Here is a 57,671-nt window from a genome sequence, read left to right on the forward strand (position 1 = left end):
TTAGTGGAAATGATTTGCACATCACTCAGTTTTTGCGAATTGACTTCAGCCTGAAGTGAATCGTTCAATGCTGGTCCAGTTGCTTTAACCCCAACAAAAATCAACACACCAAGCATGATGATCATTGCAATGGCAATGAACCGGCCAAATGAATCCTTAATATTTCTCAACAGTAACTTATTCATCGTCTTTCACCTACCAGACAATGTCGGCAACTGCCGTTGGATTTTCGTTATCTTCAATCGATCGTACTTGGGCATCGTTAATATGGATAACTCGATCTGCCATTTTAGCAATTTCAGAGTTATGCGTGATGATAATCACGGTTCTACCAAACTCACGACTGGCGTCATTTAATAACTGCAAGACTTGCTTCCCGGTTGTGTAATCCAATGCACCTGTTGGCTCATCACACAATAATAGTTTAGGATTTTTAGCTAAGGCTCTAGCAATGGCAACCCGTTGTTGTTCACCACCTGAAAGCTGTGAAGGAAAGTTATTCAGACGATTTTCCAATCCGACTTCCTTTAATACTTCAGCAGCATTCTGACCATCATCCACAAGGGAAGTTGCTAACTCCACATTTTCCAGAGTTGAAAGGTTAGGAATCAAATTATAGAACTGAAAGATGAAACCAACGTCATTCCGGCGGTATTTGGTTAGCTGCTTATCGTTATAGCTAGCGATATTAGTCCCATCAACAACGATTTCCCCGCTAGTTGGACTATCCATGCCCCCCAACATGTTCAGAACGGTAGACTTACCCGCCCCACTTGGTCCTAAGATTACCGTAAGTTTTCCTTTTTCAACTGAAAAATTAATGTCTCGGTTGGCAACAATTTCTGTATCGCCCATTTGGTACTTTTTAACTTCATGTTTAACTTCGATGTACGCCATGCAAAAATATCCTCCGTTTTAAAATGAACACGTTGTTCTTTTAATGACAGTATGATAGGTTAATAGATAAATATCAATAATCAATTAATTTTTAGATGTCATTGTTTCAACAATAAAGCTAAATTGTGTCTATTTGGAGGCCATCATGACTGGTATAAAGGACAATCGCAGAACCCTCGTCACAAAAAATTTATTAAAAGAATCATTGCTTGAGCTACTAAAAGATAAACCACTGGAAAAAATCACGGTAACCGAGATTGCTAAGGGAGCTGACATAAATCGGGGAACTTTTTACCTGCATTATGATAGTCCCAAAAGTTTATTTGCTGATACTGAGAATGAATTGATGGACGAAATCAAGCCCATGATCAATGAATTTTTGCAGCAGCCTTCCGACGATTTCTTACCAAACGTACTGAATCTAATTAAAAAGAATCCGGTTGCGACTCAATTGATTTTGGAAGATTCCGAAAACAATCATGTGTTAAGCACCTTAATTGAGCCATTCCGTGAACAAACCCAATTAAGAATTAGAGATCATTTCGATGATGTGGATACAACGATTGCGGACTATTACTTCGAATTTTGTATTTCCGGAGCAATTAACGTAATTTTAAAGTGGCTGCGGTCGGGTAGTGATATAGCACCAGAACAGGTAGCTGAAGTCATATATAAAAGTGTACCGTATAGCTAAAGGGAGCGGGACAGAAAGCATACGAAGATGCTTTCGTCGTCCCACCCCCACACAACCAACAGTAACTGAGAGTCACGGGTAGTGGCTCTCAGTCCTGATGGTTACTGCGTGTAGCAACCATCCGAATAGAAGAAAAAATGCCGTTATAATTTCAAAAAGGTGAAATTATAACAGCATTTTTTGGGTGAACTTAATTTTATGTCTAGGCCTTTAACTATTCTAATATTTAGTTCCTAACGCCTGGATAAACGTTGTCAGTAATATCAATATTCCCCCAGTTAATTCAGCCGGAGTAAGTGGTGTCCCTAAGACGGTTACCGCTAAGACGGTCGCTGTCAGAGGTTCAAACGCCCCCAACATCCCCGTCGTAGTCGCCGAAATGTATTTCAAACTACTTAAATAAAATAGATAAGTAAAAACTGTTCCCACCACGACGATTATCGAAATCCAAAATACCAGGTTAAAATCTAAAGGCACTTGGTTAGCGGTGAATGTATGATACAAAAATGGTAGCCCACCAATTAGCATTGCCCAGCCAACCACAAATCTGGCATCGTACTTTCTGAGCAACTGCCGGGGCATCAAAGTGTAAATCGCCGTTGCAACTCCAGCAGCTAGTCCCCAAAACATTCCCTTGGGAGTCAAAGCTAGCTGGTTAAAGTGCCCATTAGTTGCCAACATAAACGTCCCAAACAAGGCCACAATGATCGAAACCGTATCAATTCGTCGGGGTAACTTTTTACTGGCAATTGCAACGTATAGGATGATAAACAACGGCCCCAAGTTTTGCAAGACCGTTGCCGTTGGTGCGTTGCTGTAATTAACAGCACTAAAGTAACACAGCTGAGATGGCATCATTCCAAGTAAACCAAACAGGATCAGAGAAATCGCATCGTGTTTATTTTTAAATATTTGTAGGACTTCAGTGCCATTAGTGGCAATTGACCACAAAATAAGGATTGAGCCGGCGAAAAATAGCCGCACACCCACGAGCCAAACAGGCGAAACATGATAAGTTGAGAATACATACTGAGCAACGGTTCCGGACACTCCCCAAAGGGTCGCCCCTAAAATAACGTAGAAAAGTCCCTTTCCGGGATTATTTTTTGCAGCAACTTGCATTATGACAGCCCCAATCGAACAAGAATATAGAATTAACACTAGCCGAAAAAACGCTTGATGGCAAGGTTATTTTCACAAAAAAAGAACCGGCACAGCCGGTTCTTTCATTTTATTAGTTAAGTGGTTTGCTTGAAACCATCAACTCAGGTGGCCATAGAGCAAGTAGGTATCCATAACCTTCTTGGTCAAATGCCAATCCTTCAAATTCACGTTTTGAATTAAATGCTTGGTAGTGAATGTCGTCAGCGCTAAAATCACCTGAACGGACCTTGCTTGCAGGAACTGATGTCAAGATATCATCAGAAACGAAGTACAAACGACCGTTAGCTGGGTTAACAGAAACGAATTGGTTAGCGTCACCACCACGGTTACCTACATATGATGAACCAGCAGAGAACTTAACTGAGTCTTCATCAAGGCGACCATAGAAGAACATGTAACCATCACCGAACTTACGTCCCCAATATGCATTACCATCGTTATCAAATGCTAATGTATGAAGTTGTAAGTTTGATGTCTTAGAACCCTTATTATGCAACATCTTAAACTTGTATTGACGGATTGGCTTCAAAGTATTTGGATCCATTTCCATAACAACGTTGTCTTGATCAGTCTTAAGATCTGACAATGTGTTGTCTTCAGCAAGATACAAGTGTTGGTTTTGTGGGTTAAATGTCAAAGTTTGACCATGACCAATGTCAACTTGTGGTGAAAGTTGAGCAGTTTGGGCGATATCCACATACTTGAACATATCTGGATTTTCGTTCTTAACTGAGTCAACCTTGTTTTGGTGGTCATCGATTTGGCTTTGAATGGTAGCAAGCTTCTTATCGTATGCCTTGATCTTAGCCTTGTGGCCTTGATATGACTTCATCCATTTTGCCATCTTAGCCTTTGATTGTTTAACAATCTTCTTGGCATTTTGACGGGTCTTGTATGAGTACTTAGCAGTAGTCTTCTTTTGGTACTTGTTGCGCTTGTCTTTCCACTTGTAGTACCACTTTTGAGCGTTACTCATCCAGTTTTCCTGGTTGTTTTGGTAAGACTTGTTCTTGTTCAAAGTTGTGGTTAATGACTTAATTGCATCAAAATCATCTTGCATCTTTGAATAAGCAGCGTCATATTCTTGGTTATGTCTCAATCCATCCTCAGTGTATGGGTTGAAGTAGTCAAACGCACGCCAGAGGGCGTTAATATCTGTGTTGACCCCAAGTTTTTCTAGCTTAGCTAAATCAAACTTAACGATGGCACCGTAGTTGGTGTTAGTTCCGTTTGATTCAACGAAGTAAATGTGGTTATCGTTGTCCAAAGCAACTGATTGGAAGTTACCGTGTTGATAGTTAGAAACGTTGAAACCATCTGGTAAGAACCACTTAGTTGAGAACATGTTTGATTGCGAGCTACCAGAAATCGTCTGGTATGTATTGCTTTCGTTGATTCCCGTTGGGTCAAGCTTATACTTAGTGTACTTACGATCCTTGTTACCTTGGGGAGTGTCATTGTTGACAGTGTTTAGTGACTCTTCGCTGTAATCTTTTAACACGTTACCGGCATTAACTGTCTTAATACTACCGGCATCACCTGGAGCATCGATAACATCCGCATGTACTGCAGACGCCCCCGCGAGCCCAAGTGAGGTAAACAAGATTGCAACTAAAGCAGTCTTCTTTAATTGTATCTTCATTCAAATCCCACCTCAAAATTTTTTTGAACTTACAAACTTAGTGTAACTGTTTGCTGTTTGAAAGTAAAAGTATATACCACGTTTTTAAAGTAAAAGAAAAAATGTAACCCGGGTGTAATGTGGGTTACATTTTTTGAGATAGAGTTATGGGTTGGGTGTTGGTGGAGTTATAATTTCTCCCCAATCATCTGGTGCCCAAACATAAAGAGTGATTTCAGACTTGCCTAAAAAGTGATTGTCCTTTGCCAATTTGGCTAATGCTTTTACATTATCATAATTTTTCTGCATATCTTGTACTTGCTGAGAATTATTATCTGTTGCACCAATCACGATCTTCATATCTTCGTTACTAATAGTCTTATTATATTCTTCTACGCTTTCTGCCATCGATTTAAATATTGAAGCTGTAAAAGCTTCTTCATCATTCGTTTCGCTGCCAGTTGCTTTAAAAGTCACTACCGGCTTACCAACAGGTGTCTTATCAAAGTCTGTCTGATTTGACCTTCTAACAATGTGCACTGTGGTTTTAAAATCCACATAACTAGGGTCTGGAGTCGGTGTTGGCTTCGGTGGATCTGGAGTTGGTGTTGGCGTTGGATCCGGCGTTGGTGTTGGCGTCGGCGTTGGATCCGGTGTTGGCGTCACCGGAGGAGTCGTTTCTGTTGGCTTTTCCACCCGGGTCACACCACTCGTCTTAACCCAGCCACTCAATTGTGGGTGCGTTAAATTGCGAACGTAGAAATATCCGGTCTGTTCACGGGTCATCATTACTGCATTGGTAACCCGCAATTCATCATCTTGATAATTTGTAGTGTTATTCAATATCCGTTTTGCCTTATACTGAGCATTCTTTGGATAGTTCCAAACTGATTGGCCAACATTGTAGTGATAAGTTGCCCCGCCAATTCCAGCTCCCTCAGGAGTGGCAATTGACATTGTTGTACTGGCACGCTTAACTCCGCCAGCAAATACCTTTTTGGTTTTGCCACCGTAGATCCAGCCACGATACTTTTGGTCAAAGGAAAAAACTTTATAGTACACACTCTTTCGTGAAGTTGTCGCCATCTTATAAATCCTAAAGTACTTAGCTGAACTCTTGGCACTTCTCAACTTCTTCATTGTGGTGACGGTCGCTTTCTTCTTAGCACCCCGGAGAGTTCCGGCAATATTATATAAAGCATTCTTCCCTGTTGGAACAACATTTCTTTTAGTTCCATGGATCTCGGTCAGGTAGCGATTAGAAGTTACCTTGACTCGGGATTTTGCTTGGGCATCTGTTAAATTACACGCTGCAGTCACTCCCAATGCAACTAACGGGAGTAATAATAGGTGAGTTTTGAGCTTCATCATTAAAACCTCCTTAACAAAAAAAGAATCAACTATCCACATTTATAGTAACAAATATGCATAGTTGATTCATTTTTGAAGATTAGTATTTAACTGTCTTAAGCTCACTGACTGTTCGGTTGATGTTATCACTTTGGGCAATCACTGAAATTACAGAAACGCCGGCCACACCTGTCCCTGCCAATTCTGTAACGTTATCTTCGGTAATCCCACCAATAGCAACGACTGGATAGTCACTCAGCTTAACCAATTTGGCAATTTCTTCTGGGCCAATCACCGGATCAGCATCTGCTTTAGATTGTGTTGTAAACGCCGGACCACTACCAATGTATGCTAACCCAGAAAGCTGATTTGCTTCCTCAACTTGTTCCTTAGTATCACAAGAAAGGCCGACAAATATCTGGTCGCCAACTTCAGTGATCACCTGACCTACCTTTTGATCCTTTTGACCGACGTGAATTCCGTCAGCCCCCACTCGCTTAGCCAACGCCACGTCATCATCCACAATAAACGGTACGTTGAAATCCTTACATAATTTCTTTAGAGTAACTGCCAGTTTGTACTTGGCTTCCCCTGTCAGTGAAGTCGGCCCCTTTTCCCGAAACTGAAACGCTGTAATTCCAGCGTTGAGAGCCTCAGTCAAAACAGAAACAATCGTCTGGTTTTCGTTTTTAATATCTTGAGTTCCACAAATAAAGTAAGCGCCTAGGTGCTTTGATTCAAATTTAATCGTCATCGTTTTCTCCCTCAATCTTTGCCCAATGATTCAGTGGACCATGTCCGTGACCCACTTGAATTCCGTCAGCAATGGTGGCTGAAACGTAGCGTTTACCGATTCGAATCGCATCTTCAACACTCTTACCCTTCGCCAATTCAGCAGTAATGCATGAAGACAGCGTATCTCCAGTTCCGTGAGTCCGGTTGGTGTCCACTCGGGGGCTTGTGACCCAGAAACTATTTCCGTCCTCAAGCAGGACAAAATCAGAAGACTTGCCTTCAGAAATATTGTGGCCACCCTTAACCAGTACGTTTTTAACCCCCATATCTTGAAGCTTTTGAGCAGCAGTTTTCATATCATCTTCTGACTTAATCTGCATCCCCGTTAATTCTTCTGCTTCAGGTAAATTAGGGGTCAAAATTGTTGCTAATGGTAGCAATTCTGTTTTTACCGTTTGGATTGCGTCCTCAGACAATAGTCGAGCGCCACCCTTGGCAATCATCACTGGATCCACTGTAAGTGGCCCTAAGTCATACTTCTTCAGGTTTTCAACAACCGCTTCGACCGTTGGCACATCTGCCAACATTCCGGTTTTAGCTGCCCGAATTTTCAAATCTTCTGCCACGGACTTGAACTGCTCATCAATCATCTTCTTGGGCATTGCCATAAAGTCAGCAACCCCCAGAGTATTCTGAGCAGTCACCGCAACCACGACCGCTGCTGAAAACACGTGTCGTTCCTGCATTGTTTTAATGTCTGCCATTACTCCAGCACCACCGCCACTATCTGTACCAGCAATTGTCAGAGTTTGAACTGTCCCGTTTACCATTTATCCGCTCTCCTTAATCAAACTGGGCGTGTTTTTCAACATCAGCCACTGAAATCAAGTGCAACTCATCAATCAACTGGGGACCAAATGAGCCCGCCAAAGGTTGATCCATCCGATTAGCCACTATTTCTCCGGCAACTGCAAAAACCGTTGCTGCAACTTGGGCCGCCTCAAAGTAGTCGTCTTCAATTGCCACAAACGTTCCGATTGTGCTTGAAAGCATATCGCCTGAACCAACATGTAGTTTGAACAAATCAGTGTTGTTATAAACGCGAACAACTGCGTCACCATTTGTAATAATGTCAGTTTTACCGCTCAGAACAACAACACAATCACGTTTTTTTGCAAGCGCCTTAGCAATTGCCTCTAAGTCAGCATCCCCTTCACCAGCATCGATTCCCTTAGCTTGCCATTCAACATCTGCTAATGCGGCAATTTCACCGGCGTTACCACGAATAACGGCCACATTAATGTTATCGAGCAATTCATTACATCTATCTAACCGATACTGAACCGCCCCAACGGCAACTGGGTCAATCACGATTGGCTTATTGTATTGGTTGGCATACTTAGTTACAGCCGCAATTTGATCTAACTGGCCTTCAGTAAACGCCCCTAGGTTGACCGTCAACGAATTAGAAATCTTGATCATTGCCTCAGCTTCATTTTTTTCTTCGGACATGATTGGAGATGCCCCAATGGCATTAATTCCATTTGCGACATCTTGAACAGTGACGAAATTAGAAATATTAAAAGCAATTGGATTTTGTTTCCGTAATTTACTTAGTAGATCAATTTTCATGACAACTCTCCTAAAAATAAAAATACCGTCACCCAGACACTTTTGCATGGATGACGGCTTTATCAGTCGAGTTGACACATTCCCTACGCAAGTGTTGGCTTACAGGTTCAAAGGGATCAAGTTGATAAAACTCGTCTCAGCTGCTACGGCAGCACCCCTAGTGTTTATAGGTTGATTTTACTTGGTTTCGGTCTCTGGGTCAATTTGATTTCGTTGTGCCTTTTCCTTATTGACCATTTTTTGAGCCATAGTTCTAACTTGATCCATCAAGGCATCAAACGCCTTGTCTGGAAGAATCTTTTGTAGTGCAATTGATGCCTTAGCACCAGTGCCACCTGCGTAACGAGCTTTAGGTTTTGCAGAAAATGCAGCTTGGTCAACCATTCTAGCAACTACCATTGGTTTAGATGCGTAACGATATGCTAATTCAAAGAAGTCGGCAACCTTGCGACTAGCTGCTGCGTATGCGCCATCACCAGAAACTTCATTCAGGCTCTTCATGGCAATCTTGCTCCAGTTGGACTCAATTGCACCTGGTTCAACGACAACAACATCAATCCCAAATTCTTTAAGTTCTTGACGAAGTGAATCGCTCATTCCCTCAATCGCATACTTAGAACCAACGTACCAGCTAGCCAAAGGCATTCCGGTCTTGCCAGCCATTGATGACATGTTGATGATGCGACCAGAACCTTGTTCTCTCATGATTGGCAACACTGCCTGAATCATTTTCATTGCCCCAAACACGTTGACTTTAAACTGGTATTCACCATCTTTAAGGTCGACATCTTCCAAGGAGCCAAACGAACCAAAGCCAGCATTGTTTACCAAAACATCGATATGCCCCGCATCATCATAAATAGTTTGCACTGCCTTGTCGATACTATCGTAATCAGCAACGTCCACAAATCCAGTCTTGATTCCTAAATCATCAAGTTCATTCATCTTTTCTACTCGGCGAGATAGAGTGTACACTTCCATACCGTTACGGTATAAATGTTTAGCGATTTCTTTACCAATCCCAGAAGAACCGCCCGTAACAACTGCCACTTTTTTAGTCATAAGTAAGGCCCCCTATTTATTGTTTAACACCTTAATCATACCATTAATTGAGTTTGAGACTGAAACATAGGTCTGGAAAATTATTGGCTTTCTTCCTAATTTGAATCAATTTTATTTGAAAAACTATGCTTGAGAGAATAGACTTTTAGTAAGTTAAATTAAGGAGGAACAAACATGTCATTAACTGATACTTACACTTTATATAACGGAGTGAAAATTCATCAAGTTGGTTTTGGTACTTGGCAATCAGCTGACGGTGATGAAGCCTACAAAGCTGTTAAGTGGGCTCTTGAAGCCGGCTACCGCCATATCGATACCGCTGCCGCATACGGTAACGAAGAAAGTGTTGGTAAAGCGATCAAAGACAGTGGAATTCCACGTGAAGAGCTCTTTATCACCACAAAACTATGGAATGAAGATCATGGGTACGAATCAACCAAAGAGGCCTTTGGCAAGTCCCTAGAAAAGCTTGGCCTCGACTACGTTGACCTTTACTTGATTCACTGGGCCAACCCAGTTAAGTTCCGTGACAACTGGAAAGAAGCAAATGCCGGTAGTTGGAAAGCATTTGAAGAATTCTACGAAAATGGCACCGCAAAGGCCATCGGAGTATCTAACTTCCGACCAAAACATTTAGATGCCCTATTGGAAACTGCTAAAGTTAAGCCAATGGTTAACCAAATGTTTATCAACCCTTCAGACATGCAACCAGGGGTTGTTGAATACAACAATGATCACGACATTTTGACAGAAGCGTACAGCCCACTTGGAACCGGTGCTATCTTCAAAATCCCAGAACTTAAGGAAATTGCTGACAAATATGGTAAGTCACCTGCCCAAGTTGTTTTACGCTGGTCACTGCAACATGGCTTCTTGCCACTACCAAAGTCAGTTCACGAGGAGTACATCAAAGCCAACACTGAGATTTTTGACTTTGAATTAAGCGAAGAAGACGTGAAGACAATTGATAGTTTCCACGGTAAGGCTGGGTTGGCAACGGATCCGGATACGACGGACTTCTAATCTAATATAGAAGCAACTAAATAATAAAGCTACACTAATTAAAAATAGCCAAATGTGCACTGGATAGAACACGTAGAAGAAATTCCGCATGCTCTTTCCCTTTTGGCCGTTGTACATCGACAAAATCACGATTGAGAATACCAACATCCATTCCGTGTTGGTGGTAAATGCATGACTTGGATCCATCAAAAAGATGGCTACAGCTACAGCCGAAATCCCAATCATTTGCCACGAACGCTTCTTCCTCAACAAGTACAGCAATGGGGCAACATATAGGAGTACGCCACCTTCTGCCATAGTTACACTTGGGAAGATAAACAGAACGCTAACTAATTTAGGAAGAGCTGCGAACAAACTCATCTGAACAACTGACCAAACGATTGGGATAAGGATAATCCCAATCCCCTTAGCTATTTGTACACCCGAGTGTTGCTTAATTCCATCCTCTATAAAGCTAATTCCATACATCGTGAAAACACCTAAAAACAGGGTTCCAAAGATATTATTTAATAATGCAAAATCACCGATACTAAAGAAATGCTGAACAATTGCTGTACCAATATTCATAATCCAGAATCCAATCAGCAAGCGCATCATGTATCGAAGTCGATCATGTGTATGGATAAATCCTTCCACACTAATAAACATAAAAATTACAGCAACCGGCCGACCAATCCAATCAACCCAACCAGGAACAACTGGTTCAAACATTTCGTGGACGTGATCAATAAACATCATAATAATTCCAATTACTTTGATGTCAAAGTTAGTTAAACCACGCCACTTTCTTTGTGCGGTTTCAATAATAAACTCCCCCTTTTTGCTTTTTGACCATTGTAATTATTGCGGATGTGACAACGGTTGTCCACAAGTTGCACACTAGCTTTAACAAAAGGTAATAAATTTAAAAAAGAGGTAACCAACAGATTCAAAAAAGAATAATACTCAGTTAAGAGATAGTTAAGAATTCAAAAATAGATAGTTAAATTTCAGGTGTTAATCTCTTAGCGTAGTCAAAAAGGTAATGCAATTTGAGGAGGAATTTATTATGAAGAACATGAAGAAATTATTAACAATCAGCGCAGTTTCACTTTCAGGATTAGTTGGTTTAGCAATCGCAGGTAACAACAATGTTGCTAAAGCTGCTCCATCATTTCCAACTTACAAGGGAATTGCCCACGACGCTTTGGATCCCATGGGTTCAGTAAACTATACATCTAATAAAGACTTCAACATCGCTGATGGCATGTCAGGTGCTGGTTACTATTCAGGAGGAACTAAGTACCTCGGTCCTAGGAACGGTAAGAGTGCTGCGGCAGCTATTTCAACAATTCAAGTAAAGGTTTCTGATAGTAAAAAAGGTAAGGTCTTTAAAATTAAGACCATTAAACCAAGCATGAGCACCATGAAACAGCCAGCAGTTGGCCCTCGTTTAGACACAGTTCCTAACCTGAGCTTCAATGGTTTAAGTAAGATGAAATTATCTAAGATGGCACAATCGGTTGGTTTAATGGGTTACTCAGTCAACAAAGGAATGAGCGCAGGCAAGATGGCCTTTGACGGTAACTCAATGGGAGCAATCAAAGTCAACGCCAAGCGGATGGACACTAACAAGGGATACCGCCTCTTCGCATCCCTTTCAGCACTGAAGAATGCCCAAGGCAAGACCCTTTCAAAGGCTAGACTAACAATCAATACTAAGAGTGCTAAAGGTGCCATGGGTTCAGTAGCTAAGCTATACTCAAGCACAGGCAAGGCTAATACATTATTAACTGCTAAAGCCGGTGCTAAGGGTGAAGCAATGGTCAAGCTTGGCAAAGGTGACGTTAAGTTATTAGTTGCTAAAGCTAAGAACGTCAAAGCTGGCACTTACCAAGCAAACTTGGTATTTACCCTTGCTAACAGTGCAAGCGCCTCAGCAAGCAAAGCTAACGCTAACGCAATGAGAACTCCAAGCGACTTGAGCTAAATTTTATGTAATTTAGATAAAGCGAAGCTATACTTAAATCACAAGTATGGGTTCGCTTTTTTTAGGAGGTGAGATGAATGAGCGCAACTATTTTACTAGTCGATGACGAACCATCAATTACCGATATCAATAGCAAGTATCTTGAACGAGCTGGATACAACGTTCATATTGCCGCCAACGGAATTGAAGCCTTGGAATGGCTAGATGATCATACCGCTGATTTAATCGCCACGGTGATTAACATCCTTCACCTTGTAACGAAGAGCGCCATTTGCTGACTTTGCGTAATCAATAACCTTAAACATTGGTCTGTTTACACGCTTATATTGCTTGTAGTAAGAAACTCTACTTGCGGTACTGAAAGTAGGTGTCTTGTACATATAAATTGGTCCAACTGAGTAAACAACTTGGCCAATAACTGGAGCATTTTCACCCGCGGTTGGAACTACCGTAGTCCCTGGTGTTGTACTTGGTTGGCTTGGTGCAGGCTTCTGTGGTTGAGTAACTGTGCCAGTTGCTTGAGTTGGTTTGGCTGGAGCTTGGGAAACGACGAGACGAACGGTTTTATCTTTGTATCCTTTGGCTTTCAAAGTTACATAATGGATACCTTGCTCGCTATAAGACTTACCCGTCATATCTTGCTTACCGTCCCAAATACTGATATTTTGATCACCAGCACCCGCCTTAAATACATCAGGAGTGACAGCAGTTCCAGTGTAGATTGAGGCGTCAGAAGCTGTCATGTCTTGGTCTACATATCTAAAGTAGAAGTCGTGTAAATTTGTATAATCATTGCCTTCACTATAACGAATAATGGCATCTGTGCCGTCTGGAACACTAGTTACCCCACTCTTAGGAGATAATTTTGCTATTTCATTATTAACAGAAAAATCAAAGTAATCGTTCGGTTCTTGTTGATAGGTAATGAATGCTCCACCTTGATCTACATTCTTAACCATCCTTACTTTAATTCCTTTAGTGAAACTATTCGTCGGAATCTTTACCGGATTATCTATAGAGTTTCCGTTGAAAGCAGTAAATGACTTGCCACCATCAATTGAATACTCAAAGTTTAAATCAGGATCAAAGAATTGAAAGTTTAGATTACCAACATGCTTATTGTTTACAAAGTAGTTCACAGTAAAAATATAATTAGCCTTTTTGAATGCTGGAGAATCAACAAGGGGATAAATAGGATTATTAGGAAGCAGCAGTGGTAAGGAAGTAAATGACTTACTACCCTCATCGATTGCAAGTGAACCTCCCTGATATCCTTTTCCAGATTCAGGAATTTGATTGATTGAAATCCGATTTCCATTGATGCCCTTAGTTGACATTCCTGGTAGTGGTACTTTAATTGCAGTATTTTTATCGTCTTTGCCAACAAGATGGATGATATCATTTTGCTGAGTTCCATTAATTAAATAATGAAATGAGACATCTGGCAATTTGTTATCATCTGTTTTATTTTCAGTGCCATCAGCCGCACTCGCCTTCATTCTCCCAAGCAAAATCGCTAAAACTGCGACAGAAATAAATAATAAAATCTTCTTATTAATTGCTCTTCATAAAATTCCTCCCTCAGTGGTTACATCACACTATTATAGTATCACGACTGTAACCAAAATGTAATGGGCATGTAAACGTTTACGGTAAGATAACGTCACATTTTCTTCACAAATATGTGTTATCGTACCCTCATACTGTTTTCGATTTTATATTAAGGAAGATTTAATGAATAACTACAATCAAAATTTTTACGAAGAGGATGACGTTCGCGTTGATCCTGGTCAGCAATTCAACATCAAAATCAAGCATCTCGGTATTAACGGAGAAGGAATCGGCTATTACCAACACAAACTAGTTTTTGTGCCTGGTGCCCTCCCAACCGAAACCGTGACCGTCGAGGTTCAAAATGACCTCAAGAATTTCATTCGGGCTAGTTTAGTTAAAGTACTAGAAACTAGTGCAGAACGGATCGACCCTGTTGATGAATACGCCAATAATGTTGGTGGTTTTGAACTAGAAAATCTATCATATGACGCTCAACTTAAATTTAAGCACGACATCATTGGTGAGACACTAGAGAAGTTCCAACCTGAAGGTTACAAGAAGTACAAACTTCTTCCTACAATTGGGATGGAAAATCCCGTTGGCTACCGTAATAAAGCCACATTCCAAATTCGTGAGCAAGACGGCAAAGTCGTTGCAGGTTTGTACAAATCACGAAGTCATGAAGTGGTTGACTTACAAACTTCAGCACTCCAACATCCATTGACTATGAAAATCATGCGGGCAATTGTCACGATGATTCAAGACTTAGGCATCCCCGTTTACAATGAGGAGCAAAACTCTGGAATCATCAAAACTGTCGTGGTTCGGGTAGCCGTTGCTACAAACGAGGCCCAAGTTACCTTCATTACCCAAAGTAAGAAGTTGCTGAAGAAACACCAGTTAATCGAACGGATTCACGAAGAACTTCCCGAAGTTGTCAGCATTGCTCAAAACGTAAACCCTGGCGAGACTTCCCTAGTATGGGGCGACGAGACCATGCTAATCGATGGCAAAAACACCATCACTGAGAAAATTGGTGACGTTCGTTTTGATTTATCCGTTAGAGCCTTCATGCAAGCTAACCCTTATATGATTCCAATTCTATACGACGAAGCCTTTAAGGCGCTTAATCTCCGTTCTAAAGACCGAGTAGTCGATGCTTACTCAGGAGTTGGTACTATTGGGTTAACAATTGCCAAAGACGTCCGTGAAGTTCGCGGAATGGATACCATTCCAGAAGCTGTCGAAGACGCCAACGTCAATGCCATCAAAAATGGAATCATGAACGCCACTTATGAAGTCGGCAAAGCCGAAGAGCTACTACCAGCTTGGTTAGATGAAGGCTTTAAGCTAGACGCAATCATCGTTGATCCACCCCGAACTGGGTTGGATGATGCTTTGATCGACACAATTTTGGACACCGAACCTAAAAAGTTTGTCTACATTTCATGTAACCCTTCAACGCTAGCTCGTGATTTAGTTAAATTAACTGAGAAGTACCGCGTTGAATACATTCAGTCAGTTGATTTGCTTCCACAGACCGCCAGAATTGAATGTGTTGTTAAATTTATTAAGAAGTAAAAGGAAGAGTGTAAATGCAAAATCCGTTTGGAAATGGAAATAACGATGATGATGATAAGAATCTGATTCCAATTCCCCCTAACTATGCAACAATCGTTAAGCCAGAGACTGGGGAGATTCGGATTGCTAAGGTGGGCTTTTCGTTTACGAGTTTCTTCTTTGACGTTTTGCCATCAATCTTTAGAGCAGATTGGTACAACTTACTATGTATGGTACTAGTCCAGATAATCGTATCCCTCGGGGTAGTAATGTGGTCACCAGTACCAGCAGTCCAACTTGAAACTGTTTTGAACTGGGCTTTTGGAATCCTCTGGGGATTTCTCTACAACATGATGTACTTTAAACACAAGTTTAATCAAGGTTATGTCCCTGCAGATGAACGTTCAAAAGAACTACTCATCGAAGCTAAATATCTCAATCCAAATAAATAATGCGATAAATTGCGTAACAGAAACAAAAAAGGTTTGTACCCCTACCGGAGTTACAAGCCTTTTCTTTTTTATGTGTTATGCCTGATTGTGTTATGCCTGATTGTGTTTTCCACGGTATCTTGAAGCTAATGTCAAATCATTCATTCAAGTACTACCCCACGCATACCGTTTGATTTAACTTATTTAATCGTCACACATGCCGAAATCCCCCGACCGGCTCATTTAGCTTTCATCCCCGATAACTAACTAATTAATCAGACACTTAAATCTACCATACCTATGAAATATCGCAACTTTTAGACTTACTATTAGTAATAAAATTGACTATCATTATTCCTAAATCGGAATGTTCGTCTTTAAGAACCCTTGATGTAACACAAAGGTTACATTTCTGCGTATTTACATATTCACTGAAAAAAGTAATAAAAAAATCATCGTTTTCATACCGAAAAACCCGCATATCGGGGATTTTGGTCCTGACACTTTCTTATTGCTTTCATAAAATATGCATAATTAAAGCATGAAAATTGTTAAACGCTTGACATTTCCAAATTAAGTAAAACGGTTAATCTACACTCAACAAACAAAAAAACGTCACAATCATTTTCATGAAAGCAACGTTTTATACTTATTCTTCATCAAACTTACTATATAAATCAGCAAAGTTTACAGTTCCCAAACCGGTAGCTTGGTTGTACAACTTACCTGGTTGACCCGTGTAGTAAAGATTGTTGTTGTCCTTGGCACTGTCTAACACATTAAACGGTGAATTGGATTGACCAGCAAACCGATAGATTTGTGGGTTCCAGAATCCAATTGGTTGCGTTAACTTACTGTTAAGATCAGCACTTGCGGCAGCCATCTGTGGTGATGCAAAGCTAGTACCACCAGCAACTATCCAAATCGTATGATTTCGATTTTGCTTTGTCTTGGTCGAAGAAACGACTGCATACCCAGTTTTGCCGTCAGAATTAGCAGACACATCTGGGAAGTTTCTACCAGAATGATTGCCAGTTTTAACCTTCGGATTCTTGTTGATCACATAACGGCCGTGTTTAAAGTCGAGTAGCTTAATTGCCCGATAGGTACCGACACCAGAAATAGCTGATTGATACCCTGGAGTTGCGTTTAACAATGAGAATCCACCTCCACTTCCAGGGAAGTGGCCGACTTTAGTTTGTGACTCGCTGAGAGAATAGGTATCTCCCCAAGCTCGTTCTTGTTCAACATTGATTAACTTACCGTTGGAGACCTTAGTGTATGGTAATGTAGTTCCACCAACATCCGTTACGTAAGGAGACCCAGTTGGCAAATCATGATTTTCAGGTCCAATTGGGGCATTATATGGACCATAATCACCAGAGGCATTGAATACTGATATTCCTTGTAATGCCGCCTGCTTCAACAACTGATTGAATGCCTGGTTGTATTGCTTAATTGTTCCACTTTCACCAGGAGTGTATTTGATTCGTTCGTTACCAACCCCAAAACTCGTAGATAACTGGTTTACTTGATTATCTGAAATTGCGTGAGCAAACGTGGTGTAAAGCATTGCATTTCCCGTTGCCTGTTCATTTACAGTATCACCGATGTAGACGTCCACGTTAGCATTAGGTGCCACTGAACTTGATTGTTCTACATCTAGCGAAACCTCTAGCTGATTCATGAAGCGGTTTTCAGACACATGCTTACTATAAAGCTTATCCATTTCCTTTTTCGATGAGTAAACATAGTGATTGTGAAGCCTGCTAATATCTCCCGGCAAACCGTTAGTCTTTAGATACTTCTTAACGTCAGCCTTGTTGTAATGGCCCAAAGCAATAAGTCCAACCGATTCTCCTGAACCGTCCCCTCCATTATTGATCAAGTGAGATAGTTTATAACGGTTGGTAAACTTCTGTGCCCCGTACTTTTTATAAAAGGTAGTTGAACCTCCATTTAAGCTTGGAGTCTCGCCAGTTTCAACAACTTTAGGTTGGACCTTACTCTTGGGCTTTGATTTAGCGGCCAAAACGCCAATTACAGTCAGTGTCTTAGAACTGAGTGACTTAGGTAACTTTGTCTTTACATAATGATATTCATGACTAGCTGAAGCACGTTTGGCATTGAATGCCTTGATCAGATTTTGGCGAGAGCCCTCAACTGTTAGTACAAGGTTTCCATCCAATGCTTTAGTTTTAAGGTGGTGCTTTTTAAAGTAGGATTTGAATTTACTGATGGTTTCCGAACTCTGACCATAGTCTTTAGAAAATTGGCTGGTCGAAAGGTATTGCCGATACGTTGGTGAGTTTGGGTCAACTGTATCGTTGACTGCACTAGTCATTTGACTTGCATTTTTAGCTTTTAAAACCACAGTGGCCGTGATTGGCTTAGCCGTTTTCTTGGCCGCAGAAGCTGGCGTACTTGATAGCCCAATGGCTAAAGGTGCGACCATTAGGGCTGTAATGAATAATTTTTTCCCCATATTAGTGTATCCCCCAAACAATTATTTTAACTTGATTGTAGCATAGCACGTTGCTGGTAAAGAAAATTTCTAGCTTTATTTATTTGAAACCACAAAAAAAGCGCGGTCTCCCGCACTTAATCTCAATATTCAACATTTATAGATTCTAATTCATTAAGTAAATGTGATTCCTCACCATCACAACGAAATCCGGCAATCATCAGCGCCTTATCGTCCTCAATTAGCTGCTTGATGTGCGGTTGAGTCGAGCTAAATGGTGTGCTTGAACTGGTTGAAAATGCAATTAACTTTTTACCACCAAAGGTAAACTTGTCAAAAACAGAATCGATTATCCGTGGTGGTTCTCCCCACCAGGTTGGGTAGCCAATAAAAACTACGTCATAATCGTCCAAGTTAGTAATCGATGTCGCTACTGGCGGCAATAGTTGGAGTTCACTTTCATGCTTGGCTATGCGCATGTAGTCGTTAAACGCCTCAGGATATGGCTGAACTGGGACAATCCGTTGAATGTCACTACCAGTTATTTCCTGAATCTGCTCGGCTGCATGCTTTGTATTTCAAGTCAATGAGAAGTACAACACCAACGAATGAACGTTGTCCCATTCACTTTCTACCATTCATATTCCTTCCCTCTATGGCGCAAATCCACGTCAGACTTTGGTTCCATAATTAAATACTAAAGTAACTAGCAAAAATTATCAATACAGTGTATCTATAATTTTTGGGTAAACTTAATTGTTTCGGTTAATTTCATCTCATCGGGAGCCACTGAACACCTGCAGGCAACCACTTTAACCCCAGCCTTCATTGCCCTAGAGATTGCATCGTAGAGTAAAGGGGCCATCTGCAAATTAATCTTCATCTCATCAACGTAGTCCATTTGAACAACAAAATAAAGACTAGCGTCTGCCTCGCTCTGAACCGCTTTTGTCATGGTGTGGACGTGTTTAACAGCTCGGGTAGTTGGCGCATCTGGAAACATTGCCAACTGTTCATGTTCAAGGGTAACCCCCTTAGTTTCAACCCAGCAATCGCGACCATCTAGAGTTTGCGTCCAGAAATCAATTCGGGAATCGTCCAGTTTGGTTTCGGGCCGAAAATCGGCAAACTTTCCTAACCCTGGTAACGACAATGTTTCTGTTAAGGCTTCCTTGACCACCGCATTCGGCGCTTGGCTGTCAATGTTGATCCAATGACCTAACTTATTTACCGCTACTAAATCATAATCCGTTTTCCGCTTATCGCCAGGATTATATACCAAGCTAACTTCATATCCAGGAACTAATAGTTCCTTATTTCGACCAGTATTTTTCAGATGAACTTGAATCTCTTGACCATCTAACTCACAAACAACTGTGAACCGATTAATTTTCTTAACAAACTTAGCTAAGTGATAATTGCTATATTTCATATCCTTGCTCCATTCATTTACTATCTGTAGAAATTATACTCCCATTAAGTGCCGTACCAAGTTTCCACCTGTTTTCATTTATGTTTCAAAGCCACCAGCTATGCAGTATCACGGCATTTTATGTAACAAAAACAATACAATGTGTTCAAAGGGATTGCATATTTTCTGAAAGTTAGTAAACTAGCAAAAGTGACTTTTTTAAGGAGGAAATTAATTTGTCAGTTACTAAAATTCTTCGGGTGAGTAAAGATAGCTTTCTAAAGTTCATCAATGTGCTCGCTGACATCTTTGTCCCAATCATTCCAGCAATCGTTGCGGCAGGTCTACTCATGGCGCTCCACAACGTCTTGACTGCCCCGCACCTGTTTTCTGCTCAGTCATTAGTGCAAATGTATCCCAACCTAAAGGGAACTGCAGCGTTTATTGATACACTATCAAATGCGCCATTTACCTTTCTACCAGTTCTAATTGGATTTGCCGCTACCAAACGGTTTGGTGGAAATCCATTCTTAGGTGCCGCTATGGGAATGATGATGGTTTCGCCCGCTTTGGTTAGTGGGTATGACGTAAGCTCAGCAATTGCTCATCATACACTAGGCTATTGGAACATGTTCGGTTTGCCCGTTGCTCAAGCTGGCTACCAAGGATCTGTGATTCCAATGCTAGCCGTTGCATGGATCCTGGCAAAAGTTGAAATCTGGTGTCATAAGAAGATGCCCGAATCACTTGATTATACATTTACTCCGTTAGTTGCAATTTTAGTAACTGGTATTCTAACCTTCGTTATCGTTGGCCCCGTAATGCGTGGAGTTAGCGATGGAATTACCGATGGTCTCCTTTGGTTGTACAACACCACCGGTCCAATCGGGACAGGTATTCTTGGGTTAATGTACGCACCGCTAGTAATCACTGGTTTACATCAAAGCTTCCCGGCAATTGAAACCCAGCTGATTGCTAATATGAAGCAAACTGGTGGCACATTTATTTTCCCAATCGCATCAGTATCAAACATCGCTCAAGGAGCTGCTGCTCTTGCAGTATTCTTCTTGGCAAAGGATAAGAAACAAAAAGGACTGGCTTCATCTGCCAGCTTCTCAGCATTGCTAGGAATTACAGAACCAGCAATGTTTGGGGTTAATATCAAACTAAAATTTCCATTCATATCATCAATTATTGGTTCAGGAATCGCTTCAATTTATTTGGGACTGACCCACGTTCTAGCAGTATCCCTTGGATCTAACAGTGTACTGGGCTTTATCAGTATCGCTCCTCACGCTATCCCATCGTTTCTAATCGCCTGCGTGATTAGCTTTGTTGTTAGCTTTACCCTAACTTATGTCCAAGGAATCCGTCAGACTGAAGACGCCTTTGCAAGTATTGGTGAGAAAGAAACTGAAGCTGCAGAAGCGGCCTAAATAAATAGAGAATGGGATAAACATATTCTCATAGAAAAAATGCCGTTATAATTTCAAAAATGAAATTATAACGGCATTTTTCTTTTATCCAAACAGTTGCTACACGCAATAACCATTAGGAATGAGAGTCATTGCTCATGTCTCTCAGTTACTATTGGTCTTGTGGGGGCACTGCGACGTAATCATAGATTACTGCAGTGCTCCCTATTCCCGCTTCAGCTGCTTTCTCGCAAACATCGCTCTTGAAAACCATGCCATCAATGCAGCCCACACTACGGAACCAACTGTCAATGGCCATGGTGTCAAAGGTTGAACTCCCTTTGCATCTCGCCAGCCAATCATAAATTTAGTAAAATCAGCCACCCATGAAACCGTTCGTGAACTCGGTGCCAACGTCCGTCCCATAAAGATCAAAACGACGAACAGTGCAATTGGAGCCGCAATCAAAATGATTCGTTGGTTTCTCTTCGAGAACAGTGATAACAGGCTTCCAATTGCCAACCCTGTCATCGATAACGCAACTAGTAACAACCAGCTAAACAAAAAGTTTACGATCCCAGCTAAAATTGGGTTGTTAAAGTAATCATTGTAACCAGTTAAAAAGATATTGAAGTTCTTATCTCCCGTTAATGGCAATGTTAAATAACCGTATACCAAATTAATGGTATTTCCAATTAAGGTCAAAACTAGGAGCACAATTACTTGGCTCTTGAAAAATGTCATTCTCGAGATTCCGTTTTGAATCAGCACCTTAAAATCGCTGTAAGTAAGCATTGAAATTGCAAAAATGAACACTCCAAACAGTGACCCCAATGGTGTGTCACTTACCTGCTTGGCAAACGAAAATTCGCCAATCGTGCCGGTAACCAAAGCCAATACCAATGGCAGTACCAACGTAATTGCAATTGCCCACGCATACAACCAACCAACGGCAGAAATTTGGTGATCAAATAAAAACTTATTAACTTGTCTAGTTTTCATTAGTAATTACCTCCATTTTCCTTGGGGTTGGTCAAAAATACGAACAGCTTTTGCAAATCAAAGTTAGAGATCTGCACAGTATCTGGGATTGGCCGATCATCATCTAAATCACCAAAGATATAGTCTGTTTTTAAGTTACCCATTTTATCTGTACCAATAATGTTCAAACCACTGGTATACGTATCCACATCCGATGCTGGACCGACAACAGAATGAGTCCTAGTCAAAACTTCTTCAACAGGTTGATCCAATAGTACGTGACCCCGGTCCACAACCACAACATCACTAACAATATTGGCAACTTCTTCAATTAAATGAGTTGAAATAATAAACGTCCGCGGATTATCAGAGAACGTCTGAATTAGTTCTTTGTAAAACAATTCCCGATGGTTGGCATCAAGTCCCAAAACCGGCTCATCCAATAAGACGAACTTAGCAGGAACCGAAAGTGCCAAAATTAATTTAAAGATTGAATTGTATCCCGTCGATAACTTTCCAAATTTTTGGTCAAGGTCGATTTCAAATTCTGAAGCCAGTCGGTTAGCCAATACGTAGTCAAAACCGCCATAAAGCAGCTCTGTCTCTTGCATCAATTTATTCAGCTTTGTGCCGTCATTGTACAAGTCAACTTCGCTCATCAAGTACATTTGGCCAAGTTTGCTGTCATTATCATCAACGCTCTCAGAGTCGATGGCAACTTCCCCGTTGTCAGCAAAGATTCGGTTTGTAATTATATTTAGTAAGGTTGACTTACCAGCCCCGTTACGCCCCAATAATCCATAAATTTTCCCCTCTTCAAACGTTAAGCTAATGTCGCTTAACACGTTGTGTGATCCAAACGCCTTGGAGACGTGATCAATTGATAATAAACTCATTCAGCAAAACCTCTCCTTACTTGCGCGATTAATTCCTCTTCCGAAATATTTAGACTTTTCGCTTCGTTAACTAGGCTTTTTACGTAATCAGTGTAAAAGGCGCCCCGTTTTTCTTCAAGGATTTTTTCCCGGGCGCCCACCGTTACGAACATGCCAAGTCCGCGACGTTTTTCCAACAATCCCTTACTAACCACCATATTCATGCCTTTAAGGACGGTTGCTGGATTAATATGAAATTCTTTAGATATTTCGGTTGTTGAAGGAATTTGCTCTTCTTCCTCAAATCCACCAGTCACAATTGTTTCTTCAATTTGATCCGCAATCTGACGATAGATTGGCTCAGAACTATCAAACGAAAACTGCATGTTCTCACCTCAACCAACTATTTTTCAATCTTTGTCTTTGGAACAACGAATCTTTGGTAAATTGCTACAGTGACGATGTAGTAAATGCAATATAGAACTAAGAATGCCAGTAATGACCAACCAAACGCTGGGTATGGATGTTGCAGAAAACCACTCTTAACGAATAGTTGTAGTCCAAACGCAACGTCAACTATTCCCAAGATAGCAGGTAATACGAACAATCCTAAGATTTGGACCCTAATTGAGTTCTTGGCAACCGAGCGACGAGTACCTATTTTGTTAAGCATTTCGTATCGTTTTGAATCAGCAGTAGTACCACTGAGAATCTTGAACATTAGGCAACTGGCTAGCATTGCAAGGAAGGCAATTCCTAAGAATACTCCGATGAATTCTAGACTACCAAACAGTGATTTAAGCGATGTGTAGTAGAAGAATGAGCCACCCCATGACATTTGTTGCTTGTTAGGGGTTTGTGCCGTCTGAACTTCTGAAATCTTGTTCAGCTTCTTGTAGTTAGCATCCATATTAGCAACTTTTACTAACTTCAATTTACCGGATTGTGATTGAATAGCGCTAAATTGAGCACCATCGACAAATCTAACTGTCTTGGTCAACTGATCATTAGGTGGTAACAGTCTTGCAAAACCGCTCTTAGCTTCACCGTTGCTATTGAGTTCCTTAGCATCTAACTTAACTACTTTAGCCTTTGACGTTTCCATTGAGCCATTATCTTCACGTGGAACATCAACAAATTGGTATGGTGTGCTGTTAAACTCATCTTCATTAAAGTAGATGACTTTACCCGCTTCTTTGAATGAGTAGTTAGTAACTTGCTTGCCTGATAGTTTGCCAATCAGACCGTTCAATTTTTGATCTGGGTTTTTGGCAGCAACTGAGTACACGCCTTGAATCTTGGTCATTTCTGGGATGTTTTGGGCAAACCCAACCCCCACGGTTATTGCCCCTAAAGCTAAAGCGAATAACAATGAAACTACTGATAAAATTTTGGTAAAATCATTAATTCTAAATTTAAGTTGTGAAATCGTGAAGGTATTTAGACCCTTACTTGCCAAACTTGACTTTTGTACCGCATTTAAAATTGCAACGAAGAATGAGTTAAAAATGAAGTAAGTTCCCAATACGATGGTGAACAACGCAAGTGGAATTGAAAGAATCTTCAAATCTTGAATCTGGTACATTGCCCAATAACCAATTGCTAGCAACACGATTCCCAAAACAGCTTCAATAAGAAGCAAGAACTTGTTTGGTCGTTTCCATTTTGTGCTTGATTCTGACTTCAACAAGCTAAGTGCTGATGATTTAGTGAAAGTTCTGTGGTTAAACAATCCAGAAATTACGAACAAAATCATGAAGAATACAAATGTATAAACAATTGCTTTTGGATAAATTGCCTGGAATCCGCTAGTAGGTAACGCCAGCGAATTAAATAAGAAGCCACTCAGTAATTGAGTGATTCCGGCACCTAAAATTACCCCAATGAATGTACTGATCAAACCAATCATCACAGTTTCTAAGGTAATCAAAACCCCGATTTTACGAGGACGAGCACCAAGCATCATGAACACACCATAATCATGCTTTCTCATCGTCAGTAAGAAGGTATTAGCATACGAAACGTACACCAACGTTATTAGTCCAAGTAAAATGGCACCAAACACAAACACGATTTGGGCACTTTTAACTGAAGTACTCTCAACAAACTTATCGTTAGTTGAGATTGCTTCAAACATATAAAAAATAGCTGAGGCCATTACTAGTCCTGAAAACAGAACTAAGTAATCTTTAAACCGAGAACGAATTCCCGCTATTGAAAGTTTAAATAACATGTCATTATCTCCTTACTTTTATTGTTCAAACGTTCCTAGTTTGTCGAGAACTTCTCGATAAAAGTCTTGGCGATCACGACCGTTGGCTTTCAATTCCTCACCAATTTTTCCATCTTTGATAAATAAGATGCGTTGGCAGAAACTAGCTGAGAATGGGTCATGAGTAACCATCAAAATTGAAACCCCTTGTGAGTTAATGTTTTGCAAAGTTTCCATTAATTCACGAGCGTTATTTGAATCAAGGGCTCCAGTTGGTTCGTCACCAAAGATAATGCTTGGATCTGAAACTAATGCTCTGGCAGCAGCTACCCTTTGTTTTTGACCACCTGATAATTGGTTAGGGAACTTCTCAAGTAAATCACCAATGTTAAGCTTCTTAGCTGACATTTCAACCGCCAAACTAATTTGCTTTGGCTTTGCTCCTTGCAGTGAAAGTGGCAATCCAATATTTTCTTTAACTGTAAGAGTTTCAATCAAGTTAAAGTCTTGGAAGATAAATCCAAGTTGCTTAGATCTAAAATCAGCCATTTTGTTTGCTGATAATTTGGTAACGTCCTTGCCCCCAATTTCAACTTGGCCACTAGTTGGTTGGTCAAGTGTAGCTAAGATGTTTAATAATGTAGTCTTTCCTGATCCAGAAGCACCCATGATTCCAACGAATTCTCCTTCATTGACATCAAATGTGATTCCTTTCAAAGCTTCGTATGGTTTTTCGGTTTTTTCACCATATATCTTGTGAACGTTGTTAGTGGTTAAAATCTTGTTTGTCATTTCGACACCCTCCATGTTGGTTCATTACTTATGTAATTAACCATACATGTACATGAGTAATCTGTCAACAAAACGTCAAAATATTTTTCAATCTAAAATAAAAAGAGGCGCTAGCCCCGCTCCCCAGAAGGAGTTAGGCAAGCACCGCTATTTATTAAGGATTTCTTTACTTAGTTAGTCATCAACTTTAAATGCTCTGGCGGCGTTAACTGCTCGCTGCCAGCCACTGTAAAGTTTGTTTCTACGTTCAGGGTCCATTTTTGGTTCAAATAGTCGCCCAGCTTCCATTTGTTCCTTAATTTCATCGACACTATCCCAATACCCAACTGCTAGTCCTGCAAGAACGGCAGCCCCGAAGGCAGTTGTATCCTCATCCTGAGCTCGTTTAATCGGAATATCGAGAATATCTGCTTGGAATTGCATCAAGTAGCTATTTCTTGAAGAACCACCATCAGCCATTAGGCTAGGAATCTTCATTCCCGTGTCCTTTTCCATCGTATCAATGATATCTTTAGTCCCGTACGCAATCGACTGTAAGGTAGCTTTAACAAAATCTTCCTTCGTCGTGCCGCGGGTTAATCCAAATACTGAACCGCGAACCCCTTGCTCCCAGTATGGGGCTCCCAAACCGTTAAATGCTGGGACAACGTAAACTTCATCATCGTTATGTGAATTCATTGCTGCTTGTCTTGAAGCAGGAACATTATCTATTAATCCCATGCTATCAGCTAACCAGCTCATTGCTGTACCGGCCGCAAAGATTGAACCTTCAAGCGCATAGTTCAGATGACCGTTGATATCATAAGCAATTGTCGTCAGTAGATTGTCATCTGACAACTCAGGCTTTTCACCAGTATTCATCATGATAAATGCACCGTCACCATAAGTGTTTTTAACGGTCCCTGGTTCAAAAGCCAACTGGCCAATTAAAGCAGCTTGCTGGTCACCAGCAATTCCGGCGATTGGAACTTCAATTCCGTAAAATTGGAAGTTTTCTGTTACGCCGTAGACTTCACTTGAAGTCTTAACATCTGGTAATAGAGCCTTGGGGATGTTTAACAATTTCAAAATATCATCATCCCAGCGAAGTGCATGAATGTTGAACATCATTGTTCTGCTGGCATTCGAAATATCGGTAACGTGCAACCGACCACCAGTTAGTTTCCAAACCAACCACGTGTCAACCGTTCCAAATAACAGTTCACCTTTTTCAGCCCGCTCTTGAGCGCCAGGAACTTTATCAAGAATCCAGCGAACTTTAGTTGCTGAGAAGTATGAGTCAATAATCAAGCCAGTTTTTTTATGAAACAGGTTTGAATAACCATCATCTTTTAGTTTCTGGGCCAATTTAGCTGTTTGCTTTGATTGCCAACCAATCGCATTATAGATTGGTTCGCCAGTTTCCTTATCCCAAATAATGGTGGTTTCACGTTGGTTAACGATTCCAATTCCGTCAAGATCCTCTGGATGGATCCCCGCATCAATAAACGCTGACGAAATTACGTTTAGCACTGAAGTCCATATTTCATTCGGGTCAGTTTCAACCCACCCGCTTTGGGGAATTATTTGGTTCACAGGCTTATAAGCCTCAATAACCTTTCGACCACTTTTATCAAAAATCATTGCCCGGGTGCTCGTAGTCCCTTGATCAATTGATAAAACATATTTCTTCTTATCAGTTAAAGCTGACATAGCTTTTCCCTCCAAACATATGTATCCCATGTCTAAATGAATAATACCATAAATCATTTTCAAATCAGAAAATAAGCGTTTACAATAAAAGCACACTACGAACTATACCATAGTGTGCTCTTAGGTTCAAATTTGCTATATTAAGGCATTTTAGTTGCCTATACCAATTACCGTTTAACGTTAATGGCAATGTCTATGTCGTCACTTGGATTCAAAGTCTCGTCGTAGCTAAAATCAGATTCTTGGAAATACTTTTTAATTTCCGAATTGATTTGTTCCAGTGGCCGTTTGTCTCCAGTCTGACGGTGAATCGAAATGTCATATTCCTTTTTATCGTCATCAGTATTTTCAAAATCGTACATAACATCGACGGTATTTAATATTTCCTGAATCATTTGGCGTTCAGTCATAGTAATTTCCTCCAATACAGATAGGTACACTTTTTACTTTAGTCTTATTGAACCAAAATGTTAATAGAGTATTTCATTTGTTTATCAAACTCCTAGGAACATTTACTTTACGCTCAAAACGACTATACTTAATAGTTATCAACTATCGAGGTGACAAGAATGACCACAACTTCTTCACAATTTATTAGCGTATTAATGAAAGCTTTCTTACATAAACAAATGGTGAGTGTCGAACTAACCGACAGCCACCTCTCTGGTTCTGTAATCGGAATCCGTGATTCACAACTATTCTTGCAGACACTGGACAAACAAATCACTAAAATTCCGCTGGATCAAATTAAATCAGCCAAAGTCCTGTGATATTATGTTTATTAGAACAGTAAGACAGAACTGGAGATTACAATAATGGCAAAAACGAAGGATTTCAAGCAGCGGTTTTATTACCTATGCCTATCCTTACTCATTAATTCGGCCGGTAACGCCCTGGCAATTTCAACTAACCTAGGTAGTGCCGTTTGGACTGCGTCTGGAGTTAACCTATCAAAACTAACTGGAATTTCATTAGGGACCACCTTATTTCTTTATGGAGTGGTAATCACGTTAATGAATCAACTTTTATTAGGATCATTCGACCGTAGAAGATTCTTTTCCAACCTACTATTTACAATTCCGTTTTCGTATCTAATTGCTTTATTCGAGTATTTATACGGACTAATTGGAGTTCCAAACTACGACTTTGGTGTCAGAATCGTTCTAGACATCATCGGTTTGTTCATGGTAGCTGTAGCCGTATCAATGTATGCGCGTTCCAACTTGATCATGCATCCAAACGACGATCTAGCATATATCATTAGGTTTAAATTCATCCATGGAAATCCAGTTCTTTCACAGTGGGCTAGTTACACCCCACCAATCATTATCACGATAATCAGTTTTACTTTATCAGGTAAGTTATATGCGATTGGATTCGGGACACTGTTCGCCCTGCTATTCCAAGGAGCGATGATGGGTTGGGCAGACACCCATGCCTTTCCAAAGTTAAAGCATCATGTGGATATATAATTTCATTTCAAATACGACAAATTAAAAAAGTTAGCTATGATATTTATCTTCCATATCATGGCTAACTTTTTTAATTTTGTCCTAACGTCCTAAAAACTCCGCAATCAATTTTTCAGTCTTCTTAGTTTCACTTAATTTAGTCCACAAAATATAATCATGAAAAATATCGTTAAACTCAACCACTTCTATCTCTGACTCAACTGCGTTATTCATTGCATCAACAAAAATTTGGTTATCAGGTACCAGCATTTCGTTATCACCATAAAATAGTTGAATTTTTAGTCCAGATAAATTTTCTTCCATAAATAGATCGACAACATCACCTTCAACTAGCCCATCATCAAATTGCTTACCAATCGTCTGCAGAACATCTAGTTCTAGAAAAACGTCATCCGCTTCTCGATGGTGGACACTGGAATTGGCCAACTCTAAATCCAGCCAAGGCGAAATTGCGACAATTCTGTTAACCTCTGCTGCCCTTCTGGTAGCAACTTGAAGCATTAAGTAGGCTCCAGCAGAATCGCCAACTAAGTTAATTGGCAAACTGTCTGCCACACATTCATCAAACGCCTTAACACAAAAATCAATGATTTCTGTGGACTTATGTGACAGTAACAAAGGAAAGTCGATAATCTTCAACTGAGAATTTGTTCTCTGGGCAAGGTTGGTAATGAACTCCAACTGATCTGCATTCATTGGAGCAGTAAATGCCCCACCATGGAAGTACAATAATTGATTATCAGGTTTAGACACGATGTCCAGAGTTACAATTTGTCCGTTATCAATTTTCTTGATATTATCATTGTACACAGGATCCTCGGAGAATAAATTCTGTTTTTGATTAGGTTTTAAAAAAGTGTGTGAAATGTTGTCCTTATAACTTTCGGATTTCATTTTATGTAAAAGTCGCTTTGATCGAAAGCTCATAGCCTACACCTCCCGTGATGTACCGCTTACATTAATATAACATTCCTACAAAAATTTGTCCGTACATAACTCGTTTTTGATAAATTCACAAAATCTTCACAATTTGTTCATTATTTGGCAACATTTTTTCTATATAGTTCTAAAAGTAGCATAGGTAATAAAGTTTGTTATCTGTGTTAGCAATAAATTAAATCCCCCTTTAATTTATTACTTTTATATTCATATTCTTCCCCTAGAATATAGGTATCTTGAAGATAAGACATCCCCGTGTCTTATCTTTTTTTGTATCTTCACAAATTCTTCACATTTAGAACACAATTTCGTTAAATTTAATTAGTACTATATAGTCAAAGGAAAAATCATAGCGATATTCCTGGTACACATAATTCAACAATAAATTATTTAATAATTCATTGTCGTTTTGTTCGCATCTCCCCCTCATAAAAGATATTAGTCGCAGAAGAGAAGGTTCCCCCAACCTTTTCTTTTTTTTATACCAAAAATTGATCCATAAATCTCCATGTTCACAAAAAAATCACACTTTCGTCGTTTTTTTTTAACAGTTTGTGTGTATATTAAGAACCATAGAGAAGAGGGTTACTTAAAAGCCTCTCTTCCTACCCCCCAATATCGTAATAAATTAATCCCCCATTAATTTGTTACTTTTCATATTCATATTCCCCTCAGAATATAGACATATTTAGAGATAAGACATCCCCCTGTCTTATCTTTTTTTGTGCCTTCGTTTAAAGCAATATTCGAATAAGCTAAATGATTTTCGAATATTCTGATATAATAATTTTGAAAACAAAAACTTTATTATTGGAATGATAGACAGATGAACACTGAACTATTTATAAAAACTAGAAAAAAGCTTGGTTACTCTCAAGAAGAACTATCCAAGGGTATCTGTACCCAAGCTACCCTAAGTAAGTTCGAAAAGTCAGGGAAAGCTCCCTCCATCAAAATTTTGATTAGACTATGTGAACGCCTCGGTTTGACTTTAGACGATATCTTCCCAATCACATCAAAATCAGAAACTGACGCAATCAAAAAGCTAGATCATGCGGAGTTCCAATTGATTACCAGCGAGTTTGACACAGCAAAAAAGGAACTCGCATCAATTAAGAAGGACGATTTACAAGATAAAGCTTTAATGCAGTACTACTTCATTAAGGGATTTGTATCTGCACTTGAAGACGCCCCATTATCTGATACCTTGTTTTACTTTGACCAAATTTTAAACGGTCTTGATGATGATCACCAAACAGTATTCTCTTTACTGGCGTTTACCGGTGTAGGGACTGCTTACTTTAGGAACGGTGAAATCGACAAAAGTGAATTCTACTTTCAAAAGGTATTCGACTCACTTTACTCACTACCACTTGACGATGAACGGGCAGTTTGGCGGGCTCTTAGCATGATTTTCTACACAGCTGATTACTATGCTCACGCTAAGGAATACGACACCAGCAATTCATTGTTAGAGTATGCTTATGGTATCTGTGCAAAGAGTCACGTCACCTACTACGTTGCTAGAATTCAGTTTAGGCGGGCGCAAAATATTCGTGAGGCTGGTCAAGATGATAAACGAATCGGTGAATATCTAAATGATGCCGCTGCGTTTGCGAGAATTAATAATAACCAAAAGTTGTTAAAGAGAATTGAAGATTTTGTTTAACTTATAGTTTATAGATGACAGTTATCTTTTCACTCACATAATAATTAAGTCCTCACAATTAAAATCCCCCCGCTAGAAATCTAGCGAGGGGATTTTTTATACATAGACTTTATTGGTAACTTAGTTCTTAAACTTATTGTGAGTGGCACCTGGGAAATACCAGTTTATCTTACCTAACAAATTGATCATTGCTGGGACAAAGATAAGTCGAACGAAGAATGCATCGAACAGAACTCCTCCAGCCAATGAAATTCCAATTGACTTAACAGTTGGATCAGATGAAAGTGCGAAACTTCCAAACACCGCAATCATGATCAATGCAGCCGTCACGATAACTGGGCCACTTTCAGCAAGACCTGTCTTAACTGCGTACTTGGTATCACCAGTTAACAGGTATGTTTCCCTGATTCGCGAAACCATGAACACTTCATAGTCCATCGCTAATCCAAACAGCACCCCAATCATAACAACTGGTAAGAAGGCAAGGATTGGCGCACCAACGCTAATTCCAAAGAAGCTCTTCATCACACCATCTTGCATAACCAAAGTTGTAAATCCGAATGAGGCAAACACGGACAATCCAAATCCGACCATAGCAAACAGCGGAATGACAAATGAGCGGAACATAATCATCAAGAGAACGAACGCAATGACCATTACGATTGCTGTAAACATCGGAATGGCGTTATTTAATTTCTTAGAAATATCAATATTAACCGCATTTGATCCAGTTAATATGATTTTAGTGTTATCGCTCTTTTGGAGCTTTTTGGAATATGAGTTAATTTTTTGAGCTAATTTTTCAGTTTTAGCAGATTCAGGTCCGTTTTCCGGCATTAAGATAAACCGGGCGTACTTATGATCTTTACTAATTTTAACTGGGATACTAGAAATCGCTGCTTTCTTTGTTCTCTCAGTGACTAACTTTTTAAACTGAAGTGTGTACTTTTGTGCAAGTATCTTCTGTTGTTTAGGAGTCATGGCTGGATTCTTCATCATTTCAGCCATAACTTTCTTTTGAACAAACTTTTTGCCTTCAACTTTTAGTTTTTGTTGAAATTGTGGTGATTTTGCTGCCTTGACGGCTTTCTCATTAACAACGGGCATGAGCTGGTCAACGTTATCATAGTTTTCAACTTTACTAGTAACCTTTTTAAGAATTTGCTTGTTTTCCTTTAAAGAATTACTACTATCAAGCTTAACAACGCCAATCATTGTTGAATTTGCACCGGCGCCAAACTTGTCCGAAATTGTGTCGTATGCTTGTCGCCGCGTGTTATCCGTTGGTAAGGAACCGTCAAAAGGCATTCCCAATCGCATGTGACTAGATGGAACCATAAATCCAATCAACACTGCCAAACTTAGAATTACCATAACAAATGGATGGTTTGCGACTGTTTTGGTAACTACCCCAGTTTTTTTAACTGCCTGTTCAGTGTTCACTGAAGCTGGTTTGATAAACTTACTAAACAATGAAATTAACGCTGGAAGCAATGTCATTGCAGAGAGAACTGCAAACAAAACTCCAACGGCAGATGCAATCCCCATTTGGGTCAAGAAATCGATTCGAATAAAGACTAGTCCAACGAGGGCAACCATAACGGTAATTCCAGCAAATAGAACTGAACTACCCGCGCTGCCTAACGTCGCACCCATGGCATTATCCGGTTCCGTCGTGTCTGAGTTAGCTAGCTCTGACTTGTACCTGTGAATTATAAACAGGGCATAATCAATTCCAACGGCTAGGGTAATCATAACCGCAAGGGTTTGGGCAACAGAAACGATTGAAAAGAAATTGGTTCCAATCATGATTGTCATTAAACCGGTAACTAGTCCAATGATGGCACTAATAATTGGTAGACCAGCTGTGATAAATGATTTAAATAATACGAGCATTAAGATAAAGGCAATGGCAATTCCGATGATTTCGGAAAGACCACCAATATCAGGCATACTCAGGACGTTTCCTGAGAAGGAGACTTTTGTGTTACTGTCTTTAACTTTATTACGGAATTTCTTTTGAATTCCGCTAATCGCCTTATCGGAAACCAAGTTAGAATCTTTTTTGAAAGTAATATTAACCATCCCAGTGGTTTTATCGGAACTAATTGATTGTGATTCGTAGGGACTGGTGATTGACTTGATTTGGCTACCATATTTGCTCTTTAAAGCCTTAACAGTAGCGTTAATTTCTTTCTTTTGATTTCTGTTATTTATACTCTTATCGTTCGTGTTTTCAACGACAACAGTCATTGAACCCGCATCAACCGACTGATCAAACTGTTTTTCTAATACTTTTTGAATATCAGTTGATGGGATTCCAGAAATCTTCAAATTTTCATTAAAATGAGATCCAAGCATCCCAACGGCGGAAACAAAGGCTACCAACATGACAAGCCAAGCAGTTAATGCTTTAAACTTATTGTTATAGACCCACTTTCCAAAACTTGTTAATCCACTTTGCATATAATTACTCCCTTACTTAATAAACTATTGACACATACTATTACTTTTGCCATTATGTGTATATGTTCAATTGAGTGCATCTGCACACAAAATGTGCAAATTGGGGGAAATGTTTATGACTGATATGAGAAGAGAGCGAACTGATATTGTTATTTTTGATACATTTGCTGATCTATTGAAGAAAAAACGGTTCTCAGAGATTACTATGATTGAAATTTCCCGGGAGTCCTTTGTCCATCGCAACACAATCTACAAGCATTTTCTTGATAAGTACGACTTGCTAGGGAAGTTTATGGACAGAGAAATAAGTAATCATGAAGATTTTTTATCAGAATTCGAAAACCGCCCCTTTAAAGCTGTTGCAGGTTTATTTGATTCAAACTTACAACCGATTATTGAAAAGCAACAGTTTGACACCGAGTTCACTCGATTGGTTGAAGAAAGTGGTGCCAGAGTTCTTTACAATAAAATTAAGGATCCTAATCTACTTTGGAATCTAGGGAATATATATAGCGTTATTATGTGGAATCAGTTACATGGAAACAAGCTAGATATTATTGATGACTTTGAAGAATTAGATAGGATTTACCAGACGAAGAAGTTCCCAAAAACTGATGATTAATCAAAATTGACTTATAATTAAAAAAACTGAGATGCATCTTCCAGAGAAAGTGGAAGATGCATCTCAGCTTTTTTGTTCTATGTGTTCTAGTAGTTATCACTTGCTTCTATGTTAATGACCAATTCAGTAAACAACAGGAGTGAAGTTTGCTGGTCGAAAAGTTGAGAGTGAATCAAAAAAGTTTCTAATGTGACTGAATCAAAGATTCCTTCATTTCTGCCGCCCGCTTTGCCTTCTCGTTTTGGCGATGGTACTCAGCCAAATGAACTGCCTGCGTAACGAACAAATGAGTTGCTGCTTCATAATGGTACTTTCGACCAAGTTCAGCAATGTACCCATTGATATAATCAACTTCTGTTGGTCGATCATTAATCATGTCTTGGTACATTGAAGGGTAATGAAGTGGCATGTCAACTCTAGTATTAACTTCCAGTGCCTTCATCTCTTCATCACGGCTGGAAACAAGGTGAATATCTGCGCGGGCACAAATATCATAAGCTTCATCAATTAGCTGACGAGCCATTGAATCAAACCCGCTGAAGTTACCGAACTCACCCATTTGAATTTCAAACATTGTACAAATGGTATTGATAACTGAGTTAAAGATAACTTTTGTCATCAAAGTTCCCATAAAGTCATCAGTTAAAGTTGGGTTCATCTGTGCTTTGTCCAGTTCATTGAACAGGTCGTAGCACATCTGATCTGGCTTTTCGTTTAGAGGGCACATGTTTAATTTTCCAGCTCCACGTTTACCCATAAAATCGACTTCACCGGGGCCAGGAAGAACAGTTGCAATCAATGCTGTTCCACCGATAATCTTGTCGTCATCAAAATACTTCTGAATCTTTTCGATGTGTCCCATCCCATTCATACAAGTAAAGGCATAATGTTTTGGCTTAATAAAGTGAGCACAACGTTCCAAGTAATCTGCTAATTGCATTTGCTTAGCAAAAATAATAAACATGTCAGGATCATCATCGTAACTTTCTGGAGTTTCCAGTTTGATGTCAACTAGGTGCCGGTCCTCGTGGTCACGCATTACATATACTCCACCCTGTTCACGGATCTTATCGATATGTGGCTGCCAAGTATCAATAAATGTAACGTCGTTTCCTGCTTCTTGTAACAAAATTCCGTAACGTAAACCCATTGCTCCTGCACCAATCATTGCAAACTTCATAACTATCACACTCCATATTTTATTTATTCGACTAAAAAAAGCGCCCTTGATTAAAATCAAGGACGCTTCTGCGCGGTACCACCTATGTTGTAGCTGGCTGTTGTCCCAACTACCTCTTCAAGCACAGCCCTTAGGCGATGCTCTAACACTGTAAGGTGTGTCCACCGTAAACACTCATAAATCGCATTTACTGCTTGGAGGTTACTTTCGACTTCATTGCCAATATCCCTTCTCACTTTTCGGGACTCCCTGAGATTGGTTGGTGAAGACTACTCTCCTCGTCGCTGCATTTGATAATCGAATATTAAGATTGTTCTCATAATACCTACGCAAATTCTAATTGTCAACTCATTTTTTAAATTTATTTTGAAGTTTGAATAAAAAAAGCTGCTTGCCTTAGCCAGCAAGCAGTCTTCTTATCTATTTTTCTGCGCCAAACACTCTATTCAAAATCTCATCAACATTTCTAATGTGATAATGATAATCAAACGCATCATCAATCTCTGACTTCGAAAGTTGCCCAGTGATCTTTTCATTGCCATCAACCAAGTCACGGAACTGAATTTGTTCATTCCAGGATTTCGCAGTTAATGGTTGAACAAGGTCATAAGCTTGTTCTCTGGTCATTCCACTGTCAATCAATTTAAGCATAACTCGTTGACTATAAATCAGACCGTAAGTCCGATTCATATTGTTTAACATTGTTTCAGGAAAGACATCTAATTTATCTAAAATGTTCGTGAATCGATGAAGCATGTAATCAACCAACATCAAAGTATCAGGAATGATTACTCGCTCAGCAGATGAGTGTGAAATATCACGTTCATGCCATAGAGCAACGTCTTCATATGCTGTTACCATGTGGCCGCGAACAACTCTGGCCAATCCACAAATATTCTCTGAACCGATTGGGTTTCTCTTATGCGGCATGGCAGAAGATCCCTTTTGTCCAGCATTAAAATGTTCTTCAACTTCATGAATTTCCGAACGTTGGAGACCACGGATTTCAGTCGCAAATTCTTCCAAACCAGTCGCAATTAATGCCAACGTTGAAATGTAATCAGCGTGCAAATCACGAGGTAGAACTTGTGAGGTGATTTCCTGGTTTCTAATTCCTAATGATTCACATACGTATTCTTCGACAAATGGAGGAACATTCGCAAAAGTTCCAACTGCCCCAGAAATTTGGCCGACCTCTAATTCCTTAGCTGCAGCTTCGAAACGTTGTTGATTCCGTTTCATCTCTGAGTACCACCGTGCTAATTTCAAACCAAACGTTGTTGGTTCAGCCTGAACTCCGTGAGTCCGGCCAATCATTACAGTGTCCTTGTATTGATAGACTTTCTTCTTAATTACTTCCATAAATTTCTCAATGTCTTGGCGAATAATTTCGTCCGCCTGCTTGATTCTGACACCATAGGCAGTATCAACGACATCGGTACTGGTAACACCATAGTGAACCCACTTACGTTCTTCACCTAATGATTCAGAAACATCACGGGTAAATGCGACGATGTCATGGTGAGTAACAGCTTCAATTTCAGCAATTCGATCAACGTCAAATTTAGCGTTTTTCTTAATCTTTTCAACATCCTCTGCAGGAATGTGTCCAAGCTTTGACCAGGCTTCGTCAATCGCAATTTCAACCTTTAGCCAAGCATCATACTGGTTTTCAAGTGACCAAATGTGTTTCATTTCTGGGCGGGAATATCTATCAATCATAGTTAAATCCTTTCTCTTAACGAATTAACACATCAATATTAACATATTGTTCATGTTTTATCCATATTATATGGAAACGAAGTGCTAATATTCGCTTTTTTAACCGAAACTCGAACGATTATCCGTACACTAATAAAAATCATCAACATTTACGGTTGATATTTAAGAATCCTCCTGCTAATATAATAAATGCTGGGTAAATTACTCAGCAATAAAATTTAGAGGTGTTTACATGTCATCTATTGTGATCGTTGGAAGTCAGTGGGGAGACGAAGGAAAAGGTAAGATTACCGATTTCTTCAGCCAAAACGCAAATATCACCGCCCGTTATCAAGGCGGAGACAACGCTGGCCACACCATTGTCTTTAACGACGAAAAGTTCCATCTTCAACTCATTCCTTCAGGAATCTTTGATAAGGACAAAACTTCCATTATCGGTAACGGGGTCGTAGTTAATCCTAAGTCCCTCATCACCGAGATGGATTACCTCATTGATCACGGTGTATCAGTTGACAATCTACTGATTTCAAATCGTGCTCATGTCATTATGCCATACCACACTTTACTTGATGAACTTCAAGAACAACATCGTGGAAATAAGATTGGGACTACCAAAAAAGGTATCGGCCCAGCTTACATGGATAAATACGAACGAATTGGAATCAGAATTGCCGACTTGATCGACAAAGATGAATTTTACAAACGCTTAAAAGCAACTCTAGAAATCAAAAATGAACTATTAACTAAGCTTTACGGGGTTGAACCACTTAGCTTCGAAGCTATCTATAAAGAATATAACGAATACGCTGACCGCATTAGAGAACACGTTGTCGACTCATCATACCTGATCAATAAGGCTCTCGACGACAAACAAAACGTTCTGTTCGAAGGTGCTCAAGGTTCAATGCTAGACATTGATGAAGGAACGTATCCATTCGTTACCTCATCAAACGCTAGTGCCGCTGGTGTTGCCGCTGGTGCCGGAATTGGCCCTAGCCGAGTAGACCACGTAATTGGTGTTTGCAAGGCTTACACATCTCGAGTTGGTGAAGGTCCATTCCCAACTGAATTGCATGACGAAATCGGTAATCACATCCGTGAAGTCGGTCATGAGTACGGAGTTGTTACCCACCGTCCAAGAAGAATTGGTTGGTTTGACAGCGTTGTTCTACGCCACGCAGCCCGTGTAAGTGGCTTTACTCACCTCGCCTTAAACTCGCTTGATTTACTTACTGGAATCGAAACTCTAAAGATTTGTACCGCCTACAAGTTAAATGGTGAAACAATCGAACATTATCCAGCAAGTTTGAGTGAATTAGACAAGTGCGAACCAGTATACGAAGAGTTACCTGGCTGGGAAGAAGACATCACCAGCTGCAAGACAATTGATGAATTACCAAAGAATGCCCAAAATTATTTAAACCGCGTATCTGAATTGGTTAACGTTCCGTTCGCCACTTTCTCAGTTGGCCCAGATCGTAACCAGACAAACATCGTAAGCAACGTTTGGGATTAACCCACGGAGGATAACTAACTATGGAAGTATTTGACTACGAAGACATTCAACTTGTTCCCGCAAAATGTATCATTAAGAGCCGTAAAGACGCCGACACTTCTGTAAAGTTTGGCCCTAAGACCTTTAAAGTTCCAGTTGTTCCTGCAAACATGGAAACTGTAATGAATAAAGAATTAGCAATCTGGATGGCACAAAATGATTACTTCTACATCATGCACCGTTTCCAACCAGAAACTAGAACTGATTTTGTTAAGGAATTACACTCACTTGGCCTATACGCTTCAATTAGTGTTGGTATCAAGGACAGTGAATATGACTTCATCGACGAATTAGTTAAGGAAGATGCTAAGCCAGAATACATCACCATTGACGTTGCCCATGGTCACTCAGACTTTGTTATTAACATGATCCACTACATCAAGGAAAAATTACCAGAAACATTCTTGATTGCTGGTAACCTTGGAACTCCAGAAGCAGTTCGTGAAATCGAAAATGCTGGTGCCGACGCAACTAAAATTGGGATTGGACCAGGTAAGGCCTGCATCACTAAGCTAAAAACTGGTTTTGGTACTGGTGGTTGGCAATTAGCTGCCCTTCGTCTTTGCTCAAAGGCTGCTAAAAAGCCAATGATTGCTGACGGTGGAATTCGGTTTAATGGTGATATCGCTAAGTCAGTCCGTTTTGGTGCTTCAATGGTTATGATTGGTTCTCTCTTGGCCGGTCATGAAGAAACTCCTGGTAACCTAATCAGTATTGACGGCAAGAAATATAAGCAATACTGGGGTTCAGCTTCTGAACGTCAAAAGGGTGCTTATCGTAATGTTGAGGGTCGCCAAATGCTGGTACCATACCGTGGCCACTTGGAAGACACTTTAATCGAAATGCAAGAAGATCTCCAATCATCAATTTCTTACGCAGGTGGTAAGGAATTATCAGATATTAGAACCGTTGACTACGTAGTAGTTAAGAATTCAATTATGAACGGCGACTAAAAAATAAGGATTCAGGTTGGCAACGCCAATCTGAATCCTTATTTTTTTATAGCTGAGACTTTTCAAATCCTTCTTCCAGCGCATGAATCGGTTTTCTAAATAACCGTCGGGAAATTGGAGTGAGGATCACAAAGAACAATCCAAATCCAGCTAAGATTAATAGATCATTGAAGAAAATTCCCCAGTCTGGGCCAGAGATGGCTTCTCTGAACGCACTAATTGCATAGGTAAATGGTAAGTATGGTGTCAAACTTGTTAGCCCTCGTGGAATAACCTCTAGTGGATACAAACCACCAGTACCAAAAATCTGCAGGATCATCAGCAAGACACCAACGACTTTACCAACATTTCCAAACGAAAATACCAAACTAAAGATGATCATTGTAAATACTAGCGCCGTAAAGAAATCTATGAGGATAAACGCCAGCAAGCTATGCGGTCGAATCCCTAGGAAACCAATCTCCCCGATAAAAGTAAATAGTGTTTGGGTGAACGCAATCGTCAGGTAAAGCAAGAACTTTCCGCCATATGTCTGGTAGTAGCGAATCTTATTTTCCCTCATTGTGCTTCCCACCGCATACTTCCAGGAGATGATAGTGGTTAATAACAACACCCCAATCCAAATTGATAACACTGTATAAAATGGAGTTGCTCCATAACCAAAGACCCCCATATTATAAAGTTCTTTACTCTTCAACTTGATTGGTGAGGCCAAAATGCTAGCAATATCAGGGTCTTTACCTAGGAGATTAATTAACTTATCTAAATTGCGACTATTCAGGAAGCTAAGCTGATCATCTAAGTCACTTAACTGTGACTTAATGTTATCTAGTTTCTCCTGGACTGACTTCACCCGATTAACGGACAGACCGCTAATCGAATTTCCTGCACTTTGCATTGCTTTTAATTCAGGAATTACCTCTCTGAGTGAGCTAATCAAGTCGGAATTATTAGAAGAGTCAGATGCAGTCGTGTCCCCAAGTGAATCTAGCCGGTTCTCGGTGGAGTTAGCGGTTGTTGCCGCCGAGCCTAACTCATCTTGAATTTTGTCATTCAGGTTGTTGATTTTGTTAGTAAACCTCGTCGTGTTCTTACCGCTACCCGTTTGTAACTCATTTAGGTATCGCTGCTGTTGCTTAATTTGCTTTTTAGCATTCGTAAAACTAACGACTAGATTATTGATTCGGTTGCTAGGAATAATTGACCCCACAATATCGAAAACGCGAATCCCATCGTTCAGTCCTGCCACCAAAGCATTTCCTGCCCTACTGGCAACTTTTGCTTGTCTAGCCAATGTCTGTCCCGAATTGGTTTCCGGATCAATTCCACTAATAGCTGATTGCAAGGAATCCGATTGGTTTTGAATTGAATCCATTGCGTTGCTGACACTGTTCTTAGTTGCATCCAAGTTGTTCTTAGTAGTGCTAATTAAATTTTGTTGCTGACTTAAAATATTGCTCAAATCAGTAATCTGTGCAGAAACCTTGGGAATCCCATTTTTAACTGTTTTAAGATATTTTTGAACGTCTTTTGAATTTCGGTTAACCCGATTTAAATGCTGATCCGCCCTTTTGATTTCACCAATCGAATCATTCAAAGAATTACGAATCCCCAATATTTCGGGGCGGTGTAAATCGAGGTCGGCACCAACTTGATTAAGTTTTTTCAATACTAACGATCCACTTAACTGAGTGAAATTACTCCGGATTTGCTCAGTAAGTGTGTCCTTAGCCTGACCGGTAATTTTGGTAGCTGCAGGATTCAACTTTTCGTTAGACTTATATACAACGGTTGGTTTTTGCGGGTTATCACTGGCAAGCGAAGCTAGGCGACTAGAAAAATCACTAGGAATTTCAATCATTGCGTAGTACTTTCCCTGATCAAGACCGTTATTACCATCCCAATCATTAGTAATCATCCACTTAACGTCATGGTTCTTCTTCAGCTTAGAAATAACTTCTTTGCCGACATTGATATTTTTACCATTTAACGTACTGCCCTCATCATCGTTAACCACAGCAATCGGCAACCGTCTGATGTTTTGGGTAGAATACGGATCCCACGATGCTTTTATGTTTAACACTGCATATGAAGCAGGCACTAAACAAAAAGCCAGAATTGTGATTAAAACTGGCTTGCTGTGGATGATTTTAGACATATCTCTTTTAAACAGTTTAAAAATAGTATTTTTCATAGGGCCTCAAGCTTTTCTATGGTAGCAGGTTCAAAATAAATCTTGTAAAGTTATAAACTTGGTCGGTAATTTGATTGATATTCTCAATCGTTTTGTAAGTCTTATTTAATGTTTGTTGGGTTAGTTGAATTAATTTTACTCCATCTTTGCGAATTGTTTGATTAATTTCTTTGATTTTGCTGATATCATTAGAGTTAATCAAAGTGCCTGATAGATTATCCAGCTTTTTGATCAGCGAAGCTAACGAATCATGCTTATTGATAGATTCTAAGACACGGATAACGCTCAACCGATTTTTCAACGAAATCGAGTTGATTAGATTCAAAATATGACGGAGTTCAGCCCTCTGCTTGGTAAAGTTAAATGTCCGTACTAGGTAACCACGCCAAATCCACCCCTTAACACGACCATTACCATTCTTTACATAATAGTAAACGGCCTTGTTACCATTAGCCTTACGAATCGTGGCTGAACGGTAAGTATAAAAAGTTGTTCTTGGATAGTTATCAGCATTATGGGCCTTCTTCGTCAAACTAGCCGTAGTGTACAGATAGCCGCTAACCAACCTGTTAGGAGTTTTGGCAATCTTCCTTGTACTGACCACCGTAGCTCCCTTTGATTTTGCAGACGAATTGATGGTTGTTAAGCCGATTACGCTGATCACAACACTCGCTAGCAATAGCAAGTTTCTTATAAATAGTTTCTTCTTCAAAAGGTTCACCCCATTTTTAGTTAAATACCCAAATTAGATTGAGCTTGTTAATAGTTAACATATGCATTACTATATAATATATCTCAATTAGCGATTGGACAATACCCATTTTTATTTGTTTTAACATCGAGGTTTTTATCATGATCAGAAACATCCGAAAAATATATCTACGAGATATCAAAGCTATTTTTAAACACAAGGCTGCCTTGTTAACCCTAACTGCGCTGTGTATCTTACCTAGCCTGTACACATTAGTCAATGTCGGAGCAATTTGGAATCCATACAGTACTCAAGAAACCGAACGGATTCCAGTCGCAGTCGTAAATCAAGACAAGGGGGCCAATTTTAACGGTGAACAGCTTAATTTTGGTAAACAGGTAATCAAGTCGCTCAAGTCCAATAAAAAGATTGGCTGGCGATTCGTTGACTCAGCGACTGCTGAAAGAAAACTGAAGCAAGGAAAGTACTATGCTGAAATAGTTTTGCCCAAGGATTTTTCAAGCAAGCTAACCAGTATCGCCTCAAATAACCCTCAAAAAGCTAACGTGACTTTTAAAACGAACACTAAAAATAGCCCAATGGGAGTTAAAATCACCGAAACTGCTGCCCAGTCACTGGTAACCGAAATCAAAAAGAAGTTTGTTTTTCAAATTAACGAAACGATCTTTTCTTATCTAAACAACGCAGGAAATAAGTTGAGCAATAAGCAGGCAAACATCCTCCAGCTAAAGGATCTAATTATTGCTTTAAATGATGGCATGACATTAGCAACCGGCTCGCTATCGGCAATCAACGACACCGCCAACGGAATGACAACTGCTTTGTCACAACTCAAGGTCGTAAATCAAGCTGCTCAGGGGAATAATTCGCTTCAAGAAATTGCCGATGGTAACACTGGGACACTTCAAAATACCCGCCAATCTTTAAATTCAGCTAGTAAAACTGTAAAAGATAACCTATCACAAATTAATCAACGCCAAGCAAGAGTGGATGGCTTGGTTAGCCAGCTTAATTCCGCTTTAAAACAACGAAATCAATCCAGAATTAGTAGCCTGTCGCAGGCAGCGAAGTCTGAAGTTGATATTATAAAGTCACAAACAAAAATTTTGGCAGCGTTTCTAAGTGCATTTGATAGTAATAATTCCCAAATCAAGTCCTTAACTAACCAGCTTAACTCAGCAACTGGCCGCCTAAGTTCTGAATCATCAGCTTTGAGATCACTTCAGGCAAGTACTAATGGTTCTGCAGCTAGCATTAGTTCAGCTGTCGACCGAGTTATTAGCAGCAACCAGCAAGTTCGCAGACAGCTTAACAACAGTATCACCGGTTCTTTGAACTCAGCTTCTGGAGCAATTGATAGCATGGTCGCCAACGCAATTGACAGCTCACAAAAGGCCAGCTCAATCTTGGGTAGCGTTAATCGAGTTAAACAGCTAAACGATAATGCAATCGATAGTGCGATTTCTGGTAACAAATTAATCGCTAATTCGACAAACAAGCTGGCCAAACAACTGGATGCGTACAAGGGTGATATTGCAACAATCAGTAATAAGCTTAAGTTAACAAGTAACGGCGATATTGCTGAGATTTTAAGCATCTTACAAAGCAACCCTAAGCTACTTGCAGGAGATTTAACTACCCTATTCAACGTAAAATCCGAATCCATCTATCGAGTCGCAACCTTCGGTGAAGCATTTGCTCCAAGTTACATGGCCCTCTCGGTTTGGGTTGGCTGCACGATGCTGATTGCCGTGCTTAAAACAACCGTTCCAAAGAGACGGCGTTTCCGACAGGTTAGTCGGCATGAAGAATATTTCGGCAAAATGCTGCTGTTCTGGACGCTTTCATTGATCCAAACATTTATTATCATTACTTCAACAATTCTGGTATTACACGTCCACGTGGCTAACGTATTTGTGGTTTACTTGGTCGGCATGTTTGTATCGCTGACATTCTCAACTATGATTTACACTGCGGCCTCGTTACTTGGTAACTTGGGAACCGCCCTAATGGTAATGCTAGTCGCATTACAACTGGCAGGTAGTGGAGCCATGTACCCAGTCCAGTTGAATCCACTTATTTTTAGAATCATTCAGCCATTGTTCCCATTCACTTACGGAGTTGGCGCCTTTAGAGAAGCAATCGGAGGTATCAACATCCAGAGTCTGGGGGTAGATTTCTTTTTCCTAACGTTTATGTCAGCCGTTGCCATCCTATTGGGATCAATCCTTAAGATTAGGATCAAACGAGTATCAGATAAGTTAAATAAGGCATTTAAGGAAACGGGAATTGGTGAGTAAACAAAAAATAGGTAGTAATTTCGAAAGAAATTACTACCTATTTTTTTATTTAGTCATCGCCAAATTCTGCCAGAAACTTGGTACAAAGTAATTTACTGCATTGGTGCTGTAATAGTTCTTCAATCGTTTATTGACTGGAGTAAAGCTAAAGCTGTAACTATCAGGCGTATACGCAGCTTCATCATTCATATACCGTTGCCATTCCTTGAATTTCTTAGTCCGGTAACTTGAATTCCAAGCTTTATCGCTGTTGATAGCATTGATCAGCTCCGTATTCTTCTTAGAAACAAAGTGTCCCATATTGTAGGCTGCATCAGCGCCGTACAATTGAGTAGGTGTTGGGTCAGAAGTAACCTGCCAGCCAGCATCAAAGATATCAATCTTGTTTTGTTTAGGCTCAGAAATGGTGGTATAGAAACTATTGATATCCATAGGTTTTCCAGTGGCCATCTTAACATTTAGACCGACCTTATGCCATTCCTGAAGTTCTTGTTGATAGATTGCCTGAAGAGTAGATGAACCCTCAGCAGCGCCATAGTAGATGGTAAGTGGCTTACCATTTGGTTGAACTCGCCACTTCCCCTTCTTTTTGTAACCAGCTTCATCTAACAACTGGTTGGCTTTCTTTGGATTGTATGGGAAACCAGGATTCTTTTTATCGTAATACTGCTTGAAGTTAGGCAAAATGAGTGTATTTGCCCGCCAACTAACTCCGTTAAACAGCTTCTTATACATCTGATCAAGGTTAATTGCGTACATCATGGCCTGACGAAGCTTCTTATTACCCATCTTCATGTTTTTATCGGTCACGTTCACGTTTTTCTTAGTGTCAAAGTGACCAAGGTTAAATCCAAAGTATGAGTATGAAGTAGATGGTCTGCCAGTCATTGCATAACCCTTAATCTTCGAAGCGTTTTGGTACTGGCTAGTTGGTAAACTTCCCAACGCAAAATCATACTTGTTTGCTTTGAAGGCAGCGAGAGAATTCGTAGTGGAAACAACCTGTATCTGAACCTTACCAATCTTAGGCTTTGGCCCGTAATAGTACTTATTGCGGACCCAACTAGTCGATTCACCATCCACCTGCTTAGCTAGCTTGTATGGTCCAGTAAATACCGGATTCTTACGCACAGGCTTAGATGACGCCAACTTAGAAATCTTGATGCCCTTCAATTTATGATAAGGAACAACAGACCCCCAAACAAAAGAGTTACCTAAATATTCCATAGAGGGTGCTAACTTAGAGTACTTAATGACAACCTGTTTACCATTTTGCCCATCTGGATAAGTAATTCCAGAAATGGTTTTGGCTTTTCCATTATGGTACGCTGCCATCCCCTTTATTCTCGCGAAATCGCTTGAATACTGAGAAGAGGTGGTGTTTTGATTACCAATAATTTCATAGGCGTACTCAACATCCCTAGCAATAACCGGCTTACCATCCGACCACCTTGCGTTCTTCCGCAATGTGATTGTCACGGTATTCTTCTTGCGGTCTAATTTCTGATTAGCTAGCCCACCATTGACGATTTTGAAGTTGTTATCCGCTTTAAACAAAGTTTCCAACCCACCTGGCGAGTACACATCTTGATCTTCAACCATATCCTGCAATACTGCTAAAGAGATTCCCTTAAACGGTGCGTCGTTAACTTCAGCAACTCGCAAAGTTGAGTTTCCCGTCGAAACTGCCTTACCCTTGGCTGAATAACTAGATGGTAAATCAACATGATTAGTAGCAGGCTTCGAACTGTTCTTACCACAAGCCGCTAGACTAATTGTTAGTAAACTTAAAAAGCTGAGCAAAAACCAGTGTTTTGCTTTCATCCTCATCCCTCGATTCCAAAAAAAGCCATGACATTTTTAGTTCTTAAAAACATCATGACCCTTTCGTTTATGGTTTGTCAATCAAACCACTATTTCAAATTACTAGAAGTTAATTCCAATTTGTCCCAGAAACCTGGAGTAAGTGGGCCTGAATCATTACTTAGGTCAAAGTTCTTTACTCGGTGGTTAACTGGAGTGTAATTGTACGAGAAGTTATCAGCAACATAGGCAGCTTGATCGTTCATGTACTTTTGCCATTCCTTGAACTTCTTAACTCTGTATGAACTACTCCAAGCTTTTTCATTGTTCATTTCGTTCATCAATTGAGTATTCTTCTTGGTTACGAAGTGACCCATGTTATATGGTGCATCCTCACCATAAATCTGGGTTGGAGTAGGTTCAGATGACACTGACCAGGCAGCATTGAAGATATCAATCTTGTTTTGTTTTGGTGCTTGAAGTGTTGAATAGAAACTGTTCATTTCCATTGGTTTGCCAGAAGTCATCTTAACGTTCAAACCAACCTTATGCCAAGCTTGCAATTCTGATTGATAAATTGCTTCTGAAACTGGAGACCCTTGCATAACCCCAAAGTGAATTACCAGTGGCTTACCATTTGGTTGTGTCCGCCACTTGCCCTTCTTCTTGTAGCCAGCTTGGTTCAAAAGCTTGTTAGCTTTCTTAACGTTGTACTTAAACCCAGGATTTGAAGCATCATAGTACTTCTTAAATACTGGTGGAATCAACGTATTAGCATGCCAACTAACTCCATTAAGCAGTTTCTTGTAAGTGGCATCAAGGTTAAGTGCGTACATCATGGCTTGACGCAAGTTCTTGTTACTCATCTTCATGCCTTTGTCCATAACGTTCTTACCAGTCTTAGTGTCAAAGTGACCCAAGTTAAATCCAAAGTAACCGTATGATGGAGCTGGGGTTCCAACTAATTCATATGAACCTTTAACTGCCTTCTTAATATTCTTATATTGGCTACCTGGCACTTGGCTCAAAGCGAAGTCATACTTCTTTGACTTAAATGCCGAAACTGCGTTACTTGAAGAAACAACCTGCAAAGTAATGTGCTTAATCTTTGGTTTTGGTCCGTAGTAGTACTTGTTTGGTACCCAAGTAGTTGATTCACCTTGTACCTGCTTAGCAAGCTTGTAAGGTCCGACAAAGACTGGGGTCTTCCGAACAGCACTTGATGAAGCTAGTTTTGCAATTGGAATGTTTTTGATGTGATGGTATGGAGAAACTGTTCCCCAAACAAATGAGTTACCAGCGTATTTCATTGATGGTGATAACTTACTGTACTGGATCACAACCTTCTTACCATTTTGCCCATCAGGATATGTAATTCCGGAAATGGTTTTGGCCTTGCCGGCATGGTATGCTGCCATCCCTTTAATCCGAGCAAAGTCTGATGAGTACTGTTGAGACGTGGTGTTTTTATTACCAATGATCTCGTATGAATACTCAACGTCCTTGGCAACGACTGGCTTGCCATCTGACCACTTCGCATTATTTCTCAAAGTGATAGTAACGGTGTTCTTTTTCCGGTCAAGTTTTTGGTTAGCAAGTCCGCCATCGATGATTTTGTAGTTTTTATCAGTCTTAAACAGAACGTCACTACCACCGGGGGCGTATACGTCAGCATCTTCAGCATTATCTTGCAAAACAGCCAAAGTAATTCCTTTAAATGGCGCATCGCTAACTTCTGCTCCATAAAGAGTAGAATTGTTACCTTTTGCTGCACCCTTGGCACTATATGTTTGTGGTAGTTTAATGTGACTACCGGCACCGGATGACTCATTGCCACCCTTACCACACGCTGCTAATGCAACGGCAGAAAGTAGCACTGCACCAGCAGCTGCCCACTTCTTTTTGCTCATAATAATCTCCTCCAATTTTTAACAACGATTGAGTTTCCTGACTTATTTTGATCTCCACATCATCACCTTAATTGAAATTTGGTTTATTTCTCAGTTCCCTTACGTTGCGTAGCGTTGGCAGTTCTCCGAATTACCTGACCGACGTAACTGATTGATAGACACAAAATAATGATTTCCAAAGCTGCCGGCAACCATGTCCACCAATACTGAGTAATGTTTTGCGGATCGTTCGCATTAGCAATCAGGGTACCCAGTGAAGGGGTTCCCATTGGTAGTCCAAAACCCAGGTATGATAACCCGGTTTCAACCCCGATGTTTTCAGCAAATGACAACGTGGTGTCAATGATTATCAGCGAGGAAATGTTCGGCATAATTTCTCTGAAGATAATTTTTAAATCACTAGTGCCCAACGTTTTAGAAGCTTTGACGTAATCCTGTTGAGATTCAGCTAATGTTCGTGACCGAATCAGTCGGGAAGTTCCCATCCAGTAGAATACTGATAGAATCAAGGTCAGCGTGATGGCATTGTAATTAGGAATAATCGTCACGATAACGATAATTGTCATCAGCATTGGGATAATCATCATAAAGTCATAAACACGTTGCATAACCAAGTCAACTTTGCCACCAAAGTAACCTGACACCATGCCCCAAATAATTCCCCAGGTTGAGGAAATTACCGTCAACCCGATGGCGATACAAATTGAGTTTCGTGAACCAAGAATTAGTTGTTTACCAATCGAGCGACCACCAGAATCGGCACCTAAGAAAAAGTTGCTGAACGGCTTGTTGTAGTAGTCCATGATGTTCGTACTCATTATCTGGTTCACATTCAAGAAGAATGACGCAATGATAACAAACAGCACGAAGGCAATAATCAATATCAGAGAAATCAGTGCTGGTTTGTCAGCCTTAAACTCATTCCACATGATTCGCGAACGTGACGGCGTGGCTTCTTCAGCGGCCTCCTTTTCCAGTCGGTCCAAATCCTCTGGCGAAATATCAGTTAATTTACTAGTTTTCTTATCCAATGTCTTCGCCTCCTACTCAACCCGAACTCTTGGATCAACCACACTCAGGATGATGTCTGACAACAACGTCCCTAACAGGTTTAACAAACCATACAACAAAACTAGTGCGGTAATTACGGTGTAATCGCGGTAATTAATTGCGTTTAAGAATAGTAATCCCATACCTGGATATGAGAACACCATTTCTGTAAAAATCGAACCACCAAGCAATCCAGTAATTGAATATCCAGCGAATGCAGCAATTGGTAGCAACGAATTTCTAAAGATGTGGTGCTTATAAATGTCCTTGATTGGTACCCCTTTTGAACGGGCAGTCCGAACATAATCTGAATGTTTTGCATCAATGACTTCGGAACGCAGATACTGGACGATGTTTACAGTCCCAAATAACGCACCCAGAAGTCCGGGCAAAATAATGTGTCCTAACCGAGACAGCCACGTCGCTCCCAGACCACTGACTGATGAAGAAACTGAACCACTGGTTGGGAAAATATTAAGGCCGTAACCAAAAATCCAAATTCCGATAACCAGCACAACGAAGAACGGAATTGACATTGTGACGTAGGTATAAACCCGAATCAATGTATCTTGCCACTTACCTTCACGGCGTCCAGCATAGATTCCGAGTGGTAATGCAATCACGTAAGTTAAAATCATTGTGAACACAGCCAACCACAAGGTGTTTGTTCCCCGTTGTTTAATCAAATCAACAACTGGTTCCTGGTATTCGTAACTCATTCCCAAATCGCCGCGGAACAAGTGAACCACCCAGTTCCAGTATTGTTGATACCAAGGGTCGTAAAGCCCGTTGATCTTCATCAAGTGATGAATCTGGGCAGGGTCGGCTCGAGGATTAATGGAACCAGTGAACGGATCACCCGGCATCGCCTTAGCAAGTAAAAACACTAGAATGCTAAGAACAACCAATTCTGGAATCATAATCAAAATTCTTCGTAAAATTGTTTTCCACATTATCCATTCACCTCCCCATTTGTTTGTCCGCCATCTTCAGGTAGTGCTGCAAAGTGAGTGTCACTAATTTGCACTAGTGGTAACGCCATGCCGTCTGCATCGTAATATGCAGACTGGTTATTCTGGTATTCCGCTTCAATCTTGAGACGTTCCTTCCTGTGTGCCTCCCGATTATTAACGTTAGTTTCAGGAATTGCCGCCAAAAGCCGTTTAGTATAAATGTGTTGCGGGTTGTCATAAATGTCGTCTCGCGTTCCAAATTCAACGATGCGGCCCCGATTCATGATGGCAATCTTGTCACACATGTGGCGAACCACTCCAAGATCATGAGAAATAAATAGGTATGAAATGTTAAATTCACGTTGAATCTTTTTCATAAAGTTAAGGACCTGTGCTTGAACGGATAGGTCCAAAGCAGAAACCGGCTCATCAGCAATAATTAACTTGGGGTCAGTCGCAACTGCCCTGGCAACCCCAATTCTTTGTCGCTGACCACCAGAGAATTGGTGAGGATATTTATAAAGTGCATCAGCATCCAACCCAACAATATCTAATAGTTGTAAGACCCGAAGCTTTTCTTCGTCTTTACTGAGGTTGCCAAAGTTTCTCAGTGGCTCCGCAATGATGTCTTCAACCCGTTTTCTAGGATTCAAACTAGACATTGAGTCTTGGAAAATCATTTGAACTGCCTCATCGTATTTCATTGACCTTCTGTGTGACTTTTTAACCACATCTTTGCCTTTGTAAAGAATCGACCCAGAGGTAACCTCTTCGAGACCGATAATTGCCTTACCAGTGGTTGATTTTCCAGAACCAGACTCACCAACAAGACCTACAGTTTCCCCTTCGTCAATTGAAAAGCTAACCCCGTCAACGGCCTTAACTTCATCAACAACCCGGTTAAAGAATCCGCCACGAATTGGATAGTGGACCTTCAAATTTTTCACTTCGATTAAACTCATGCTAGGCCACCCTCCTCATCTGGAAATGTAAATTCCTTGTAGCAGGTGCACCGCACAAGATGATTAGGTTCAACCTCATGCATTGTTGGCTCCTCTTCGTGGGCAGAAGCTGGTACCCAGGGAATTCTAGGGGCAAACCGATCACCTTGTTTAGGCATTCTTTGCAGTGATGGTACCATTCCCTTGATGACATACAAATCATCATTTTCTGAATCTCTTTGTGGCATCGAACGAAGTAACGAACGAGTGTATGGGTGCTTAGGTTCATTAAAAATTTGGGCAGCTGTACCAAGCTCAACGATTTGACCAGCGTACATCACGGCCACCCGATCAGCAGTTTCAGCAACCACACCAAGATCATGAGTAATTAAAATAATTCCAGCGTGGTTTTCTTTTTGAATATCCCTTAATACATCAAGAATTTGGGCTTGAATCGTAACGTCCAAAGCAGTGGTTGGTTCATCGGCGATAATCAGGTCCGGCTTGCAGGCAATCGCAATCGCAATCACGATTCTTTGCCTCATACCACCGGATAACTGGTGTGGAAATTGATGTGCCGTTCGTTCGGGATTAATAATTCCGACTTGATTTAGTAACTCAATGACCCGTGCATGCCGCTGTTCTTGATTCATATCGGTATGATAAATCATTACTTCTTGAATCTGATCCTCTACTCGCTTTAGAGGATTAAGTGCAGACAGCGGATCTTGAAAAATCATTCCAATTTTCTTTCCCCGAACCTTGTCAAAACCTGCTTCATCAAGCTCAGTTAAGTTTTGACCTTCAAATTCAATGTCGCCACTAATTTTAGTTTCCTTTGGATCATGCAGACCCATGACGGTTGTGGCTAGCGTACTCTTACCACATCCAGACTCGCCAACAATGGCAAGAATCTCATCACGGTGGACTTCTAAACTTACGTTAGATACGGCATCGTAGTACTCGCCTGATATCTTAAACGCAGTTGAGACGCCGTTAATCTTCAACAGTCCCTCGTTACTGTTGTTTGACATTATTCATTCCTCCGCCCAATTAATATTGTTATATTAGTTATCAATGATAATGTGTTTTTTTCTAATTTACAATAGTATATTCTAATTAAATTTTAATTTATAGCTATTATTAATTTTTATTTATGTATCAATAGGTAACAAGGTAACGTGGTAATGACAGGTCATATATTATAGAAGAAAAGCGCTTTTTTAGTTTAAAAAAAGCTGTGAAAAGGATTAACTTCACAGCTGTGGATATGTGATTGGTCGTGGGAGGTTGAATGATGTCGGCTTAAGTCGGTTGGATTGATGCAAAGATGACCGTAAGGTTGACTAAATGGGATCACTTAATCTAATTATTACGTTGGCAACATGACCAAAAAGTGCTCAGCCTTTCAGGTTATTGTGCCTAGATAAAAAACGGGTTGAGCTCATACTTGGCTCAACCCGTTTTTCAATTTAGTACTCAATGATTCTAATCTTTATACCGGCAACATAGCCAAAACGTGCTCACTCAATCTAATCCCTACGTTTAAAAAAAGTGAGACCGCGCATTTCGTTTGCTCTTAGTCGCCATAGCCTAAACGTGTTCACCCCTTCAATCACTTCCGCTTAACACAAATAACGCCCGCAAGATTAAAAAACAAATCTTACGGGCGTTATTTATATTAATGCTCAGTGATTACCGAAGGGGCTCACACTCTTTTAATACCACCCATTACTCTGCCAAAACTGCTTAGCATTCGTCCATGAGCCATATCTGTCCTTCACATAATTGTTCGCTACCTTCTCCTGATTAGCCGGAGAAAAGTCCCCATGCAAGTACGCAGCATCCAACTGATATCTGCCAATGTACTTACCATTCGTTACACTGTATGATCCTCTTGATTCGTGATAGGCAATCCATGCCTTTGGTGAGCCTTGGTCTGCCTTAGCAGCCAAGTCCTTAGCAGTCTCCACAGATACTGCCGCCGTCTGGTTATACGTGTTTACCTTTGGCTTTGGTGTCTCTGCTTTTTTAGCAGGCTGCTCCTTTTGTTGGTCCGCCTTCTTAGTGCCCGATAGCACCTTAAGCTTTTGACCAACCTTAATTAAGTTACTTTCAAGATTGTTGGCTTCTTTAATCGAATTAACTGATACATCGAATTTCTTAGAAATCCCCCCAAGGGTGTCGCCAGAATGAACCGTAACGGTCGTTGCCTCTCCCGCGGTGAAGCCTCCGAGAAAGAGTAGTGCAACAAACGCTGCGAAAATCGTAGAGAATAATTTCTTCAATATATAATACACTCCTATAACTAGATGTTAATCGTTCTTTTAAGAACAACGGACAACATACTATAGGATGAGTGTTACTAGAAAATGTCGGGGATGTTAAGAATCAAGCCTAATTTGTCATTTATGTAACCACTTTGCAATGTAAATGGTTACAGTTTTTGGGTACCATTACCACTTTAACCCTTTTAGCAAGGCGATTATTGGGACTTATCACCCTGGTGTTTAATTCCAATTCCGGTGTACCCACTTAGGATTGAAAAAATTGGCGATGCCAAACTGAATATGGCAAACGGCAAATAATCCAATGTGGAAACTTTTAATGTATTAGCTGCGAACACTCCAGCAACTCCCCAAGGAATTAAATAATTGATCACAGTTCCACCATCTTCAAGCGCCCGACTTAAACTGACAGCGGCTAACTTTTGCTTTTCAAAGGTAGATTTAAATGCATTACCAGGTAGAATCACTGACAAGTACTGCTCACCAACAAAGATATTAACCCCAATCCCGCTAAGAACAACGGCCAAAATTAAGGAACCAGTTGATTTGAGTTTCTTTGATAGCGGTCCAATCACGGAATCAATGATGCCAAACCGCATCAGTAATCCACCTAACGCCAACGCACAGACAATTAGACTAACGGTTGCCATCATTGAAGTAATTCCCCCACGACTTAGTAACGCATCAACCGCCTTATTACCAGTATGAGAAATAAATCCGTTGGTCATGATGTTTACCAAATCAGTGATTTTTGTGTGCGGAGCGTAAATAAATAGCATCCCCGTCGCCACCGCAATATTGATAAACAGTGTAAAAATTGCCGGAATTTTTTTCCAAGCACAAATGAACATTAACGCAATTGGTAGGAATGCCCATCCAGAGATACTGAAATGTTGGTTTAACACATTCACAGTCTGGTCAATTGCCTTGGCAGATAATGCCTTACCGCTCTGCCCAAAGATCAAAAACACGACCATCGTAGTCACCCATGCAGGAATCGTTGACCACATTAAATTACGAATGTGGGCAAATAAATCAGCGTCAACAACTGCCGAAGCTAAATTAGTTGAATCTGAAAGTGGTGATGTTTTATCTCCAAAAATTGCTCCAGAGATGATTGCTCCAGCAACCATCGCAGGATTCATGCCCATAGTAATTCCCATGCCCATAAACGCAATTCCAACTGTTGATACCACTGTAAAGGCACTACCAATCGCAGTTCCTACAATTGTACATACCAAGAATACTGAGGGTAAAAACCACTCTGCAGAAATCAAATGAAAACCAAATACCATGAGTGATGGAATGACTCCCGCCGCAATCCAGGTACTGATCAGAATACCGATTAAAATAAAGATGAAGATTGGGATAATTCCTGTCTTGATTCCATCAATAATTCCCTCGCTAACTGCATCCCACGAGAATCTTCTAACTTTTGCCCAGCAAATCAATAGAAAAATTACTAGTAAAATTGGGATTTCAGGAGCAATTGCTAACTTGATCACGCTGAAGCCCATAATCAAAAGCATTGCTAGCAAAATTACGATTCCTTCAATTATTTCCACCTTAGGGGCGTTCTTTTCTTGCATATCCAAATCCTCCAAAATATAGTTTTAGAAAATAAAAAAAGTCCCTACTGCAACGTAAAGTCACAGTAGGGACGAATTCAATCCGCGGTACCACCCAGTTTAAGCTCACAAAAAGAGCTTTCTCACTAGATGTTAACGGTTCTAGTTATTTTCCGAATGACACTCCACGGTATTTTGTTTGGATGCCCTGACCGGTTCGCATCAACCACCGGCTTTCTTGCGCCCAGACAACCAAACTACTCGAATGTGGATCAATCATTGTTACGAGTTGAATAATATCATTTATAAAATTAAGCGTCAACTAAACCTCAAGATGACGAACCCCAAAGAATTCTTCAGGGTAATAAACTTTACCGCCACGATTATACAAAGCACCGTCGTATAACAGTTTCATCAGGTTTGCATTTAAATCAATTGACAGTGTTGAGTGAACGTTAAAGTTATCGGCAAAGATGTAGCCATTTTCAGTAAAGAAATTACTAAAGTCAACCGCACTCATTGCCCGATATCCAGCCAATCTTGCTCGGGCTTCAATCTCAAGCAGAATCTGTTGGCCGATTCCTTGGCGTTGATAATCTGGGTCGACACTTAACTCAACGATTGAAGTAATTGGAAGTTCTTTAGAATTATCACCAATTACTACCTCAATCATCATCGCGTGGCCTAAAATTTCACCATCAGTTGTTTTCACTACTACTTCGAAATCCGATCGATACTTAGAAAATCCTCTTAGTCGGTGAACCATTGAAACTTCATCGCCATCCCGATTTTCATCACCCTTGGAATAACTTCTTGCGATTACTTTATCTATCGCGGGATAGTCACCTGGAGTTGCTGTCTCGATTGTATATTGCAAATCAATTCATCTCTCTATCTGTATAAATACTATTGATATATAATTATCACTGAACTAACTCGAAAGTGGGTATCTCAATGACATCTAAAACCAAATGGACGCTTATTGGTATTTTAACATACTGTATTTTTATTATTGTAACATTAGGATTTAATTTGCTCGCACCGAATCGAGTCGGCATCACCTGGACCGTGTTCTGGTACGTAGCCGCAGCTTTAATTATTTATTATCTTTGTTTTAAAAATTGGGTTTATCACCGAGTTTTATACTATGCCCGCAAACTTGAACTAACTCAAGCTGACTTAGCTGCTTTCTTACCGGACTTAAAACAAACTCAGGAGATTCCTAATCCTAACAAACGGCACCTATTTAGTCCGCTATTCACCTTGTCGCTACAAAATCTGGATACGTTGGATCGTCAGGTTAAAAAAATTGCCAAAACCAAAAATATCGACCCATACAAATAAAGGAACGGCCAATAGCCGTTCCTTTATTTATTATCTTTCACTTCAGCAAGCTTTTTATCTAAATAGTTAGCTAACTTTTCTTTTGGATAAACACCAGTAATCTTTTCCTTGGCTTCACCATTTTTGAATATTACGAGGCTGGGAATACTCATTACTTTATATTGTTCAGCAATGTCTTGGTTATTATCCACATTCATCTTACCGAAGTGAATTTTTCCCTCATACTGAGTTTCTAAAGTTTCTAAAATTGGATCCATCATCTTACATGGGCCACACCAAGGAGCCCAGAAATCAATGACTGTAATGTCGTTATCGACTTCGGAATTTAAATTATCCCGCGTTATCGTTACGCTCATTTTTATTTCTACCCTTTCTAACGAAGTGGATGATCATCGTAATGACGATTGCACCCAACACAATCAATCCGAACCATGTGGCCGGAATTTCAATATCAATTGCCGGAATAGATAATATCAGTTTAATAGCAATCAATGCA

The 57,671-nt window shown here is 40.2% G+C and carries 52 protein-coding genes, 1 pseudogene, 1 riboswitch and 1 other annotated feature (2 of these 55 cut by a window edge); of the genes and pseudogenes, 15 read left to right on the forward strand and 38 right to left on the reverse strand.

All coding sequences use genetic code 11. From position 1 onward, the window contains the following. On the reverse strand, positions 1 to 185 hold the start of the coding sequence (locus PL11_RS02090; protein WP_035165997.1) for an ABC transporter permease. It extends 2,404 nt beyond the left edge of the window; only the first 185 of its 2,589 coding nucleotides appear in the window; the start codon lies at positions 183 to 185; its stop codon lies off the left edge, out of view. Between the two features lie 10 nt (positions 186 to 195). After that, complete coding sequence (locus tag PL11_RS02095) at positions 196 to 897, reverse strand: ABC transporter ATP-binding protein (protein ID WP_035166000.1); 702 nt, start codon at positions 895 to 897, stop codon at positions 196 to 198. 145 nt (positions 898 to 1,042) lie between these two features. Here PL11_RS02095 and PL11_RS02100 point away from each other — a divergent pair, with 145 nt between their 5' ends. Beyond that, complete coding sequence (locus PL11_RS02100; protein WP_035166002.1) at positions 1,043 to 1,591, forward strand: TetR/AcrR family transcriptional regulator; 549 nt, start codon at positions 1,043 to 1,045, stop codon at positions 1,589 to 1,591. 219 nt (positions 1,592 to 1,810) lie between these two features. On the opposite strand, the gene PL11_RS02105 is transcribed toward PL11_RS02100, so the two are convergent. From PL11_RS02105 to PL11_RS02145, 7 genes are all read right to left on the reverse strand, one after another. Further along, entirely contained in the window at positions 1,811 to 2,713 is a 903-nt protein-coding gene (locus PL11_RS02105) for a DMT family transporter (protein ID WP_035166004.1), read from the reverse strand. Between the two features lie 112 nt (positions 2,714 to 2,825). Next, complete coding sequence (locus PL11_RS02110) at positions 2,826 to 4,397, reverse strand: hypothetical protein (RefSeq protein ID WP_035166005.1); 1,572 nt, start codon at positions 4,395 to 4,397, stop codon at positions 2,826 to 2,828. Between the two features lie 144 nt (positions 4,398 to 4,541). Next, positions 4,542 to 5,744: a hypothetical protein gene (locus tag PL11_RS10335; RefSeq protein ID WP_052127694.1), complete on the reverse strand. Its 1,203-nt coding sequence runs from the start codon at positions 5,742 to 5,744 to the stop codon at positions 4,542 to 4,544. Positions 5,745 to 5,826: 82 nt separating this feature from the next. After that, positions 5,827 to 6,480 carry a thiamine phosphate synthase gene (thiE, locus tag PL11_RS02130; RefSeq protein ID WP_035166009.1) on the reverse strand — a complete coding sequence of 218 codons (654 nt, stop codon included), beginning with the start codon at positions 6,478 to 6,480 and terminating at the stop codon, positions 5,827 to 5,829. Then, entirely contained in the window at positions 6,470 to 7,291 is an 822-nt protein-coding gene (gene thiD / locus PL11_RS02135; RefSeq protein ID WP_035166010.1) for a bifunctional hydroxymethylpyrimidine kinase/phosphomethylpyrimidine kinase, read from the reverse strand. The genes thiE and thiD overlap by 11 nt, the downstream gene beginning before the upstream one ends. A gap of 13 nt (positions 7,292 to 7,304) precedes the next feature. Continuing rightward, positions 7,305 to 8,093, reverse strand: a complete 789-nt coding sequence (gene thiM, locus PL11_RS02140) for a hydroxyethylthiazole kinase (RefSeq protein WP_035166011.1) — start codon at positions 8,091 to 8,093, stop codon at positions 7,305 to 7,307. 62 nt (positions 8,094 to 8,155) lie between these two features. After that, positions 8,156 to 8,262, reverse strand: a riboswitch (TPP riboswitch). 8 nt (positions 8,263 to 8,270) lie between these two features. Then, the gene (locus tag PL11_RS02145; protein WP_052127695.1) at positions 8,271 to 9,155 is read right to left on the reverse strand and encodes an oxidoreductase; all 885 of its coding nucleotides are present in this window, start codon (positions 9,153 to 9,155) and stop codon (positions 8,271 to 8,273) included. Between the two features lie 174 nt (positions 9,156 to 9,329). On the opposite strand from PL11_RS02145, the gene PL11_RS02150 reads away from it, so the two are divergent. Next, positions 9,330 to 10,178, forward strand: coding sequence for an aldo/keto reductase (locus tag PL11_RS02150; protein ID WP_035166013.1), 849 nt, complete (start codon positions 9,330 to 9,332; stop codon positions 10,176 to 10,178). Here PL11_RS02150 and PL11_RS02155 read toward each other — a convergent pair. Next, complete coding sequence (locus tag PL11_RS02155) at positions 10,095 to 10,985, reverse strand: conjugal transfer protein TraX (protein ID WP_257787912.1); 891 nt, start codon at positions 10,983 to 10,985, stop codon at positions 10,095 to 10,097. The two genes, PL11_RS02150 and PL11_RS02155, sit on opposite strands and share 84 nt — an antisense overlap. 241 nt (positions 10,986 to 11,226) lie before the next feature. On the opposite strand from PL11_RS02155, the gene PL11_RS02160 reads away from it, so the two are divergent. Together PL11_RS02160 and PL11_RS02165 are read left to right on the forward strand one after the other, a co-directional pair. Further along, the gene (locus PL11_RS02160; RefSeq protein WP_035166016.1) at positions 11,227 to 12,147 is read left to right on the forward strand and encodes a WxL domain-containing protein; all 921 of its coding nucleotides are present in this window, start codon (positions 11,227 to 11,229) and stop codon (positions 12,145 to 12,147) included. Positions 12,148 to 12,224: 77 nt separating this feature from the next. Beyond that, a complete protein-coding gene (locus PL11_RS02165) occupies positions 12,225 to 12,425 on the forward strand; it encodes a response regulator (RefSeq protein ID WP_078256894.1) in 201 nt (66 codons plus the stop codon). Here the strand turns inward: PL11_RS02165 and PL11_RS02170 are convergent. Beyond that, positions 12,369 to 13,646, reverse strand: coding sequence for a hypothetical protein (locus tag PL11_RS02170; protein WP_035166017.1), 1,278 nt, complete (start codon positions 13,644 to 13,646; stop codon positions 12,369 to 12,371). The genes PL11_RS02165 and PL11_RS02170 overlap by 57 nt on opposite strands. 235 nt (positions 13,647 to 13,881) lie before the next feature. Between PL11_RS02170 and rlmD the strand changes: the two genes are divergently transcribed. Beyond that, positions 13,882 to 15,282: a 23S rRNA (uracil(1939)-C(5))-methyltransferase RlmD gene (gene rlmD / locus PL11_RS02175; protein WP_035166019.1), complete on the forward strand. Its 1,401-nt coding sequence runs from the start codon at positions 13,882 to 13,884 to the stop codon at positions 15,280 to 15,282. A gap of 14 nt (positions 15,283 to 15,296) precedes the next feature. Further along, positions 15,297 to 15,713 carry a hypothetical protein gene (locus PL11_RS02180; RefSeq protein WP_035166020.1) on the forward strand — a complete coding sequence of 139 codons (417 nt, stop codon included), beginning with the start codon at positions 15,297 to 15,299 and terminating at the stop codon, positions 15,711 to 15,713. A gap of 628 nt (positions 15,714 to 16,341) precedes the next feature. Here the strand turns inward: PL11_RS02180 and PL11_RS02185 are convergent. The 3 genes and pseudogenes from PL11_RS02185 to sfsA all read right to left on the reverse strand — a co-directional run bounded on the left by PL11_RS02185 (position 16,342) and on the right by sfsA (position 19,588). After that, positions 16,342 to 18,177, reverse strand: coding sequence for a S53 family peptidase (locus PL11_RS02185; protein WP_052127697.1), 1,836 nt, complete (start codon positions 18,175 to 18,177; stop codon positions 16,342 to 16,344). A 122-nt stretch (positions 18,178 to 18,299) separates the two neighbouring features. Continuing rightward, positions 18,300 to 18,719, reverse strand: a pseudogene (locus PL11_RS02190) (flavodoxin); the annotation flags it as partial. 170 nt (positions 18,720 to 18,889) lie between these two features. Further along, positions 18,890 to 19,588, reverse strand: coding sequence for a DNA/RNA nuclease SfsA (gene sfsA / locus PL11_RS02195; RefSeq protein WP_035166024.1), 699 nt, complete (start codon positions 19,586 to 19,588; stop codon positions 18,890 to 18,892). A gap of 209 nt (positions 19,589 to 19,797) precedes the next feature. Here sfsA and PL11_RS02200 point away from each other — a divergent pair, with 209 nt between their 5' ends. Next, complete coding sequence (locus PL11_RS02200) at positions 19,798 to 21,003, forward strand: PTS transporter subunit EIIC (protein ID WP_035166026.1); 1,206 nt, start codon at positions 19,798 to 19,800, stop codon at positions 21,001 to 21,003. Positions 21,004 to 21,207: 204 nt separating this feature from the next. On the opposite strand, the gene PL11_RS02205 is transcribed toward PL11_RS02200, so the two are convergent. The 7 genes from PL11_RS02205 to PL11_RS02235 form a co-directional block, all read right to left on the reverse strand. After that, entirely contained in the window at positions 21,208 to 21,984 is a 777-nt protein-coding gene (locus PL11_RS02205) for a hypothetical protein (protein WP_035166028.1), read from the reverse strand. Beyond that, positions 21,984 to 22,859, reverse strand: a complete 876-nt coding sequence (locus PL11_RS02210; RefSeq protein ID WP_035166030.1) for an ATP-binding cassette domain-containing protein — start codon at positions 22,857 to 22,859, stop codon at positions 21,984 to 21,986. Before PL11_RS02210 ends, PL11_RS02205 begins: the two co-directional genes overlap by 1 nt. Next, entirely contained in the window at positions 22,856 to 23,224 is a 369-nt protein-coding gene (locus PL11_RS02215) for a GntR family transcriptional regulator (RefSeq protein WP_035166032.1), read from the reverse strand. The genes PL11_RS02210 and PL11_RS02215 overlap by 4 nt, the downstream gene beginning before the upstream one ends. A 17-nt stretch (positions 23,225 to 23,241) precedes the next feature. Continuing rightward, positions 23,242 to 25,071, reverse strand: coding sequence for an FtsX-like permease family protein (locus PL11_RS02220; protein ID WP_035166034.1), 1,830 nt, complete (start codon positions 25,069 to 25,071; stop codon positions 23,242 to 23,244). Positions 25,072 to 25,089: 18 nt separating this feature from the next. Beyond that, positions 25,090 to 25,842 (reverse strand): ABC transporter ATP-binding protein, encoded by a 753-nt coding sequence (locus tag PL11_RS02225; RefSeq protein ID WP_035166036.1) that lies wholly within the window; start codon positions 25,840 to 25,842, stop codon positions 25,090 to 25,092. A 174-nt stretch (positions 25,843 to 26,016) separates the two neighbouring features. Further along, positions 26,017 to 27,534, reverse strand: coding sequence for a glycerol kinase GlpK (gene glpK / locus PL11_RS02230; RefSeq protein ID WP_035166037.1), 1,518 nt, complete (start codon positions 27,532 to 27,534; stop codon positions 26,017 to 26,019). A 167-nt stretch (positions 27,535 to 27,701) separates the two neighbouring features. Continuing rightward, complete coding sequence (locus tag PL11_RS02235; protein ID WP_035166038.1) at positions 27,702 to 27,944, reverse strand: hypothetical protein; 243 nt, start codon at positions 27,942 to 27,944, stop codon at positions 27,702 to 27,704. 159 nt (positions 27,945 to 28,103) lie between these two features. Here PL11_RS02235 and PL11_RS02240 point away from each other — a divergent pair, with 159 nt between their 5' ends. Beyond that, the gene (locus PL11_RS02240; protein WP_035166039.1) at positions 28,104 to 28,304 is read left to right on the forward strand and encodes an LSm family protein; all 201 of its coding nucleotides are present in this window, start codon (positions 28,104 to 28,106) and stop codon (positions 28,302 to 28,304) included. A gap of 45 nt (positions 28,305 to 28,349) precedes the next feature. Beyond that, on the forward strand, positions 28,350 to 29,006 hold the full coding sequence (locus tag PL11_RS02245; protein ID WP_035166040.1) for a YczE/YyaS/YitT family protein: 657 nt from the start codon (positions 28,350 to 28,352) through the stop codon (positions 29,004 to 29,006). An 81-nt stretch (positions 29,007 to 29,087) separates the two neighbouring features. On the opposite strand, the gene PL11_RS02250 is transcribed toward PL11_RS02245, so the two are convergent. Beyond that, a complete protein-coding gene (locus tag PL11_RS02250) occupies positions 29,088 to 29,933 on the reverse strand; it encodes an alpha/beta hydrolase (protein ID WP_035166041.1) in 846 nt (281 codons plus the stop codon). 838 nt (positions 29,934 to 30,771) lie between these two features. Between PL11_RS02250 and PL11_RS02255 the strand changes: the two genes are divergently transcribed. Further along, positions 30,772 to 31,614 carry a helix-turn-helix domain-containing protein gene (locus tag PL11_RS02255; protein ID WP_035166043.1) on the forward strand — a complete coding sequence of 281 codons (843 nt, stop codon included), beginning with the start codon at positions 30,772 to 30,774 and terminating at the stop codon, positions 31,612 to 31,614. 120 nt (positions 31,615 to 31,734) lie between these two features. On the opposite strand, the gene PL11_RS02260 is transcribed toward PL11_RS02255, so the two are convergent. Further along, positions 31,735 to 34,080: an MMPL family transporter gene (locus PL11_RS02260; protein WP_035166045.1), complete on the reverse strand. Its 2,346-nt coding sequence runs from the start codon at positions 34,078 to 34,080 to the stop codon at positions 31,735 to 31,737. Positions 34,081 to 34,195: 115 nt separating this feature from the next. Here PL11_RS02260 and PL11_RS02265 point away from each other — a divergent pair, with 115 nt between their 5' ends. Further along, positions 34,196 to 34,702 carry a TetR/AcrR family transcriptional regulator gene (locus tag PL11_RS02265; protein WP_052127704.1) on the forward strand — a complete coding sequence of 169 codons (507 nt, stop codon included), beginning with the start codon at positions 34,196 to 34,198 and terminating at the stop codon, positions 34,700 to 34,702. Between the two features lie 184 nt (positions 34,703 to 34,886). On the opposite strand, the gene PL11_RS02270 is transcribed toward PL11_RS02265, so the two are convergent. Both PL11_RS02270 and purB read right to left on the reverse strand, forming a co-directional pair. Beyond that, entirely contained in the window at positions 34,887 to 35,882 is a 996-nt protein-coding gene (locus tag PL11_RS02270; protein WP_035166047.1) for a ketopantoate reductase family protein, read from the reverse strand. A gap of 55 nt (positions 35,883 to 35,937) precedes the next feature. Then, positions 35,938 to 36,176 (reverse strand) — a binding site (T-box leader). A 126-nt stretch (positions 36,177 to 36,302) separates the two neighbouring features. Then, the gene (gene purB, locus PL11_RS02280) at positions 36,303 to 37,604 is read right to left on the reverse strand and encodes an adenylosuccinate lyase (RefSeq protein ID WP_035166052.1); all 1,302 of its coding nucleotides are present in this window, start codon (positions 37,602 to 37,604) and stop codon (positions 36,303 to 36,305) included. A 232-nt stretch (positions 37,605 to 37,836) separates the two neighbouring features. On the opposite strand from purB, the gene PL11_RS02285 reads away from it, so the two are divergent. Further along, positions 37,837 to 39,120, forward strand: coding sequence for an adenylosuccinate synthase (locus tag PL11_RS02285; RefSeq protein ID WP_035166054.1), 1,284 nt, complete (start codon positions 37,837 to 37,839; stop codon positions 39,118 to 39,120). A gap of 20 nt (positions 39,121 to 39,140) precedes the next feature. After that, positions 39,141 to 40,112, forward strand: coding sequence for a GMP reductase (locus PL11_RS02290; protein ID WP_035166056.1), 972 nt, complete (start codon positions 39,141 to 39,143; stop codon positions 40,110 to 40,112). Positions 40,113 to 40,158: 46 nt separating this feature from the next. Here the strand turns inward: PL11_RS02290 and PL11_RS02295 are convergent, their stop codons facing one another. Both PL11_RS02295 and PL11_RS02300 read right to left on the reverse strand, forming a co-directional pair. Next, positions 40,159 to 42,270, reverse strand: coding sequence for a YhgE/Pip domain-containing protein (locus tag PL11_RS02295; RefSeq protein WP_237047509.1), 2,112 nt, complete (start codon positions 42,268 to 42,270; stop codon positions 40,159 to 40,161). Between the two features lie 52 nt (positions 42,271 to 42,322). Further along, positions 42,323 to 43,018 carry a hypothetical protein gene (locus PL11_RS02300; RefSeq protein ID WP_052127707.1) on the reverse strand — a complete coding sequence of 232 codons (696 nt, stop codon included), beginning with the start codon at positions 43,016 to 43,018 and terminating at the stop codon, positions 42,323 to 42,325. Positions 43,019 to 43,158: 140 nt separating this feature from the next. Between PL11_RS02300 and PL11_RS02305 the strand changes: the two genes are divergently transcribed. Next, positions 43,159 to 45,318 carry a YhgE/Pip domain-containing protein gene (locus tag PL11_RS02305; RefSeq protein ID WP_035166061.1) on the forward strand — a complete coding sequence of 720 codons (2,160 nt, stop codon included), beginning with the start codon at positions 43,159 to 43,161 and terminating at the stop codon, positions 45,316 to 45,318. A gap of 45 nt (positions 45,319 to 45,363) precedes the next feature. Here the strand turns inward: PL11_RS02305 and PL11_RS02310 are convergent, their stop codons facing one another. The 9 genes from PL11_RS02310 to PL11_RS02350 all read right to left on the reverse strand — a co-directional run bounded on the left by PL11_RS02310 (position 45,364) and on the right by PL11_RS02350 (position 56,708). Continuing rightward, the gene (locus tag PL11_RS02310; RefSeq protein ID WP_035166063.1) at positions 45,364 to 47,142 is read right to left on the reverse strand and encodes an oligopeptide ABC transporter substrate-binding protein; all 1,779 of its coding nucleotides are present in this window, start codon (positions 47,140 to 47,142) and stop codon (positions 45,364 to 45,366) included. 89 nt (positions 47,143 to 47,231) lie between these two features. Continuing rightward, positions 47,232 to 49,031, reverse strand: coding sequence for an oligopeptide ABC transporter substrate-binding protein (locus tag PL11_RS02315; protein ID WP_035166064.1), 1,800 nt, complete (start codon positions 49,029 to 49,031; stop codon positions 47,232 to 47,234). Positions 49,032 to 49,114: 83 nt separating this feature from the next. Further along, positions 49,115 to 50,062 (reverse strand): ABC transporter permease, encoded by a 948-nt coding sequence (locus tag PL11_RS02320; RefSeq protein ID WP_035166066.1) that lies wholly within the window; start codon positions 50,060 to 50,062, stop codon positions 49,115 to 49,117. A 12-nt stretch (positions 50,063 to 50,074) separates the two neighbouring features. Then, the gene (locus PL11_RS02325; RefSeq protein WP_035166068.1) at positions 50,075 to 51,034 is read right to left on the reverse strand and encodes an ABC transporter permease; all 960 of its coding nucleotides are present in this window, start codon (positions 51,032 to 51,034) and stop codon (positions 50,075 to 50,077) included. Then, positions 51,034 to 51,996, reverse strand: a complete 963-nt coding sequence (locus PL11_RS02330; protein WP_035166070.1) for an ABC transporter ATP-binding protein — start codon at positions 51,994 to 51,996, stop codon at positions 51,034 to 51,036. Before PL11_RS02330 ends, PL11_RS02325 begins: the two co-directional genes overlap by 1 nt. Further along, positions 51,993 to 53,009, reverse strand: coding sequence for an ABC transporter ATP-binding protein (locus PL11_RS02335; RefSeq protein ID WP_035166072.1), 1,017 nt, complete (start codon positions 53,007 to 53,009; stop codon positions 51,993 to 51,995). Before PL11_RS02335 ends, PL11_RS02330 begins: the two co-directional genes overlap by 4 nt. Before the next feature lie 684 nt (positions 53,010 to 53,693). Next, a complete protein-coding gene (apf, locus tag PL11_RS02340; RefSeq protein ID WP_035166073.1) occupies positions 53,694 to 54,263 on the reverse strand; it encodes an aggregation-promoting factor in 570 nt (189 codons plus the stop codon). A 197-nt stretch (positions 54,264 to 54,460) separates the two neighbouring features. Then, positions 54,461 to 55,852, reverse strand: a complete 1,392-nt coding sequence (gene nhaC / locus PL11_RS02345) for a Na+/H+ antiporter NhaC (protein ID WP_035166074.1) — start codon at positions 55,850 to 55,852, stop codon at positions 54,461 to 54,463. A 301-nt stretch (positions 55,853 to 56,153) separates the two neighbouring features. Continuing rightward, entirely contained in the window at positions 56,154 to 56,708 is a 555-nt protein-coding gene (locus PL11_RS02350) for a GNAT family N-acetyltransferase (protein ID WP_035166075.1), read from the reverse strand. A gap of 77 nt (positions 56,709 to 56,785) precedes the next feature. Here PL11_RS02350 and PL11_RS02355 point away from each other — a divergent pair, with 77 nt between their 5' ends. Beyond that, on the forward strand, positions 56,786 to 57,175 hold the full coding sequence (locus tag PL11_RS02355; protein ID WP_035166076.1) for a hypothetical protein: 390 nt from the start codon (positions 56,786 to 56,788) through the stop codon (positions 57,173 to 57,175). Between the two features lie 23 nt (positions 57,176 to 57,198). On the opposite strand, the gene trxA is transcribed toward PL11_RS02355, so the two are convergent. Further along, positions 57,199 to 57,531, reverse strand: coding sequence for a thioredoxin (gene trxA, locus PL11_RS02360; RefSeq protein ID WP_035166077.1), 333 nt, complete (start codon positions 57,529 to 57,531; stop codon positions 57,199 to 57,201). Further along, positions 57,506 to 57,671, reverse strand: partial view of a TerC family protein gene (locus PL11_RS02365; protein WP_035166079.1) — the 3' portion only. 596 nt of this gene lie beyond the right edge of the window; only the last 166 of its 762 coding nucleotides appear in the window; the start codon falls outside the window, past its right edge; the stop codon is at positions 57,506 to 57,508. Before PL11_RS02365 ends, trxA begins: the two co-directional genes overlap by 26 nt.

This window comes from Lentilactobacillus curieae, from assembly GCF_000785105.2.
Classification (GTDB): Bacteria; Bacillota; Bacilli; order Lactobacillales; family Lactobacillaceae; genus Lentilactobacillus; species Lentilactobacillus curieae.

What these genes read in the sequence shown, in the direction of transcription:
- PL11_RS02330 (WP_035166070.1), bottom strand. Translation starts at nt 51,996, where the DNA reads ATGAGTTTAATCGAAGTGAAAAATTTGAAGGTCCACTATCCAATTCGT.
- PL11_RS02100 (WP_035166002.1), top strand. Translation starts at nt 1,043, where the DNA reads ATGACTGGTATAAAGGACAATCGCAGAACCCTCGTCACAAAAAATTTA.
- PL11_RS02165 (WP_078256894.1), top strand. Translation starts at nt 12,225, where the DNA reads ATGAGCGCAACTATTTTACTAGTCGATGACGAACCATCAATTACCGAT.
- PL11_RS02145 (WP_052127695.1), bottom strand. Translation starts at nt 9,155, where the DNA reads ATGACTAAAAAAGTGGCAGTTGTTACGGGCGGTTCTTCTGGGATTGGT.
- PL11_RS02205 (WP_035166028.1), bottom strand. Translation starts at nt 21,984, where the DNA reads ATGAAAACTAGACAAGTTAATAAGTTTTTATTTGATCACCAAATTTCT.
- PL11_RS02335 (WP_035166072.1), bottom strand. Translation starts at nt 53,009, where the DNA reads ATGTCAAACAACAGTAACGAGGGACTGTTGAAGATTAACGGCGTCTCA.
- PL11_RS02305 (WP_035166061.1), top strand. Translation starts at nt 43,159, where the DNA reads ATGATCAGAAACATCCGAAAAATATATCTACGAGATATCAAAGCTATT.
- glpK (WP_035166037.1), bottom strand. Translation starts at nt 27,534, where the DNA reads ATGTCAGCTTTAACTGATAAGAAGAAATATGTTTTATCAATTGATCAA.
- nhaC (WP_035166074.1), bottom strand. Translation starts at nt 55,852, where the DNA reads ATGCAAGAAAAGAACGCCCCTAAGGTGGAAATAATTGAAGGAATCGTA.
- PL11_RS02170 (WP_035166017.1), bottom strand. Translation starts at nt 13,646, where the DNA reads ATGAAGGCGAGTGCGGCTGATGGCACTGAAAATAAAACAGATGATAAC.
- PL11_RS02160 (WP_035166016.1), top strand. Translation starts at nt 11,227, where the DNA reads ATGAAGAACATGAAGAAATTATTAACAATCAGCGCAGTTTCACTTTCA.
- PL11_RS02220 (WP_035166034.1), bottom strand. Translation starts at nt 25,071, where the DNA reads ATGTTATTTAAACTTTCAATAGCGGGAATTCGTTCTCGGTTTAAAGAT.
- PL11_RS02290 (WP_035166056.1), top strand. Translation starts at nt 39,141, where the DNA reads ATGGAAGTATTTGACTACGAAGACATTCAACTTGTTCCCGCAAAATGT.
- PL11_RS02255 (WP_035166043.1), top strand. Translation starts at nt 30,772, where the DNA reads ATGAACACTGAACTATTTATAAAAACTAGAAAAAAGCTTGGTTACTCT.
- PL11_RS02250 (WP_035166041.1), bottom strand. Translation starts at nt 29,933, where the DNA reads ATGAGCTTTCGATCAAAGCGACTTTTACATAAAATGAAATCCGAAAGT.
- PL11_RS02270 (WP_035166047.1), bottom strand. Translation starts at nt 35,882, where the DNA reads ATGAAGTTTGCAATGATTGGTGCAGGAGCAATGGGTTTACGTTACGGA.
- purB (WP_035166052.1), bottom strand. Translation starts at nt 37,604, where the DNA reads ATGATTGATAGATATTCCCGCCCAGAAATGAAACACATTTGGTCACTT.
- rlmD (WP_035166019.1), top strand. Translation starts at nt 13,882, where the DNA reads ATGAATAACTACAATCAAAATTTTTACGAAGAGGATGACGTTCGCGTT.
- trxA (WP_035166077.1), bottom strand. Translation starts at nt 57,531, where the DNA reads ATGAGCGTAACGATAACGCGGGATAATTTAAATTCCGAAGTCGATAAC.
- PL11_RS02265 (WP_052127704.1), top strand. Translation starts at nt 34,196, where the DNA reads ATGACTGATATGAGAAGAGAGCGAACTGATATTGTTATTTTTGATACA.
- PL11_RS02355 (WP_035166076.1), top strand. Translation starts at nt 56,786, where the DNA reads ATGACATCTAAAACCAAATGGACGCTTATTGGTATTTTAACATACTGT.
- PL11_RS02285 (WP_035166054.1), top strand. Translation starts at nt 37,837, where the DNA reads ATGTCATCTATTGTGATCGTTGGAAGTCAGTGGGGAGACGAAGGAAAA.
- PL11_RS02180 (WP_035166020.1), top strand. Translation starts at nt 15,297, where the DNA reads ATGCAAAATCCGTTTGGAAATGGAAATAACGATGATGATGATAAGAAT.
- thiD (WP_035166010.1), bottom strand. Translation starts at nt 7,291, where the DNA reads ATGGTAAACGGGACAGTTCAAACTCTGACAATTGCTGGTACAGATAGT.
- PL11_RS02210 (WP_035166030.1), bottom strand. Translation starts at nt 22,859, where the DNA reads ATGAGTTTATTATCAATTGATCACGTCTCCAAGGCGTTTGGATCACAC.
- PL11_RS02240 (WP_035166039.1), top strand. Translation starts at nt 28,104, where the DNA reads ATGACCACAACTTCTTCACAATTTATTAGCGTATTAATGAAAGCTTTC.
- PL11_RS02105 (WP_035166004.1), bottom strand. Translation starts at nt 2,713, where the DNA reads ATGCAAGTTGCTGCAAAAAATAATCCCGGAAAGGGACTTTTCTACGTT.
- PL11_RS02235 (WP_035166038.1), bottom strand. Translation starts at nt 27,944, where the DNA reads ATGACTGAACGCCAAATGATTCAGGAAATATTAAATACCGTCGATGTT.
- PL11_RS02310 (WP_035166063.1), bottom strand. Translation starts at nt 47,142, where the DNA reads ATGAAAGCAAAACACTGGTTTTTGCTCAGCTTTTTAAGTTTACTAACA.
- PL11_RS02315 (WP_035166064.1), bottom strand. Translation starts at nt 49,031, where the DNA reads ATGAGCAAAAAGAAGTGGGCAGCTGCTGGTGCAGTGCTACTTTCTGCC.
- PL11_RS02260 (WP_035166045.1), bottom strand. Translation starts at nt 34,080, where the DNA reads ATGCAAAGTGGATTAACAAGTTTTGGAAAGTGGGTCTATAACAATAAG.
- sfsA (WP_035166024.1), bottom strand. Translation starts at nt 19,588, where the DNA reads ATGAAATATAGCAATTATCACTTAGCTAAGTTTGTTAAGAAAATTAAT.
- PL11_RS02325 (WP_035166068.1), bottom strand. Translation starts at nt 51,034, where the DNA reads ATGTGGAAAACAATTTTACGAAGAATTTTGATTATGATTCCAGAATTG.
- PL11_RS02295 (WP_237047509.1), bottom strand. Translation starts at nt 42,270, where the DNA reads ATGTCTAAAATCATCCACAGCAAGCCAGTTTTAATCACAATTCTGGCT.
- PL11_RS02225 (WP_035166036.1), bottom strand. Translation starts at nt 25,842, where the DNA reads ATGACAAACAAGATTTTAACCACTAACAACGTTCACAAGATATATGGT.
- PL11_RS02150 (WP_035166013.1), top strand. Translation starts at nt 9,330, where the DNA reads ATGTCATTAACTGATACTTACACTTTATATAACGGAGTGAAAATTCAT.
- PL11_RS02095 (WP_035166000.1), bottom strand. Translation starts at nt 897, where the DNA reads ATGGCGTACATCGAAGTTAAACATGAAGTTAAAAAGTACCAAATGGGC.
- thiM (WP_035166011.1), bottom strand. Translation starts at nt 8,093, where the DNA reads ATGAAAATTGATCTACTAAGTAAATTACGGAAACAAAATCCAATTGCT.
- PL11_RS10335 (WP_052127694.1), bottom strand. Translation starts at nt 5,744, where the DNA reads ATGAAGCTCAAAACTCACCTATTATTACTCCCGTTAGTTGCATTGGGA.
- PL11_RS02110 (WP_035166005.1), bottom strand. Translation starts at nt 4,397, where the DNA reads ATGAAGATACAATTAAAGAAGACTGCTTTAGTTGCAATCTTGTTTACC.
- PL11_RS02185 (WP_052127697.1), bottom strand. Translation starts at nt 18,177, where the DNA reads ATGGGGAAAAAATTATTCATTACAGCCCTAATGGTCGCACCTTTAGCC.
- thiE (WP_035166009.1), bottom strand. Translation starts at nt 6,480, where the DNA reads ATGACGATTAAATTTGAATCAAAGCACCTAGGCGCTTACTTTATTTGT.
- PL11_RS02245 (WP_035166040.1), top strand. Translation starts at nt 28,350, where the DNA reads ATGGCAAAAACGAAGGATTTCAAGCAGCGGTTTTATTACCTATGCCTA.
- PL11_RS02215 (WP_035166032.1), bottom strand. Translation starts at nt 23,224, where the DNA reads ATGCAGTTTTCGTTTGATAGTTCTGAGCCAATCTATCGTCAGATTGCG.